Origin of the sequence: Synechococcus sp. R65.1 (assembly GCF_047461755.1) — a bacterium.
Classification (GTDB): Bacteria; Cyanobacteriota; Cyanobacteriia; order Thermostichales; family Thermostichaceae; genus Thermostichus.
On record NZ_JANSHU010000007.1, the window covers coordinates 1 to 56,098 of the forward strand.

Genomic DNA, 56,098 nt, shown 5'->3' on the forward strand with positions numbered 1-56,098 from the left:
GTAGACAATGGGTGGCGGAGACTTGACAACCATGATTCAGGGAAGAAAACGCCGACCTTCGGCCAGCAAAGACACTGATCGCGCCCTCAGGGATCCTCAAAAACCCGTCTTTTCAAGGACTTTCAGAGGCTTCTCGAAGAATAACTTAAGGGTGGGGACGGTAGGAAGGGCTGTTGCGGTATTGGCGCTCTAGCTGCTCCACAATGGAAATGGGAACGGATGAGGTCTCGGAGGGCTCTTCTGGCGAGGTGCCGATCTGCGTCTCGGTCTCCACATTGAACTGCCGAGATGTTGCCCAAACCACTGCTGCAATCAGCAAAAGGACGATAGCGGCACCGTAAAGAAAGGCGACGATGGCCATCGGGTCAATGGTTTAGCTTTCCCCTTCCATGATAAAGGCTGTCGAGAATTACCCACTTCAGGATCCCTTAGAGCAAGCCCTATGGGACTGGCACCGAGGAGAGGCCAAGGGATCCCTGCTCTTGCATGCCTACGGCCTGGAGGGGATCCCTCTGGCGGAAGAGCCCCAGGTGGTCTCCGCCGAGGTGTTCTTCACCCAGGAGCTGCCGGAGGTGGAGGCCATGGCTTTGGATCTATGCCGCGGTCGGGTGCTGGACATCGGCGCCGGCACGGGCCGCCACAGCCTGCTGCTGCAGGAGGAAGGATTGGCGGTGGCTGCCTTGGATCGCTCGCCCGTGGCGTTGCAGATCATGGCAGAGCGGGGGGTGCGCTGCCGCATTGCTGCCGACCTGTTCCACTGGGCAGGGCCGGAAGAGCCCTTCGACACGCTGCTGTTGCTGATGAACGGCGCTGGCCTCCTGGGATCCCTAGGGGGGTTGGAGCGTTTTTTGTGCCGGGCTCGCCATTGGATTCAGCCCACCGGCCAGTTGCTTGTGGACTCTACCGAGCTCAGCGACTTCAGCGAAGAGGGCGACTCGGCGCGTCTGGAGGATCTGCTGCAGGATCCAGAGCCGACCGTTCCTAGGGACTTAGAGGGGGGGAAAGCAGAAACCAAGGTAGTGAACTTTGTGGCTGAGTACAACGGCCGGCGCGGGGATCCTTTCCCCTGGCTTTTTGTGGACCCAGAAACCCTGCTGCACTATGCCCACGCCAACGGCTGGCAAGGACAAATTCTCTACCAGGAGGCGGAGGGGGCTTTCCTAGCGCGGCTTACCCCTTTGTGAGCGGCTCATCTCTAGGGAGGCCAGCCAAACCCCACAGCAGGGCTCTAGGCGATACTCTAGTAAGGTGTTCTCGAGTTCAACCGGTGCAAACGATGGCTCAGCCTGCCCTGCGCATCCTGCTTGTGCGCCACGGTGAGAGCACCTTCAACGTCGAAAATCGCATCCAAGGTCGCTCCGATCTCTCTCGCCTCACCCCCAGTGGAGAAGCGCAGGCGCAACGGCTAGCTGAGGCCCTGACCGGGATCCCTTTGGATTACGTCTACTCTAGCCCTCTCTCCCGCGCCCTCGACACTGCCCACATTCTTCTCAAGGAGCGAGCGGGGGTCCCTTTGTTGATTAGCGAGCAGCTGCGGGAGATTGACCTAACGGAGTGGGAAGGCCTGACCTTTGCCGAGGTGAAGGAAAAGTACCCAGAAGAGTACTCCCGATGGCGGTACCATCCCGAGGAGCTGGAGCTAGGGGGACGCTTTCCGGTGCGGGATCTCTGGCAGCAAGCCCAGGGCTTTTGGCAACAGTTGGCTGAGCAGGTGCAGGCGGATCCCCGCTCAGAGCGAGGGAAGGATCCTAAGCATCCCCTCAACGTTCTTATCGTCGGCCACAGCGGCCTCAACCGTGCCCTGGTCAGCACGGCCATTGGCTTGGGGCCAGTCCACTACCACCGCCTGGGGCAAAACAACTGTGCCATTAGCGTCCTCAACTTTCCCCAGGGCCTGGGGGGGCCACCCCAACTGGAATCCTGGAACATCACCGCCCATCTGGGCCAATCCCTGCCCCAGCGCAAGCAGGGGATGCGCATTCTGCTGGTGCGCCATGGAGAGACGCAGTGGAACCGGGAGCAACGCTTCCAGGGGCAGCGGGATATCCCCCTCAACGCCACCGGCGAGGAGCAGGCAGCCAAGGTAGCCGAATTTCTGGCGGATCAGCCGCTGAATCTAGCCTTTTCCAGCCCCCTCAAGCGGCCCTGGGCTACTGCTGATGCCATTTGCCGCTACCACCCCAACCTCATTCTGCGTCCAATGGTGGAGCTGCAAGAAATCTGCCACGGCGACTGGGAGGGCAAGCTGCAGAGCGAGGTGGAGGCCCAATACCCCGGCGAGCTGGAGCGCTGGCAGCGGGATCCTGCGGCTGTGCAGATGCCCAACGGGGAAAATCTCTACCAAGTTTGGGCCCGCACCCGCTCAGCCTGGGAAGAAATTTTGGCCACTACTGCTGCTCAGTTTCCTGAAGGTACGGCAGTGGTGGTAGCCCATGATGCCATCAACAAAGCCATCATCTGCCAGTTGTTCGACCTTTCTCCCCATGCCTTTTGGATCTTCAAGCAAGGCAATGGCGGCATTACCGTCATCGACTACCCGGAAGGAAAGGAGGGTGCCCCAGTCTTAAGAGTGCTCAACCTCACCACCCACCTGTCCGGCCAGATTTTCGACTGCACCACGGCGGGCGCTCTCTAGGGGGTAAGAGATGGGATCCCCTCTCCTTGCCGACCTGGGTTTGCCAGACATTTGCCTCCAAGGGGTACGCCTGTTGGATCCCTGCCGCCAGCGCGATGGCGTGGCTGACGTTTGGCTACGTCGGGGCCGCCTCCTGCTTGTCGAGGCAACGGCAATCCCCGCCAAGATCCCCCGTCTGGACGCCGCCGGCTGGGTGCTGGGCCCAGGCCTGATCGATTTGTACACCTCTAGTGGCGAGCTGGAAGACAATGGCCTCTCCGCTGGCCGCGAGACTCTCACTTCCTTGGCAGCAGCGGCGCGGGCAGGCGGCTTTACCCAAGTTGGCCTGCTGCCCACTCCTCTTGCGGGGACGGCAGCCTTTCCCGTGCTGGATCAGCCAGAGCAGCTAGGTCGCTATCGTCGCCGGCCTGGGGATCCTCGCTGGCTGCCCTGGGCTGCCTTGAGCTTGGGTGGCCGGGAAGAAGCTCCCAGCCCTTGGGGAGAGCTGGCCCGCGCTGGAGCCATTGGCTTTGTGGCCCGGCTTGGGGGAGCAGAGTCGCTGCGCTCCCTGGCCCTGGTGCGACAAGCTCTGGAGTACTTGCGGCCCTGGAACAAGCCCCTGCTGGTTTGGGCCTGGGATCCCACCCTAGGTGGTTCGGGCAGTCTCTACGAGGGGGTATGGGCTCTGCGCCTGGGGCTAAAGGGCATCCCAGCCAGTGCCGAGACCGCCGCCCTAGCCCGCCTCCTGGAAGTGCTGCGCAGCGTTCCCTCGCCGCCGCCAGTGCATGTGATGCGCCTCAGCCAAGCCCGCAGCCTGGAGCTTATCCAGCAGGCGCAGGCAGAGGGGCTGCCGGTTACCGCCAGTACCACCTGGATGCACCTCCTCCTGTCGGAGGAAGCTGTCTTCGAGCGCGGCTACGATCCCAACTTGCGCCTACTGCCTCCTCTTCCCCGTGCCGCCGACCGGGAGGCCCTCATTGCCGGGATCCGCAGCGGTAGCCTGGGCATTGCCGTCGATCATGCCCCCTACACCTACGAGGAGAAGACCCTGCCCTTTGCCGACGCACCCCCTGGGGCCATGGGTCTGGAGCTGGCCCTGCCGCTGCTGTGGCAGAACTTGGTGGAGACGGGAGCGCTGACGGCGCTACAGCTCTGGTCGGCCCTTAGCCTCTACCCGGCCCGCTGCCTGGGGTTGGAGCCGCCCAGCCTGGAGCCCGGAAGCGATTGGGTGCTCTTTGATCCAACCCATACCTGGACAGTTTCGGCAGCCACGCTCCGCTCCCACTCGCAGGCCACTCCCTGGCTGGGCAAGACCCTACGCGGCAGGGTGCTGCACACCCACGTGGAGGAAGAGAGCAAGCGCTGAGCTGCAGAAGGAGACATTGCCCTCCCCCTGGCTTGACAATGGAGGTAGGAAGGGGATCCCCAGCTTGCCCAATGCCAACGCAGATTCTTCCCCCCACCCCCGAGCACCTTGCCCTAGCCGCTGAAGCCCTGCGGCAAGGTCAACTGGTAGCCATGCCTACGGAGACGGTGTACGGCCTGGCGGGCCACGGCTTCAACGAACAGGCGGTGGCCACCATCTTTGCTGTCAAGGAGCGCCCCCGTTTCGATCCCCTGATCTTGCACCTGCCAGCTGGGGTCTGCCTTGAGGCGCTGGACGGGGAGCTGGTGGATCTGTCGGCTTTTACTGCCGCTGCCCGCGCTCGGCTGGGATCCCTTGTCGACACCTTCTGGCCGGGCCCGCTGACGCTGGTGCTGCCCAAGGGACCCCGGGTGCTGGATCTCGTCACCAGTGGCTTGCCTACAGTGGCGCTGCGGATGCCTGCCCACCCCGTGGCCCAGGCTTTGCTGCAAGCAGTTCAGGTGCCTCTAGCTGCCCCCAGCGCCAACCGCTTTGGCCGCCTCAGCCCCACCTCAGCTCAGGCGGTCTATGCCGAGTTGGCGGGGCGGATCCCCTACATTTTGGACGGAGGAGAGTGCAGCGTGGGTTTGGAATCGACCGTGCTTAAGCTCAGCCCTGACGGCACGCCCACGCTGTTGCGCCCTGGCGGGATCCCGCGGGAAGTGCTGGAAGCTCATCTCGGCCTGCCCCTCCAGACTGCACCGGACAGCAACCTAAGGCCCGAGGCACCGGGAGGGCTTAGCAGCCACTACGCCCCCACCAAGCCCCTCTGGTTGTTGCCTGTTGCCTTTGACCAGCTCCGCCCTGAGGAGTGGCAGCGGTTGCGGCAGGAGACAGCTGAACATGCCCACCTGGGCGTCCTCAGTTTCTCAGCCGATGCCCAGGCGCTGGCGGAAAGCTTTGCCCACCACTGGCCGGGAGTTGCGCTGACCTTTGAATGCCTGGGGCCGGATCCCACTGCGGCAGCGCGGGCTCTCTTTGCCAGCCTGCGCCGCTTGGACGAAGGGGCAGCCACCCTGCTGCTGGCTGAGCCCCCCCCGGTTTTGACAGGGCTGGGCTATGCGATTATGGATCGGCTACGACGGGCCAGCAAGCCATGGAAGACTCCCCTCTTGTCGCCATCGTGATGGGCAGCGATTCGGATCTGCCCACCTTGGCCCCCGCCGCTCAGGTGTGCGAGGAGTTTGGGATCCCCTATCTCCTCCAGATCCTCAGCGCTCACCGCACCCCCGAAGCGATGGTGGAGTTTGCCCGCAGTGCCCACACCCGCGGCATCCGCGTCATCATTGCCGGCGCTGGCGGGGCGGCCCATCTGCCGGGGATGGTAGCCTCCCTTACCCCTCTGCCAGTCATCGGGGTGCCGGTGTTCAGCCAATCCCTGCAGGGGCTGGACTCCCTGTATTCGATAGTGCAGATGCCCAAGGGGATCCCCGTGGCTACCGTAGCCATTGGCAACGGCTATAACGCTGGTCTCTTGGCGGTGCAGATCCTAGCCAGCGGGGATCCTGAACTGCTGCAGCGGGTGCTTGCCTACCGGGAAAACCTCAAGCAGGCTGTGCAGGAGAAAAATGCCCAGTTGCAAGCTCAGGGGTGGAAAGCCTATCTCCGATCTGCCGACAGAGCATAATTAAAGCGTTGACCTGTCTTGGCAGAGAAAAAGTTGGGAGAGTTGCCGGCGGTGAAGCAGGGATCCAGTCGCTCCTCTTCTGGCCAGGGATCCTGGCAGGAGTATCTTCAGCGGGTTCAGAAAGGGGCAGAGGAAAGGGGAGCTCAAGCGGCGGGGTGGCTGCTGGGGGGATCGCAGGGGCGGGTTTTGGCGGTGTCAGGCTTGGCGTTGGCGGGGCTAGCTTTTTGGCACTGGCGCCTGGCCCTTTCCCTAGCAGTGGGCACTGGGGTGATGCTAGGGGTGTACGCGGCTTGCAGCCCTGAGTTTAGCCGCCGCTGGCAGGAGTGGCAAGCTTGGTTTCGCCAAGCCAATCGCTCCCTTTTGCTAGCCGTTGCGGGCGGGGCAGCCGCCACTCTTGGCACCTACCTTGTGGTCTCAATCTGGGCAGAAGCCAACCAGCGCTGGCTGGCCACAGGTGCCATTGTGCAGGGGCTAGCCACCTTTGCCTTGCTGTCACTGCTGTTTTGGGAGTGGCTCAGCCGCCGGCAAGAGCGGCAGCGTTCTCAATGGGAGCGGGATCTTAGCGACATTGCTTCCCCCGATCCCTACAGGCGGCTGCTGGGGGTACGCCGGCTGCAGAGCCGCCTGCCCCATCTGGATCCCGAACAAACTCGGCTGGCAGTGGATTATCTGCGCCTGGCCCTTGACCAAGAAACCGTGGCCGTTGTGCGGGAGGCCCTCTTGGAAGCCCTGCAGGGATGGGGGATCCTGCGCCGCCTCAACGATTTGACCAGTCCCAACCCAGCCGAAAGCAGCGGCGATCCCTCGGCAAGCCGCAGAGGCAACGCCTAAACAGCTAGCAGCTCCACCACGGGAAGTAAGGAACTCGAGCCAGAGGCTGTCCGTCGTAGAGGAGTGTAAACCTACTCTTTACGGAGGGTTACATTCCATGGTTCGCAAGCTCTTCACGCTCTCTTTAGCCGTTGCCTCGGCCACAGTGTTGGCTGCAGCTCCCGGAGTCCAGGCTAGCAGCCCCAGCCCTAGCCCAGCGCCTGCAAGCGCGAAGACTGCAGCTTCTGCCCAAAAAACCATTGTGGATGTTGCCACTGAGGCTGGTTCCTTTTCCACCTTGCTCAAAGCCCTGGAGGCTGCTGACCTGGTGAAGACGCTCTCTGAGGAGGGCCCCTTCACCGTTTTTGCCCCTACTGATGAAGCCTTTGCGGCCCTGCCGAACGGCACGCTAGACGACTTGCTCAAGCCAGAAAACAAGGAGAAATTGAAGCGAGTGCTCAGCTACCATGTCGTGTCTGGCGAGCTTCTCTCTCAAAATCTAGAGGCCGGTAAGGTGACTACCCTTGCTGAAGTGCCGGTGGAGATCTCCGTCAAGGATGGGATCCGGGTCAACGACGCCAAGGTGGCAACCCCCGATCTCAAAGCCTCCAACGGCATTATCCACGTCATTGACAAAGTCCTCCTGCCACCGGAGAAATAGTCTTCTCGGCCTTGCAATCCTAAATCTAAGTCTGTAGAAAGCCTTCCTAGCACCCCCAGCTTCAAGGCTGGGGGCTTCGGGCGCGATCCCTGGCTTGGCTCTTGGGATTCCTACAAGTCAATACCAACGCTGGAGTTGTAGATTGCCTCCACCGACACACCGGCCACCCGCTGGGGACGCACGATCATGTACTCATTGTCCATTTGCTTGGGCAAGGTGATGAACTCGTCCCCACCCACCATCAGTTGGTTGATCAGCTCTGTGTATTCTCTGGCTTCCTTGACCCGTACCTGCAGGGTCTGACCCCCTTCCAGCATGATGTGAACGAGGTAGCCATCGGGTTTTCTGGGCATGGGCGCTCCTGCTTGGCTGCAGCAAAGGTCGATAAACATTATTCCCCCCTTCGAGAAACTTGACCAACCTCCGGCTCCTCCTGTCGGCAGGAGGCCATAACAAGCGGTGGATAGGAGAGGGGGCTTCCCCGGGGTGGTCGATGGGCCTACAGTAACAGGATGTGCCCATTTTGGGTTCTTTCCCGCTACCTCTTGTGGCTGGAATGGCTGACACGCCTTGCCCTCAACGGCTGGACTGGCGCAACCTCAACACCCTCTGGGGATCCGTTTTGGCCGAGACCTTGAGCCGGCTGGGCTGTCGGGTGGCGGTGGTGTGTCCGGGATCCCGCTCTGCCCCCCTCACCTATGCTCTGGCGCAGCACCCTGAGATCGAGGCCATTCCGGTGCTGGATGAGCGGTCGGCGGCCTTCTTTGCCCTTGGCTTGGCCCAGCAGCTGCGGCAGCCCATCCCGCTAGTGTGTACCTCTGGCAGCGCCGGCGCCCATTTTTTCCCCGCTCTCATCGAGGCGGCAGAAAGTGGTTGGCCACTTCTGGTTTTGACGGCGGATCGGCCGCCGGAGCTGCGCCACTGCCGCGCCGGGCAGACCATCGACCAGGTGAAGCTCTACGGCCACTACCCCAACTGGCAGGCGGAGCTAGCCCTGCCCAGCGCCGACCTAGAAGCTCTGGCCTACCTGCGCCAGACCGTCATTCACGCCTGGGAGCGTGCCCTCTACCCTTTCCCGGGTCCAGTGCACCTCAACGTGCCTTTGCGGGAGCCCTTGGCTCCCATTGCTGACAGCAGCACCGCGCCCCTGGCCCGTTGGCAGAAAAATCCGGAGTTTGAGAAGAGCTTTTTTCGGGGGGTTGCTCCGGCCGGATCTTCCTGCCAGGCGCTGCGGGGCAGTCTTCAGATGGAGAGGGCTTCCTTTTGGCAGGAGTGGTGCAGCTGTGAGCGGGGAGTGATCTTGGCAGGGCCGGCCCAAGCGGCGGATCCCCGCGCCTACGCTGAGGCAGTGGCCCGTCTGGCCCTAGCCCTGGGCTGGCCGGTGTTGGCAGAAGGCCTTTCCCCCCTGCGCAACTACGCTTCCCTTAACCCCTACCTCATCACCACCTACGATTTTCTCCTCCAGGGAGAGCAGCCCCATCTTTGGCCAGAGCAGGTGATCCAACTGGGACCCTTGCCCACCAGCAAGGCCCTGCGGCAAACCCTGGCCCAAGTCCAACCCCGCACCTGGCTACTCGATCCCCGACCCCAGAACGCCGATCCTCTCCACAACTCCACGACCCACTTGCCCTTTGCCGTGGAGGAGGTGGCGGCAGGGATCCCGGCAGGCAAAGCCAAAACAACCGCTTTTCTGCAAGCCTGGCTGCAGGCGGAAGCAAAAGCTCGGGTTGAGCTGGATCGGCTGCTGGCAGCTCTGCCGGAGTGGTTTGAGGGCAAGATTGCCTGGTGGCTGGCCCACCACCTGCCGCCGGAGACGCCGCTATTTATTGCCAACAGCACACCGGTGCGGGATGTGGAGTGGTTTTGGCCACCCAACGACCGCCATATCCGGCCTTACTTTAACCGCGGCACCAACGGCATCGACGGCATCCTCTCGACCGCCTTTGGGGTGGCCCATCGCCAGCGCCCGACGGTGGTGCTGACCGGGGATCTGGCCTTTTTGCACGACTGCGGTGGCCTGCGTCTTGCCCAATGCCTTCAGGGATCCCTGACGATTCTTCTCATCAACAACCAGGGGGGCGGTATCTTTGAGCTCTTGCCCATTGCCAAGGCGGCTCGCCAGGAGCCCAACCCTCCCTTTGAGCCCTACTTTGCCACCCCCCAGGCCGTGGATTTTGCCCTCCTCTGCCAGGCCCATGGCATCCCCCACCGGCGGATAGAGACCTGGGAGGAGCTGGCCCAAGCCTTGGATCCCTTGCCGACCCAGGGGGTGCGGGTGTTGGAGATCCTTACGGATCGGCGGGCGGACGCGCAGCGACGGCAGGAGTGGTTCCGGCGCTGGTCTGAGCTGCCATCCACGCCGTAACCCGCTTCCAGATCTGTTCGGGCAGATCCTCGGCCTCGCAGTCCAGCCATTGGATCCCTGGCATGGCCCGAAACCAGGTCATCTGCCGCTTGGCAAACTGGCGGGTGCGCCGCACAATCAAAGGCTGCAGCTCTGCTTCTGGGATCCGCCCTTCTAGGTAGGCGCCAATCTCCGCGTAGCCCAAGGTTTGTAAGAGGGGCAGGTCTGGCCCGTAGCGCTCCCGCAGCGTTTTCACCTCCTCAATCCAGCCTGCTGCCAGCATTTCTGCCGTGCGCCGAGCAATGCGTTGTTCCAGACGGGGCATTGGGCAGCGCAGCCCCAAGATGAGGATGGGGTAGCTAGGAGGATGGGCCTGCCTCAGGCGGGAAGCTGGCTTGCCGGTGGTGTAGATGATCTCCAAAGCCCGCAGGGTGCGCACCGTGTCATGGGGATGGATGTGCTCGGCGGCAACGGGATCCAACTGCTGCAGCCAGGCGTAGCGGATCTCGGGCGGCCACGTCTCTAGTTGGGCGCGCAACTCGGGCTGCGGCGGAACTGCCGGGATCCCCAGCCCTGCGGTAATGGATTGGATGTAGAGCCCCGTCCCCCCCACCAGAATGGGAGTCTGTCCCTGCCGATGGGCCTCGGCAATGCGCGACTGGGCCGCCTGCTGAAACTCGGCCACGGTGTAGGTGTGGCGGGGATCCACAAAGTCCATCAACTCGTGCGGCCAGAGGGCCCGCTCAGCGGGGGTAGGCTTGGCAGTGCCGATGTCGAACTCCCGGTAGACCTGGCGAGAGTCGGCATTCAGCAGAGGGGATCCCAGCCGCCGAGCCAGCAGCAACGCCTGACGTGACTTGCCAGTGGCGGTGGGGCCGGCGATAACAATTAGCCCTGGAGTTACCATGCCGAGGGTGTTACTTGTTGCACTGGGTGGCAGACATTCAGAACCTGCAAAAATTTATGCAAGGCAACAAAATTTCTAAAAGGCTTTAGCTCTGTGGCTAGAATAGACTTCCTAACAGCTTTGGGCTCTTTGAAATTGCGGTGATCTCATCTTACGTTCCAGCTTTTGTTGGGTTGGACACTCAGCTTAGGCTGTCTCTCCAGCTCCCGAGGCTAGCCCCATGGCTGCTTGCCTGGGTCAAGCCTGGTCTCGGCTACCTGGGCTGGGCAGTTGGGGCAGGGGTCCTAGCGGCGTTGCTGGCGTGGAAACCTTGTCCAGCCCTGGCGGAAGTTTTGGTACTCAAGCAAGGAGAAGTGCGCACTCTGCCCTTGTTGCAAACGCGGGCCCGACCCTCCTTGCAGATGGAGATGCTTTATCTAGGCATGGTGGAGGAGCGCTTCTTAGGCTACGCCCACGCCAACAACTGGGAGACTATTTCCAGCGACCGAGAGGATCCCCGCTGGAGCCGCTGGCAACTGCGACCGGGCGGTGAGGCCCTCTATCCGCCGGATGCCCCTTCGTCGCGGGATCCCTCAGAGCCCCCCCTCTATGCCCGTGGGTTTTATGTAGAGGCCTACTTCATGGGCGGGCGGCTAGTGGGGATGCACCTCATTTACAACCCGGAAGAGCCAGGCTTCAATTTCAGGCAACTGCAAAGGCTTGTTCGCGCCTGGTTTCCCGATAACCGCCTAATGTTGCACTACCAGGTGCTGCCAGAGGATCCCGACCAGCATGTCCTAAGAGCCTACTGGGGCACCATCCCTCCCCCTTACCTTGCCGACATTCAGCGCAACAGCCGCCTGCCCTTCTGCCAGGTTTTTTTCAGCCCTACCTCGCCTCAGCCGCTTGTTCCCCCCTCTGCGCCTCCTCACTGCCTAGGTCAAGCTGAAGCAGGTGCCTCCCCTGCCGCTGCCCAGAAGAAGACGGCCGCTCTGCGCTAAAGCTTTGCGCGGGCTAGGGCTTGAGCTGAGGCTGCTTGCGGCGTTGCTGGCCTACGGGAAGAAAGCCCTAAACCGTCACCAGCTCGGGGCGGCGGCTGTGGCGAATGGCGCGAATGGCTTCCCCGTAGTCCTTGGCCTTGAATACGGCTGAGCCCGCCACCAGGGCATTGGCCCCCGCCTCGATGACCTGCCAGGCGTTGCTGGCCTTGATGCCGCCATCCACCTCGATCCAGGGATCCAAGCCCCGCTCGTCGCACAGGGCCCGTAACTGGCGAATCTTGGGAACCACCGCCGGGATGAAGCTCTGGCCGCCAAAGCCAGGGTTGACGCTCATGATCAACACCAGGTCCACCAGATCCAGCACGTACTGAATCAGCTCCAGAGGGCTGGCCGGGTTGAGCACCACACCTGCCTGTTTGCCCAGATCCTTGATTTGGCTGAGGGTGCGGTGCAGGTGGATGGTGGAGCTGGACTCGGCGTGAACGGAGATGATGTCGGCCCCCGCCTTGGCAAAGTCGGCCACATATTTCTCCGGCTCCACAATCATCAGGTGGACATCTAGAGGCTTGGCCGTAACCGGGCGCAGCGCTTCCACCACCAGCGGGCCGATGGTGATGTTGGGCACAAAGCGGCCATCCATCACATCTACGTGGATCCAGTCGGCTCCTGCCTCGTCCACTGCCCGCACTTCTTCCCCCAAGCGGCTAAAATCGGCTGAAAGAATAGAAGGGGCGACGACAATCGGCTTTTGCCCAGAGGCTGCGGAGGGCTGAGTCATGGTGAGTACCCAAGGTGTAAACCGCAAAACAGGGGAGCCTGCTCCTCTATGGTACGGAGTTTGATCCCCTTTGCAAAGCACCACCCGGCTTCTAGGGGATCCCGACAAAGCCGGCCCTGGCCAGTTGCACCCTCCGGAAAACTTGGGCCAGAGGCTCTCAGCGATCCGGCGGCTGCGCGTTGCTCTGAGGCTCTGGAGAGGCTTGCTCCGAGGGAGCTGGCTTCACTTTTTCTTCTAGCCGCAGGGCAAGCTGCTGCAACTGCATATAGATGCTGTTGACGGCCAGCATGGCCAGGACAGTGCCGAAAAACTTGGTGCGGGATCCCATAGACCAACCCCTGGGCAAGGCCAAGCGCTCGTTGCCCTAGCTCCAACTTAGCGCACAGGCGGAACAGACCCTCAGAGAAGAACTTCATTAGACCTAGCGTCATGCCTGCCTATCAGCACTTACATACTGCCCTTTGGGTTAGCGATCTGGCCAGGGCTGAGCATTTCTACGGGACGGTGCTCGGGCTCCCCAAAGCAGAGCGGTTTCCCTTTGACTTTCCCGGCGCTTGGTACCAGGTGGGCTCCTCTCAGATTCACTTGATTGTTACTGAGGAGCCGCTTGACCAAGGGCAGCCAGCCAGTTGGGGCAGCAAGGCGAAGTGGGGGCGCCTTCCCCATGTGGCGCTGGGCGTGGAAGACCTGGAAGCGGTAAAGGCCCGCCTGCTGCAGGCAGGCTACGAGGTGCAGCCAAGCGCTTCCGGGCGGACGGTGCTGTTTGTTCGGGATCCCGACGGGAACGTGATCGAGCTAAGCTCCCTAAGTCCCCCTCAGCCATGACTGCGATGACAGAGCCCCATTCGCCCCAGCGGCGCGGCGCCCTGCCCCTCTTTGACCCCTCCACCGCCCTGGTCAGCTCGGCCCAAATGCGCTGCCTCGAGGAGCAGATCTTCGCTGCCGGCATGCCTGTGGCCGCTCTCATGGAAAAGGTGGGCCTGGCCGTTTTTGCCCAGTTGCGGCAGGATTTCCCCCATGCGCAGCGCATCGGCATCCTCTGCGGCACAGGGCACAACGGCGGCGACGGCTTGGTGGTTGGACGAGAGCTGCGGCTGGCCCAGAAGGAGGTGAAGGTTTGGCTGGGCAAGCCGGATGATCTCAAGCCCCTGACTGCCGACCACGCTCGCTATCTCAGGGCGCTGGGGGCGGAGTTTGTGGATCGGCTGGAGGAGTTGGCCGACTGTGACCTGCTGATTGACGCCCTGTTTGGCATTGGCCTAAACCGGCCCCTGGGGGATCCCTGGGCAGAGGCAGTGGAGTGGGCCAACGGCAGCGGCATTCCCATCCTCAGCCTGGATCTGCCCTCTGGCCTCAACGACCAGACAGGCAAGATCTGGGGCTGCTGTATCCGCGCCAGCTACACCTATGCCCTGGGCCTCTGGAAGCGGGGCCTGTGGCAGGAGGCGGCTCTGCCTTGGGTAGGACGGCTGCATCGCATTGATTTTGGGATCCCCCCTTGGGCCTGCCCGGCGGAGGCGGTTCCCCAGCTATTGCTGCAACCCTGGCCCCATTTCCCCCCCGATCCCCCCTTGGACACCCACAAGTACCGCCAGGGATCCCTGCTGCTGGTAGCAGGCTCGACGGCCTATGCCGGGGCGGCAGTGTTGGCCGGGCTGGGATCCCGTGCCAGCGGCGTGGGCATGGTAACCCTAGTGGCGCCGGCGGAGTTGAAGGAGCTGATCCACAGCGCTTTGCCGGAGGTGTTGGTGCACCCCTGGGAAGGGATCCCTTCTTTGCCGCTAGTAGCTGAGAAGCCCTTCCAGGCGGTGGCAGTGGGGCCGGGCCTTGGGGAAACCCGCCAGCTGCTTTTGGAGATCTTGCTGCGGGATTGGGCCGGGATCCCCTGGGTGATCGACGCCGATGGCCTCAATGCCTTAGCGGAGATGGGGGTGGAGCGCCTGCCAGAAAACGGGATCCAAGCTATCCTCACCCCGCACCTGGGGGAATTTCGCCGGCTTTTTCCTGGGATCTCGCTTGAGGATCGCCTCGAGGCAGCCCAAAAGGCAGCAGCCCAGAGTGGGGCGGTGGTAGTCTTGAAGGGGGCACGGACGATAATCGCCTCTCCCACAGGGGAATGCTGGGTAAACCCGGAGAGCACACCAGCTTTGGCTCGCGGCGGCAGCGGCGATGTTTTAACTGGCCTAATTGGTGGACTAGTGGCGCGCAGAAGGGCCCAACTGGGTCAAGCGATGGGGATCTCAGAGCTACTGAGTTGCGCCTGTGCCGGGGTGTGGTGGCATGCCCAGGCAGCTATCCAGCTGGTGGGGGAGCGGGGTCCGACGGGGGTGGATCCGGCCCACCTAGCGGAGCACCTGCCCAAAGCGCTGCAGATTCTGCGGGGACAGAAGTCGGTCTAAGGTTGCAAGAACCCCAGCGCCAGCCCCAAGAAAATGAACAGGCCAAAACTAATCCGATAGACAATAAACAGCCAGGTGCTGCTGCGCTGCAAAAATCGAATGAGCCAATCGATGGACCAGTAGGAGAAGACAAAGGCCGAGAGCGTCCCCAGCCCCTGCGCTAGCAGCGCCTCTGTCCTGAACTCGGAGACGAACTCCTCTACCCCGGCCAAAAAGAGGGCGGGGATTCCCAGCAAGAAGGAGTAGCGGGCGGCAGCCGAGCGCTGCAAATCGAGCAACAGAGCCGCCGTCAGCGTCACGCCGGATCGGGATACCCCTGGGATCAAAGCCAAGGCCTGGGCCAGCCCCACCCAGATCCCGTCCCAAATGCCTAGGCTGTCTAGGCCTCGCCGGCGTTTCCCCACCCGTTCTGCCCAGCCCAAAGCCAGGGCCAAGCCAATAGCGGCAGCAGCGATCACCCACAACTGGCGGGGCGGAGATCCCCAAATGGCCTTGACGGCCCATCCGGCCACCCCAATCGGCAACGTTCCCACCAGGATCCCCATGAGCAGCCGCCAAGACTCCTGCTGGAAGTCTCGCTCCTGCCAAGCCCTCCAGGAGCCAAGGAGCAACTGGCGCAGGTCAGAGGCAAAGTAGATCAACACTGCTCCCAGACTGCCCAGCTGGATCACCGCCGCAAACGAAGCTCCCGCATCTGGCCAGCCCAGCAAAGCCGGAAACACTCGTAGGTGGGCCGTGCTGCTGATGGGCAGGAATTCGGTGATCCCTTGCACCATGCCCAAGATCAGGGCCTGCCACCAATTGGGATACCAGAGGTCGGCCAGCACCAAAGACCGTCTCTCTCAATAGACCAGGCTGCCGTCTGGAGGAGAGTTCCCCTTAGAACGTGAGCCGCTCGGGATCGTCGATGGTAATCAGCCAGTTGCCCACCTTGCGGAAGAGGGGGTTGGGCTCTGTCCCCCGCACCCGCGCCTCTACCCGGTAGATGCCAGCAGCGGAAGGATTGCGCACATTGGAGAGCACCAAGCGGATCTCCTGGCCGGCGGCAATGGGTTGACGGGCTACCACCTCCAAAGAGCGAAACTCCTCGTTCCAGTACACTTCCGCCAGCTCCACCGGCTTGCCCTCCGCCTCTAGGCGCACATTCTTCGGGTCGATGACGGCATCGAAATTGCTATCCGCCTTGATCTGCACCTCTGCCACTGCCACATTTTGGGGTGGGATCTTCAGGCGATAGCGATCCAGCCGGCCGCGAATGCCGCGAAAATCCAGCCGATAGCTGAGGACAGGCACCCCCTCGCTGCCAGTGATGACAAAGCCCGACTGCGCCCTTGCCGAAGGGAGCAACAGCAGGGATCCCACTAGGCCTGCCAAAGCCAACCTTGCCCCCAGCCAAGGCAAGCAAAGACTCTGGGAATACTTCACCGCTCTCAACACCCAAGCTTCCCGAAAGACTTCGACTCAAGCAACCCCTGCTGCCGACCGAGCAAGCAGCAAGGCCATGAAGATGGAATCAAGTTGCTGTCTATTGTAAGGGGGTGAGATCCGCTCTGAAAGACTTATACAACGCTGGACAAAAGCGGACTTTTGCTCCAGGTTGACGCTTTCTCCCTGCTTCCACGACCCGTAGCTAGTGGCAGAGTCCACCCCTACCACCCCGCCAGAGGGATCTCCACAGGCGTCACTTCCCCGCGAGCTGCAGGTAGGTGCTCCTTGCCCCCATAAGGCACACCGGCTAAAGACGGAGCCAACTTTAGCCTAGGCAAAGTGCCTACCAGAAAAGATGTACTCGCAAGCCTACTAGCTCAGCCCATCTCCGTCAAGGCAGGAGGTCGGTCATGCCACAAAGTGGCTGATTGTCCAGTGAATCAAGGACTAGAGGAGAGCCCTTCTAACGAGAGCGCCCAGAGCTCAGTCGGGTGCGGGAATGCGCAGTTTTTTCGCCGCCCTAACAGAAGCTTGGGGGATGGGTGTCGAAGGATCCCGCTGGAGGGATCACTTCAAGAAACTAAGTACCCCCACCCCGAGTACCATCAGCACCCAGAGCAGGGATCCCACCAAAAGGACATTCTTGGCCCGGCTCCAGTCGCTGGCCGAGCTAAGGAGCACCGGCACCGCCACCACCAACAGCAAGCTGTAGAGCACCAGCACCAACAGAGCAATTTGGAAAATGAGCATCATCTTTCTTTGCGGATCCCTTACAAAAGTCCTGTCTTGGATAAAGGCTCCCGGCAACACCGGGCGGCTCCTTGCTGATCTAGCTCGCTGCGCACCGGCAGCGGGGTAGATTGGGATAACGCTCTGACCAGCAGGCTAAGCGGCGCAGGCCCTGGTTTTTAGTCTTGGGGATGAGCCGCCTACTCGTGGCGTTGTATAGCCTGGAGTACTATAGTCGAGTTATAAGCCGACATCAACATCCAGTGCAAGTATCTGGGCTTAGGCTCAGTAGTTGGGGTTATGGCGTCCCCCACGGGCGTGCAGCGGCAGCCCCGCCAGTGCGTCCGCGTAGCTCGCGATAAGCGAGAAAGAATCCCCGCCCCTTAGGGCTGGGAGAACGTCAATATACCAAAACTGGGATCCCTCTCCCTGGCCCGCCTGGCAAGGGAGCAGCTTTATTTGGATACAACCTGGATTCGGAAAGGGTTGAAGTCCGTTGCCACGTCAAAGTAGTCCTCCTGCTCCTGCTGCTTCAGCCAGCCAGTGATGGCATAGGTAAGGGGCGTACAGGCCACTTCGACACCACACTTGAACACGTAGTTAGAGAGGATGAGGCTCACTAGGTTCGGAAAAACTCCCCAGAAGGCAATGAGAATGAACAGGCCCGTATCCACTGCTTGGCCCACCAGGGTCGAGCTGATGGTGCGCGTCCACAGCCAGCGTCCCCGGGTCCACACCTTCAGGCGCGCCAGCACATAGGCATTGGCAAAGCTGCCGCTCCAGTAGGCAATTAGGCTGGCCAGCACGATACGGGGGGTAAGGCCGAGGATCTGGTCGTAGGCTTCCTGGTGGGGCCAATCAGGGGCTGCCGGCAGGGATCCCACAATCATCAAGGTCACGGACATCAGGGCTGCCGAGAAAAACCCCAGCCAGATCACCCGCCGCGAGCGAGCATAGCCGTAGACCTCGGTGAGGATGTCGCCGAAAATGTAGCTGAGGGGGAAAAGAATGGTGCCGCCATCGAAGGTAAAGGGCCCCAAGAGCACGATCTTGGCCGAGGCGATGTTGGAGATGAGCAGCACCGCCACGAACAGGGCCGTCACCGCATCCAGGTGTCGGTAGGCGCGCTCAAAGCTTTGCTCAGCCATCAAGACCCCCCAACAGTTTACGGATATGCCGCAGCTCTTTGACGATTAGGGCTAAGCCCTGGCTGTGCCGTTCCACTTCGCTGGTGAGCTTACGGATTTGCTCTTCTAGGTTAGCGCTGTGAGACTCCTGACGATCTAGGCGCTGGTTGAGGTGGGCAAGCCGCGTCACTACTTCCCGCTGGATCAGGTTTTCCGTACCTTGGATAAGCAGCGTCTCGATGGCGGTGAGCTTGTTCAAGAGCAACTGGGTGTTGGTTTCTGATCCCGCTTCCGCTGCCGCTGCAGGAGTCACCTGCAGGGCCTTTTGGATTTGAGCCAGAAGAGTCTCCGCTTCAAACGGCTTTTCGATAAAATCGAAGTCGACAAAAGGCTCAGGGATGCGGGCTGTCACTTGTTCCTTCATCCCCGACATCATGATAACGGGGGTATTTTTCAGACTGTCTTCGCGGCGGATGGCTTGGAGGGTGTCGTAGCCATCCATCTTGGGCATGACAAAATCCAGCAGGATCAGGTCGGGGTGATGCTTTTTGGCGACCTCCAAGCCCGTCGGTCCGTCTTTAGCCTCCAGCACCTGGAAATGGTCAGCCAGGATGCTGGCCACCATCTTGCGGATCATGATGCTATCGTCAATGACCAACACCGTTTTGGTCGTCATGGCTTTTCCCATCAGTTCAGCCGGATCTGCCCCTTCCTTGAGCTCAGGAGGCAAGTGGAAACCCACCATTAGAGTACTCTCCTGCTTGGCGGAGGTTGTGCTCCGGGATCCAATTTGCCGGCTTCTCTTGCCGCCTAGCGGTTGTCGGCCCACCCTGGCCGCCTTGCTATAATCTACTATCGCATTGTAAACAAACGTTAAGAACCCGTTTGCACTGGCAGGGTCATGAGCTTCCAGTTAAGCCCCGAGCTGTCGCTGCCTATCCCATCGCCGGTGGGGGAGGCTGCTTACCGTGCCTTTCAGTGGGGCAAAAACCTCTTCGGCTTTGCCCACAAGGCTCTCTCCACCCAAGCTGCCGAACTGATGCTCTCTGCCCTCAGGGAGCTGCAGAGCTTTGTCTCCGGCAAGCCTCTGCCACCGCGGGAGCGGGTGAAGGTGAGCGCAGCCACTTTGCAGGAGTTGCGGGCTCGCTACGAGCGACTTCTAGAAGTTGATTGGCAAGATGCGGAAGCAGGCTACTACCCTCACGCGCTTCTCTTCGACAACCCCTGGCTGGACTTTGCCCGCTATTACCCAGCGGTGTGGTTGGAACTGCCCCAGATTGCCCGACGGGTACACGGCCGGCGCTACCAAGAGTTTTCTCCAGACATCTCCACAGAGGGCTACCCAAAATACTACCTTCAGAACTTCCACTACCAAACCAACGGCTACCTGAGCGATCGCTCGGCTGAGCTCTACGACTTGCAGGTGGAGTTGCTGTTTGGGGGTACGGCGGATGCGATGCGGCGACGGGTGATCCGCCTGCTCAAGGATGCCCTCGATCCCAACCTATCTGCTCCCCACATCCTCGACGTAGCCTGTGGCACAGGGCGGATGCTGCGCCTTTTGCGGGGATCCCTGCCCAAGGCGGCGCTGTATGGCTTGGATCTTTCTCCTGCCTATCTGCGCAAGGCCAACCGGCTGTTGCAGGAGTTGCCCGGGGAGCTGCCGCAGCTTATTCGCGCCAACGCCGAGGCCATGCCCTACGCTGACGCTTTCTTCGATGCAGTTGTCAGCGTTTTTCTTTTCCACGAGCTGCCTGGCCCGGTTCGGCAAAACGTCATCAACGAGATCAGCCGGGTGGTGAAGCCAGGGGGCGTGGTTGTCGTCTGCGACTCGGTGCAGCTGCTGGATTCGCCGGAGCTGGAGGAGACGATGGAAGCTTTTGCGCAAACCTTCCACGAGCCCTACTACTGCGACTACATCCGCGACGATCTGGGAGCGCGCCTGCAGCGGGCAGGCTGTGAGGTGTTGCGCCGAGAAACCCACTACGTTAGCACTTACCTCTTGGCCCGTAAGAGTTGAGCGCCCTTGCCAAAAGCTTAAGAAGAGATTCGCAGTAGTCTACCTAGGGGTATAGTAGTAGCAGGCACCAAACTTGATACGAAGCCAGGCCACCAAGACCATGGACGGGAAGGTGGTTAGCGTTCATCTCTTTACTTAGGCTCATGTCTCCTCCTCATGGATCCCTCCGTGCCGGCATCACTGCACTGAAGCAGGAGCGCTACCTAGAGGCGATCAACCTTCTTGAGTCTTTCTGCTACTGCTGCTCGATTCAAGGAAGCTCGCCGCGCCAGGGGGAGCGCAGCCGTCCTAAGCTAGACCCAGAGGAATGTGCTCTGGCTCGAGTGGCTCTGGTCATGGCCTATCAGGGCAGTGGCGACTTGGAGCGATCGACAGCCCTCTGCCAGGAGCTGCTGGAGCAGGGGGAGACTCCTTCAACTCCCCCCTGGGCACGGGAATGGGCAGCGCAGGCTCTTGCTACCCTCAAGCAGGCAGCAGAACACCCTATGCCCCCTGAGGAGGTGATGGCACGGTTGCCTGTCCTCCAGCAGTTGGAGGCCTGTCAGCCCCGCTGTAGCTCTCGCGACCTGGCCCCCTATCTGCTCAAGGCCACCCACTGACTGGCTGAATTTAAGAAGCTGGACTTTGGCAGCTAGGTTCTATCCTTTTCGCAGTAGGAAAGCTCCGAAAGTATGCCTGCCACTGAGCCCACTACCTATCACTTCATCGTTGGCAGTCTAGATTTTTTGCGGTCTGAACCTCTGGAGGAGGTGCTGGAGGAGCGTCGGCGACATTACGCGGAGCAGCATCGCCCCATTGATTTCCACTGGGTGCCCCAGCCAGCTTTCATGGAAGCTCCCGAGTTAAAACCCCTGCGCAACAAGTTGAAGGAGCCGCTAGGGGCAGTGGTCTCGACTAACGAGAATTTCATTCGCTGGCTGGCGGTGCGCCTTGGCTTTGTGGAAAAGGGCAGCTTTGTGGCCCCCAGTGAGTCGATTCCGGATCCCTTGCGCTCCCTGTCGTTGTCGGAAAGCTGAGAGGCTTGTCCCCATTGCTGCCTTGGCACCTTGCTGCGCCCAGAAGGACAAGCTGGGCGGCGAGGGGTAAGCTGCCCTAAAGGTGGCCGGAGAGGCGGGTTTGATTGCAGGCTAGGTCAAAATTTAAGATTAGGGCACCTCTCCCGCTCCAGCAGCAGCAAGGCTGTCGGGCAGCAGGAAAGGTGGGGGAGGGAGATAGGCTGGGCGGGGGCACCATGACTTGGGAACAACGAAGGGACTGGCTGCAAGAGGGAGCGGAGCTCTACTTAGTAGTGTCAACAGCGGCTATGGAGACGCTGAAGTCAGAGGAGCTGGGTTCTCCCCTTGAGCCGATAACAAGCCCTGCCTCTAGCTTGCCAGGGGGCCCAGCCGGGGATCCCTTGCCAGAGCCGCCTCCCGAGGATCCCAAAGAGAACAGCCCAACGGAGAAGCTAGAACAGGCGGATCCCCCTTTCTCAGGGACAGGCCTGGGAAACTTCGCTGCCGTGCTGGGCCGACGCAATTTCCTGCTGCTGTGGATGGGGCAGGTGTTTTCCCAGCTGGCCGACAAGGTGTTGTTGGTGCTGCTGATTGGGGTGACCTCCAAGCGGTTTCAGCCAGAGGGGGCTTCCATCAGCGGCTGGGTAGCGGCGGTTATGCTGGCCTTTACCCTGCCGGCAGTGTTGTTGGGCAGCTTGGCAGGGGTATTCGTGGATCGCTGGCCTAAGAAGGCCGTGCTGGTGCTCTCCAACGTGGTGCGCGGCATCCTGGTGCTGCTGCTGCCGCTGCTGCTCTGGCTGACGGCGGGGCGTGACCTTTGGCCAGGGATCCCTTTGGGCTTTGGCGGGCTGCTGCTGATTAGCTTTGCCGTCTCTGTCTTGACCCAGTTTTTTGCCCCTGCCGAACAGGCCACTCTGCCGCTAATCCTGACCAGGCGGGAGCTGTTGGCGGCCAACTCCCTTTACACCACGACGATGGTGGCTTCGCTGGTTGTCGGCTTTGCCATTGGCGAGCCGCTGTTGACGCTGGCGGAGCGTTGGGTGCGCACCTGGTTGCCCGGCTGGGAGGTGGGGCCAGAGCTGTTGGTGGGGGGAGCCTACCTTTTGGCGGGATCCCTGCTGCTGCTGTTGCAACCTCACGAGAAGCTAGAGCCCCGCTCCTGGGAAGCCCCCCATCTCTGGGAAGATCTCAAGCTGGGCCTACAGTACATCGGGCAAATGCCGCTGATCCGTGCAGCCCTGCTGCAGATGGTGGTGCTCTACTCGCTGTTTGCGGCCCTGGCGGTCTTGGCGGTGCGGATGGCGGAGGTGATGGCGGAGCTGGAAGCCGATCAGTTTGGAGTGTTGCTGGCTGCTGCCGGCCTAGGCATGGGGATTGGCGCCTTTTGGGTAGGGCACATAGGCCGAGGAGTAAGCCGTCGGGCCTGGAGCGGGCTGGGATCCCTCCTGCTGTCTCTGGCGCTGGTGGCTTTGTCGTGGACAGAGAGGAAGCTGTTTCCCAGCTTAGCCTGGATTGCTCTGCTGGGCTGTGGAGGGGCTTTGGTGGCGGTGCCGATGCAAACTCTGCTCCAGGAGGAAACGCCTGAACATCTGCGGGGCAAGGTGTTTGGGTTGCTCAACAATGCCGTTAACATTGCCCTCAGCTTGCCGCTGGTGTTGACAGGGGTAGCGGAAACCTATCTGGGCCTTTCCTGGACGTTTCTTGCCCTGGCAGTCTTAAATGCGTCGGCAGGAATGTACTTCTGGAGTTTGTTGAATAGAGAGGCTTGACTTCTTCGCCAGCTCTAGCTAGGTTGCTCCTTCCCAGCAGCGGTGCCGGCCTCCCCAAGCCCTCCGCGCCGCTGACGGCAGGGCAAGGCAGAGCTTAGGAACAGCCCCATAGCTACGCGCCGTCCTGCTGTCGGGCTGCTGCTAGCTTTCCCATGCCCAGGCAGCAAGCAGAGGGGGGATCCGCGTCTGCTAACCTTATGGGAGGTTTAACCGTTCTAGCAGCGTAGGGATCCACCCATGCACATTGCCTGGATAGGCAAGAAAACACCCTTTTGTGGCAACGTCACCTACAGCCGCGAGGTAACCAACGGCCTTTTGGAGCGGGGCCATCAGGTGAGCTTTTTCCACTTCACCAACGAAGAGGCCGCCGCTGAGGGGGGATCCCGTCCGGGGAGCAACTGGCGTGCCGAGCTGGAGGGGCGGGATGTCTCTCTGCCCTGTCTCTACAAGTCGCAGATCTACACGATCCCGGCTCCTAACGCCCGGCGGCTGCTGGAGCAAGCCCTGCGGGAATTGCAGCCGGATTTGGTGCATGCTTCTTTGACCATTTCGCCCATTGATTTTGCGTTGCCCGAGATCTGTGCTGAGCTCAACCAGCCCCTAGTGGCCACTTTCCACCCAGCTTTTGACCGACGGCGGCGCAACATCGCCTCCCGCACCCAATACTTGGCCTATCAGCTCTATGCCCCCTGTTTGGCCCACTACGATCGCACCATCGTCTTCTCGGAAACGCAGCGCCAGGTCCTGGTCAAACTGGGGGTGGGCAGCGAGCAGGTGGTGGTCATTCCCAATGGCGTCGATGTTGACAAGTATTCGCCAGGGCCCTCCACCCTCAAGCAGCGGCTAGGGCTAGAGCGGGTCTTCGTCTACCAAGGGCGGATCTCGCCGGAAAAGAATGTCGAGGCCCTGCTCAAAGCCTGGAAGCAGGCTCAAATGGGGGAAAAGTGCGGCCTGCTCATTGTGGGGGATGGACCCCTGCTCAATACCCTCAAGCCTTTCTACACCCGCCAGCACGGGATCTACTGGCTGGGCTATGTTGCCGACGAGCAGGAGCGCATTGAGATCTTGCGGGGATCCGACGTGTTCATTCTCCCCTCCTTGATCGAGGGGCTGTCTTTGTCGCTGTTGGAGGCAATGGCCTGTGGGGTAGCGGCGGTGGCCACTGACGTCGGCGCCGATGGCGAGGTTCTGGCGGACGGAGCCGGGATCCTGTTGGATCCAAGCCGAGTGACGGTGGAGCTGCAAACGCTATTGCCCCTCTTGCGGGATCAGCGGGAGTTTACCCAACTGCTGGGGATGAAAGCCCGCCAACGGGTTCTGGAGCGCTACACCCTCAGCCACAACCTCAGCCGCCTGGAACAGCTCTACCGAGAGGTGTGTCAGGGATCCCGTCAGCCCAGAAGGGCGTAGCCGCCAATGACCTCGACAACATGAACTCAAGCAGAGCCTTCGGGAGAAGACGGGGTAGAGCCTGTGCTATCTTTGCTAGACTGCATCGTTATGTTGCTGAGGGATTGGCTCTACCTTCCCCATGGAGGAGCACAGCCCGCAAAAAGCTTTACCGGCCCAGCCGCCCGCCGGGCGAGCAGGTTTGTCCTGGTCGGACTCCTTGCTTCCTCCCAAAGTTCTGCCTGCCTCGCTGCCGTCCACAACCGACCCGAGCACTCCCAGCTCAGGGCAGGAGGATCCCCGCTCTAGGCTTGGTACTGCCAAGGAGAAGGAGCCGCCAGCCCTCTTGCCCAGTCGGGCCAACAAAGCTGAAGTGGGGGCAGACCAGCAGTCGATGCTGTACTTGTTGGGAGGATTGGCTTTTGCCCTGCGCTCCTTCAATAACCTCAACCAGATCCTGGAGTTCACGGCTTTTGTGGCCAGCCAACTCACTGGGGCTGAGGGGGGAGCGCTGGTGTTGTTTAACCCCAACGGCACTATTCAACTGGATCAACTGCACTGTTTCGATCTCGATCGCCGCGAGCAGATTCGCGCCGAGATGGAGCAGATTGCCCAAGCCCTATCTGCTCAGGAGCCTCTTCTCAAACTAGAGGGATCCCTGGCGGTGAAGATCCCAGCTCTTGAACATCTTCTGGACGAGCGTCTGCGCCAGATCCTGGGGCCGGATGGGCGCCTATTTGGCACGCCGCTGTTGATCCGTAACTCTGTCCAGGGTCGCTTGTACGTCTTCAGCCGCCAGCCCAACTACCACTGGACCGAGCCTCGCCAGCAACTTTTGCGCCTAGTGGCTGACCAAGCGGGTGTAGCCATCGAGAATGAGCGCCTGCGGACAGCCTTGCGCCGCAGAATGGCCCTGGAAAAAGAAATGGAGATCGGCTCCTACATCCAGACCCAACTGTTGCCCCGCCAATACCCCCAAGTTCGGGGCATTCGACTGGCAGCCCGCTGCCGCGTAGCCAGCAAAGTGGGGGGCGACTACTACGATTTCATCAAGATCCCGAGGGGGCCTGCCTCTGCAGAGCCGGCCAGCAACCGGGCGGAACCGCCTGAGCCCTCCGCAGACTCTCGCCTAGCGATTGTCATTGGGGATGTCATGGGCAAAGGTGTACCTGCCGGGCTGCTCATGAGCATGACCCGCGCCATGGTGCGGGCAGAAGCTCTTAACGGCCACTCGCCGGCCCGCGTTCTCCAACATCTCAATCGGGCCATGTACAGCGATCTCAAAAACTCCAGTCGCTTTATCAGCCTGTTTTACTCGGAGTACGATCCCTGCTCCCGTCGCCTGTGCTTTGGCAACGCCGCCCACAACCCTCCCCTCTGGTGGCAGGCCCGCACCCGTGAGATTCAGCCTTTGGATACGGAAGGGGCGCTGATTGGCTTGGAGGAGCACAGCCAATACTCAGAAAGCTGTGTGCAACTGCAGCCAGGAGATGTTGTAGTCTACTACACCGATGGCTATATTGAGGTTGCCAATACCCGCGGGGAGCGGCTGGAGACTGCCGGTCTAATGGATGCTATCCAGCGGGCTGCCAGCTGCTACGAGTCGCCAGAGGAGATCCTGGAAAGTCTCTTTGCGCAGATGGATGCTTTCCGAGGCCGCCAGGGAGTCCACTTTGTTGTCCCAGAGCCAGCGGTGGAGCTAGAGCTCCTGTTCCGGGAGGAAATTTCCCTGCGACCTATGCCGGTGGACGATACCACCCTGGTGGTGCTGAAGGTGTTGCCGGAGCCTGAGGCCGCCTAGCTCCAGAAGGTCTGGAGTTGGATGGCCAAGGGTAGGGCTACCGTTTGCGCTAGTGGGACGGAACCTCACCTGCCCTAGTGTGACGCGCAGAGTTTACAGTACTCTCTAGCTGGGGGAATTCGTCCGTCTTTACTTGAGCTTTACCGGAGGTATGGGCATGAACTTCACTTCCTCTTACCTGCCAGCTCCGCCCGCCTTGCAGACAAAGGCCATCGTTGCCCAGGTGTTCCGCCAAGATGTGCTGGGCGATATCCGCAAAGGTTGGAACAACTTTGTGGAATCAGGCCAAATTTGGGCGCTTCTGATAGGGCTGGTGGCGGGCTACATGCTCAAGAGCATCACCAGCTCCCACTAAGGCTAGGTGGGCTTTGGCAGGGGTCTTCTAGCCATTGCAAGGCAGGCTTTTGTTTCCACGGCAGCCATCTTTTGGGTGCTGGTTCCTATGCCTGAGCCAACCTCACCTTCCACCCCCCGTCCCTGGAGCAGCCGCTTCGAGGGATCCCTACACCCCCAAATTGCCCGCTTCAACGCCAGCATAAGCTTTGACATTCGCCTTTTGCCCTACGAGGTGGCCGGATCCCTGGCCCACGTGCAGATGCTGGGGGCCTGCGGCATCCTGAGCCGGGAAGAGGCGGAGCAAATTCGGCAAGGGCTGGAGCAGATCCAGAAAGAGGCAGCCGAGGGGAGTTTTCAGCCTGACCCAGAGGCTGAAGATGTCCACTACGCCGTCGAGCGCCGGCTGGTAGCGTTGGTAGGGGAGGTGGGGAAAAAGCTGCACACCGGCCGCTCCCGCAACGACCAAGTGGCCACCGACTTGCGCCTTTACCTGCGGGATCAAATTGACGCCATCCGCCATTCTCTCTGGGAGCTGCGAGGGGTTTTGCTGGAGTTGGCTAGCCAGCACGTGGAGACAATCCTGCCCGGCTACACTCACCTGCAGCGGGCCCAGCCCGTTAGCCTAGCCCATCACCTTTTGGCCTACGAAGAGATGTTCTGGCGGGACTGGCAAAGGCTGGGGCGAGTGCGGGAGGAGGTCAACGTCTGTCCCCTGGGATCTGGGGCGCTAGCCGGCACTTCCCTGCCCATCGACCGGCAGTTTGTTGCTCATCTGCTGGGGTTTGAGCGCATCAGTGCCAACAGCCTGGATGCAGTGAGCGACCGCGACTTCCTCGTAGAGTTCCACGCCGCCGCCAGCTTGATCATGGTTCACCTCAGCCGCCTCTCGGAAGAGATTGTCCTCTGGGCCTCGCAGGAGTTTGGCTTTGTCGCCCTCACCGATACCTGTGCTACCGGCTCTAGCCTTATGCCCCAGAAGAAAAACCCCGACGTGGCAGAACTGGTGCGGGGCAAAACCGGGCGGGTGTTTGGGCATCTGCAAGCCCTGCTGGTTACCCTCAAAGGGCTGCCCCTGGCCTACAACAAAGACTTGCAGGAGGACAAGGAGGGGCTTTTTGATACTGTCGATACTGTCAAAGCCTGCCTAGAGGCGATGCGGATCCTCCTGCGAGAAGGGATCCAGTTCCAAACCCAACGCCTGGAGGCCGCGGTGCAGGCAGACTTTTCCAATGCCACCGATGTAGCCGACTACCTGGTGCGCAAAGGAGTGCCTTTTCGCACTGCTCACGACCTGGTGGGGCGGATTGTGCGCACCTGTCTTGCGGAAGGGATCCTGTTAAAGGATTTGCCCCTGGAGCGCTGGAAAAGCTTTCACCCGGCCTTTGGGGAGGATATCTTTACGGCCATCGATCCCCGTCAGGTTGTGGCTGCGCGGCTTAGCCCCGGCGGAACTGGCTTTGCCGCAGTGCGACAGGCCCTGCAACGAGCCCATGCCCGCCACCAGCAACCAGACTAGCGTAAACTCTGGCTCAGCCCACCCTAGGAGGAGCTCCATATTGGAGGCAGGATGCAATTCTAAGCCACCTCCCTGCCCCCCTTTGCTCTGGGGGAAGTGGTAGAAGCCAACACCGCCACCTTTGTGGCCCAGGTCCTTGAGCTGGAACGCCTGGCCTTCCCGACTCTGCCTGCTCTATCTACGGAGTGGTTTGCTACGCAGCCATCACGCCTGTTGACCCAGTTCACCGACCCAGAGCTTTGGGTCTTTCCCCCAACAGCTGCGGGAGCAGCAACCCCAAGTTTTAGCGACTTCCGCGCCCGTCCCTATTCCTGCTCTGAGGGCAAGATGTGGGAGTAGTTTCTGTACACCCTGCTGCGCCTCAACGGCATTCCCAACAAGGAGTTGGTGGTTGCTGTCATCCGCCAGCCCTAGAGATCGCCACTGGTTAGTGCAGGCAGGGCGGCAGTTGAGCTGGCTGCGGCGGGAGGGTTACGAGCGCCTGAGTGCAATTTTACGAAAGATTGAAGCCTAGGCGAAGAAATATTGAGAACAGCTCTGAATCATGCCGAAATAGCCTCTGAGGATGGTAGCCTGAAACAGACTCTGGGAAACACTCTTTACCTTCTCTTGGGTTGAAATGTCTAACAAGTTTAACCCCTTTGGCAAACCCTCCAAGGGTAATTGGGCAGGCCGCACTTTTTCTGCTGCTGTTGGCGCCTCCTTGGCTGCTGGGGTTTGCATAGCTCACGGCAAGCCCCTTCTCTTCTCGCTGCTGGTGGCCACTTGCGCAACGGTGTTTACTCTCATCTGTGACGAAATGGAGTGGATTTAAGCCTAGCAGTAGCTTTGCCTTCTCCCACGACCAACATTTCTCTCATTTTGTGCGATAAAAGCTGAAAGAAGATCGTTAAAACCCAACCTAAAGAGAGGGATTCTTGTTCCTCCGCTTCGACTTCGGGGGCTGCAGGATCCCTCTTCATCTGTTCTAGTGGGCGTGTGGAGGTGGAGCTGCCACCAGGTTGCCTGTTGGCAGAGCTAAAGTGGGGCAGGTCTTCACGACAAGGGCGGCTATAGTCTCTGTTGAGAACCCTGCCGACCAAAGGCCTCCGGAGCAGATTAGTCCATTGCCCTTGATCCCATGGCTTCCCCTCCTCTGGTTTCTGTAATCTTGGGTACGCGGCCCGAGGCCATTAAGCTGGCTCCAGTGATCCAGGCCTTGCGGGCCAGTCCCTACCTGCGCACCGAGGTCGTCCTGACGGGGCAACACCGAGAGATGGTGGATCAGGTGATGCGGCTTTTTGGCCTCCAGGCGGACTGGGACTTGGGGATCATGCGGCCTCGCCAAAGCCTAGCTGATATTACCGAAGCCACCCTGCGCGGCCTAGAACCCTACTTGCAAGGGAAACAGCCCCAACTGGTTTTGGTTCAGGGTGACACCACGACAGCCTTTGCTGCCGCCCTGGCTGCTTTTTACCAACGCATTCCCGTGGGGCATGTGGAAGCCGGCCTGCGCACCGACGATCTTTACCACCCTTTTCCCGAGGAGGCCAACCGCCGCCTCATCTCCCAGTTGGCTACCCTCCACTTTGCCCCCACGCCGCAGGCCGTGGAAAACCTCAAGCGCAGCCACGTGGTGGGATCCATCTACTGCACGGGCAACACCGTCATCGATGCCCTACAGCAGGTGGCTTCCCTTGGGATCCCCTGTCCTATCCCCGGCCTAGACTGGGAGCGCTATCGCGTTTTGCTGGTTACCATACACCGGCGGGAAAACTGGGGGGATCCCCTTCAAGCCATTGCCAAGGCTCTCCTGCAACTTTTGGCTGAGTTCCCCGACACGGCTATTCTTTTACCTCTCCACCCCAACCCAGTCGTGCGGGAGCCCCTGCAAGCGCTCTTGGGATCCCAGGAGCGGGTCTTTCTCACTGATCCCTTGGACTATCCCTGCTGGGTAAGCGCCATGCAGCGCTGTACTTTCATTCTCACTGATTCGGGCGGCATTCAGGAAGAGGCCCCTGCCCTGGGCAAGCCGGTGCTGGTGCTGCGGCAAACCACTGAACGCCCCGAGGCGATTGCTGCTGGCACCGCCCGCCTGGTCGGCACCCACCCCGAAAAGATCCTGGAGGCGGCTCGGGAGTTGCTTACCGACCCTCAAGCCTACGCCCGCATGGCACAAGCCAAAAACCCCTTCGGTGACGGCACAGCCGCCCAGCAAATTTGCCGCCTCATCGAGAGTCAGTTCGCCGCAAGAGCTAGTATTCTAAGCGGAGATTAGCTTACAGGAAGATACCAGCCTGTTTTAAGGGCAACGGTCTATCTCCTTCAGCTCTATGTACTGTAGAGCATATGGGTTCGTAGGCAAGTTAGCATTCCTAGAAAGCTCAACTTCAAGGGGGGATGCGTAAGTAAAGTAGCGAACATAAAAGAGCCTAGACTATCCCAGTGAGGCCTTTGGGAAGCTGTTACCTGGCAAAAAACGTTTTTAACATTGGCAAAGAAGGGGAGTTGCCTTAGGATCGGCTAGGATGTTTAGCATTGGCTAGGATAATTAATAAAGATATCCTGAGGGCTGATATGCCATCCAGTTGGTCTTATACCTTCTCCCCTAGTCCTGATCAGGGTCTGGGGCAGGCCCACTCAGCTTCTTCTTGCTCCAGCCAACCCTCCCTAGGCGGAGGGCTGGCAGCCAACTTTGAAGGGAACGGGGCTCAGACTAAGGCGGCAGGTTATCCAGAGGAAAGCATGCTGAGCAATGCCGCAAAAATCAAGGTCGTGGGGGTGGGGGGAGGAGGTGGCAACGCAGTCAACCGGATGGCAGCTAGTAATCTCAAGGGCGTCGAGTTTTGGAGCATCAACACCGATGCCCAGGCGCTTGCCCAATCCTCAGCGCCAACAGTAAACCGTCTGCAAATCGGGCAAAAGCTAACTCGTGGACTAGGGGCAGGCGGCAATCCGGCCATTGGTCAAAAAGCGGCCGAGGAGTCCAGCGAGGAAATTGCCGCCATTCTCAAAGGGGCAGATCTGGTCTTCATTGCTGCTGGCATGGGAGGGGGCACAGGAACAGGGGGAGCGCCGGTGGTGGCCCAGATTGCCAAGGCTAGCGGCGCCCTGACCGTGGGAGTGGTGACGCGGCCTTTTTCTTTTGAGGGCAAGCGGCGCGCCAAGCAAGCTGAAGAAGGGATCCAAGCCCTGCAGGAGGCAGTGGATACCTTGATTGTGATCCCCAACGACAAGTTGCTCTCGGTAATCTCTGAGCAAACCCCTGTGCACGAAGCCTTTCGCGTTGCCGATGATGTCCTACGCCAGGGAGTGCAAGGTATCTCGGACATCATTCTCATCCCCGGCATGATCAACGTGGATTTTGCCGATGTGCGCAGCGTCATGGCCGATGCTGGGACTGCCCTGATGGGCATTGGGATGGGATCCGGTAAGTCCCGTGCCCGCGAAGCCGCCATTACTGCTGTGTCCTCTCCCCTTTTGGAAACCTCCATCGAGGGGGCCAAGGGCGTACTCTTCAACATCACGGGCGGACTGGATCTGTCGTTGCACGAGGTAACGGTAGCAGCGGAGATCATCGCCGAGGCTGTAGATCCAGAGGCCAACATTATCTTTGGCACGGTGCAAGACGAGCGCATGCAAGGCGAGGTGCGCATCACCGTTATCGCCACAGGTTTTGACCGCTCGCGATCGGCTGCTAGCCCTCCCGCGGCGAAGACCTCCACAGCCAACTCAGTGGGAACGCGCAAGCCCTCCTCAGAGCCACCCCCTCGGCAGCCCCCTGAGCCTGAGCCCCCGACTTCTGGGGGGTTGGACATCCCCGAGTTTTTACGCCGCCGCCGTCCCACCCTCTAGCCAGGGGAGGGGGCAATGCTGGGGAAAGCTTTGGAGGTGGGGAGGAGTCATGAACATTGTTGTACTAGCGGGAGGCCGTTCGGCAGAACGGCAGATCTCCCTAGTGACAGGGAGAGCCTGCAAGCGGGCTCTGGAGGACTTGGGGCATCGGGTCAAGCTCATCGACCCGGAGGAAGATTTGCCCCTGCGTCTCTGGCAGGAACGGCAATCTGGCTGCGACTTCGTCTGGATTGCCCTGCATGGTCCGGGTGGCGAGGATGGTGTGGTGCAGGGGATGCTGGACTGGCTGGGCCTGCCCTACCAGGGATCCGGGCCGCTGGCCAGCGCCCTAGCTATGGACAAGCTGGTCTCCAAGCAGATCTTTCGTGCCGAAGGGGTTCCTACCCCTGACTGGTTGGTCTGGGATGAGGCACAGCCGCTCTCCTGGGCTGAGTGTGCGGCGCGCTTGGGATCGCCGCTGGTGGTAAAGCCCAGCAACGGTGGCTCGACGCTGGGGATCAGCATTGTGCAGGATGAGCAGTCGTTTGCCCAGGGGCTGGAGTTGGCCCGCTCGATCTCAGCGCGGGTTTTCCTGGAGCGCTACATTCCTGGCAAGGAGATTACCCTTGCTATTCTCTCCGGCCAAGTTCTGCCGGCCATTGAGATCATCCCGGCGCGAGGGGATTTCTACGATTACGAAGCCAAGTACGCCCCCGGCGGCTCGCGGCACTTGATCCCCTGTTCCCTCAGCTCGTCAGGATTAGCCCGCTGTGAGGCCGTGGGCCTCGAGGCCTATCGGGTGCTGGGGTGCGAGGGTTTGGCGCGGGTGGATCTGCGGGTGGACGCCGACGAGAACCCCTGGGTGCTGGAGGTGAATACCTTGCCTGGCATGACTCCTACCTCCCTCTGTCCTGAGGCAGCGGCGGCTCTGGGCTGGACGTTTACGGAGCTGGTAGACCGGATCTTGCAAGATGCCCTGCAGAGAGCGGCTGCAACTCGCTCAGCCTTGCCTGCATCTCGGTCTTCTCCCCTGGGTTCGCCAGCCTGATAGGAACGCTGGCTTTCTGGTAGCAGCGCCTCCAAAAGTGGCGGCAGCGGCTTCGGGGTAAAATTGGGCAGAAAGGCCCCCGGCAGAGGGGGTTTCCCTGCAAAGGCAGGGCAGCGGTGAGTTCTATGCAAGAAAAAACCATTGTCCGCAATTATTTCAACACCGTTGGCTTCGAGCGCTGGCGCCGCATCTACGGCGAAGAGGAAGTTAACTTCGTCCAAAAGGACATCCGACTGGGCCATGCCCGCACGATTGAAACGGTGTTGCAGTGGCTAGGGGATCCCTCCGGTTTGCGCATTTGCGATGCCGGGTGTGGGGTGGGCAGCCTTAGCCTGCCTCTGGCTGCTCGTGGGGCGCAGGTGTTTGCCAGCGACATTTCCGAACAAATGGTCAACGAAGCACGTCGCCGGCAGCAGATTGAGCTGGGATCCCTGGACAACCCCCAGTTTCAGGTCTTGGATCTGGAGGAGCTAACGGGGCAGTACGATGTTGTCATCTGCCTGGACGTGATGATCCACTACCCCGAAGCCGACGCCCTGCGCATGCTTAAGCACTTGACCAGCCTGGCCAAGTCCCGCCTGATCTTCAGCTTTGCTCCCAAAAGCCCCTGGCTGACGCTGCTCAAGAAAGTAGGGGAGTTCTTCCCTGGATCCACCAAAACCACCCGTGCCTACCTCCACCGCGAGGCCACCTTGGTCAGCCACCTTGTCGGGTGGGGCTGGAAAGTCCAGCAACGACAAGCCATTCAAACCCGCTTCTACTTCGCCCGTCTGCTCGATCTGGTGCGCTAAATCCGGCGGAGGGGAGCCGATAACTTTTGCAGGACAAGCCGCGCCTTGGCCTACACTTCCCAATCGGGTGTTGGCAACTGGAAACGGCGGCCTCTTGGCAAGGGAACGGTCGGGATCCCTAGTTTGCAGCTGGCTTTGGACTTCCCGGCACCCGCAGCAGCTCTGCCCCTTCGAGTACCCGCGCCGAGCGGATGACATCTCCCACCTGGATGCGCTCCACCCACTCCATGCCACTGGTGACATAGCCAAACACGGCATAGCGCCCATCCAAAATTGGCAGAGCAGAGAGGGCGATATAGAACTGGGAAGAGGCCGAATCCAGAGGGCTGGAGCGGGCCATGCCCACCGCCCCCAAACGATGGGGCAAAACCAACTTGCTCAGGGCTACGGGATCCTCAATCAAAGTGTTGTAGCGGGGGTAGGGTTCTCCGCGCACCTGGATTTCCAAAGGGATAGTGCGCAGGCGGTTGCTGCCTGGCTCGGTGGCGCCACCGGTGCCATCCCCTCGGGGATCTCCTCCCTGCACCACAAACGGTTGGGGATCTTTCTCTACCCGATGGAAAGTCAAGCCCTTGTAGAAGCCCCGCTGCACCAAGTCGACAAATTGGCCAGCCGTAAGGGGCGCCGCATCGCCGCGGATCTCTAGAAGCACCCGCCCTAGGCCTTCAGCGGTCTCGATTTCCAGTTCCACCACTGCCTTGCCCTGCAGCTGGGGGCGATCGGCGTAGGCCGCCGGGATCCCCTTTGCGGCTTCCGGTGCAGGAGGCATGCTGCGGCAGGCCAGCAGACTGAGACAAACATATCCCAACACGCAGGCAATCCCCGCCCTGCGACGGCTTCCTTTCCCCAGCCTGCCCACTGCCATCTGTGCGCTTCCCTCCTAAATTGACTGAGGTAACCCCAACTGCAGGGTAACGCTGCGGACACCATTGCTCACGGCCACCCCGTGGGGGCTGATGGAGGTGACCTGCCACTCGCCTTTCACCGTCTGGCCAACCGGCACCTGCCGCATCACTTTGTCCACCAAGATCAAGGCCTTGGGAGCGCCTGGATCGTGGATCAACCCCACCAATTTCATCTGCGGCGGTGCTGGAGGCGGAATCCGTGCCGGCGGATTAGACACGCGAGCAGAAGGGGGAGGGCCGGCTGCTAGAGCAACAGAGGGGCTGGCGGCCGCTGTCAGCCTTGCCGAGGGCGCCTCTGGCTTCTTCCCTCTTGGCTCTTGAGACGGAACCTGTTCAGGCAACTTGGGAGGGTTTTCATCCTTCGAAGCCAAGGAGAGCTCTTGGGCTGGCAGGGAAGCAGAATAGACAGGCTCAGGCCTCTCGTGGCTGGGATCCCTCGTCGGTACAGAAGCAGCTGGGGAGAAAACCCGTGGCCGAGAGTCCAGGGTCATCCAGAAGGCCAGACCTGCCACCAGCGCGGCTGCCGAAGCCAAGCCCAGCAGCAGTCCACCTCTCGCTGAAGAACGGCGGGGAAGCAAAGGGGGGCGCGTACCCCAATAGGGATACTCCTCCGCCCCCTCTTCCTCTAGGCTTTGCTCCAACTCCTCCAAGAGCTCATCCAGCAGAGAGTCTGCTTGAGTTGTGTAGCTGGACAAGGCCCACGGAGAACAACGGCTCCTGGCTGCTGAAGCATCAAACCCAGACACGGAAACAGGCCCTCCCTACCTTGGACGGCAAGGAGCCCGTGGCTTGAAACACCCCAGCCGCCAACCGCCGTCTCCCTAGCCCAGCGACCTTAGAGGAGCCGCATTTCTGGGTACTCGGTCAACAGCGCCTCTGCCGACAGGGTGTCTCCTTCTAGCTGCGGCGTCCACAGCACCTCGATGGCCACAATCCGCTCGGCAGGGATGGAGGCCAACTGCATCAGCCACTGCCGCAGCTCTGCCACGGACTTAACTACAGGTAGTGTACCTAAGTTGCCGCGATACGCAACCAGTAGAGTGACGACCAGGTACTCGCCAACCTCGGGGATCCCGGCAGCCGCCCGCCGCAGAGCTGCTTGAGGAAGCTGCTGGATCTGGTTGTTGCGGTTGGTGAGGGTTTCGGCGCTAAACTTGCTCCGCTCTTGCAAAGAGGCTTGATAGAACAGGGATTCGGCGCGGGAGAGGGGCAGCTTCTCCGCCTCGGCATAGCCATAGGCCCAGTAGTCGCTGTAGCGCATCAAGCCAAGGCTAACCTCTTGCAACAATTGGCTCAGCCCCTCTGGCGACTGGGTATCCGCTTCCAGAGCCAGCGCATTGATCTCCTTTTGCAGTTGGCGGGCGCTGGCCAGTAGGCCCACCTTCACTTGGGCAACGGTTACCTGCGGGTCGCCAACTTCCTCTTCTTCGGCAACAGCCGAGCGCAAGCTGCGCACTAGAAAGCTACCGGCCCCAATCAAGAGCAGCAACGCCAGCAGGCTGCCACCGCCTCCCCAAAACAAGGGCACCACCAGCGGAAAGCCAAGCCCCCCGCCATAGCTGGGGTACACGGGAGCCGAGCGAGGGCCGACAGAGCGGGGAGCTGAGAAGGTCGGGGAGCGGAAAGAGCCGCCGCCAATGCGGCCACCGCTGCGCGCCCAAACAGCGCTCACAGGGGCCAAAGCCAGGATCAAAGCCAGGGCAAGAGCCAACAGAGAGCGGCAGGTGCGACCAATGTGTTTTAGCATGTTCACAGTTTATCCATCACAGGGCTAGTCCTTACTCAATTGTAGGCTTTCTCCTCAGGCGCTAGAGGCCAAGGACGCGCTCCGCTTAACCAGCAGCTTGGAGCATTACAGACCATTACAATCTGTAGCGAGCCCCCTAGAGATGGGCACTAGACCCCTAACCCATGGGCAAATAGGGGCCGGCAGGCGGTCAAGAGGAGGAGCAATGCAAGTGGAAGTGCCAGTTCAAGAGCGATCTCTTCAGCCCTTGGCCCAGAGGAAGATTCGGCTATTGGTGTTGGACATCGATGGCACGCTGGCGGGGCCTTCCAACCAGGTTTCGGAGCCAGTGCGGCAAGCCATTCAAAGGGCCAAAGCCGCAGGCGTGCGGGTGGCCATTGCCACCGGTCGGATGCATTGTTCTGCCGAGCGATTTCACTATGAGATTGGAGCCGATATGCCGCTCTGCAGCTACCAGGGGGCACTCATTCGCGATCCCGATAGCCAAAAGACGTTAAAGCACTGGTGCTTGGACTGGTCGCTGACTGAGGAGTTGTTGCAGCTGCTGCAGGATCTGCCGGTGGGGGTGCACCTCTACATCGACGACCAGCTCTACTTGCGGGAGCTCAACCCCTTGAGCCGCGCCTATGCCGAGCGCTCGCAGGTGCCGTTTCAGATCTTTTCCCCTGCCCAATATGGGCAAAGACCCACCAAGATCCTGGTGGTTTCGGAAGATACGGAGTTTTTGCAGGAACTCCAGAGATCCCTGCGGCAGCGGTATTCTCCCGAGCAGCTCTACCTCACGCGGTCAGAGCCCATTTTCTTGGAAGCCACCCACCCGGCAGTCAACAAGGGCAATGCAGTGCGCTTTTTGGCAGAAGAGGTGTTGGGGGTGTCGGCAGAGCAGGTCATGGCCATTGGCGATGGCGACAACGACATCGAGATGCTGCGGTATGCAGGGATCGGGGTGGCCATGGGGAATGCCTCGCCGGCCTTGCTGCCCTATGCCGATTGGGTTGCCCCTCCTGTTACTGAAGATGGGGTGGCGGTGGCCATCGAGACCTTTATCCTCAACTAGACAGGGAGGCAGGGCGTGGCAGCTTCTCCTTTCCCCCAGCTCATCCTGCGCCCGGAGCAGCAACAGGTCTTGACCTATCAATCGGGGCAGCTGGGGATTGCTGCTGTTCCGGGAAGCGGCAAGACGTTTATCCTGGAGCTGCTAATTGTCGATCTCATCCTCAAGCGCGGCGTCCCACCGGAGCGCATTGGGGTGTTTACCTACATGCGTTCGGCGCGGGTTAACTTGCTGCACCGTATCAACCAACGCCTGCAGGAGGCGGGCTACCCAGATCGCTTTACCCAAGCCTTTACCTTGCATTCGCTGGCACTGCGGGTGTTGCGGGAGGCCCCAGGCCCTTGGGAAGAGCTGTCCATCTTGGAGGGGTATGAGCAGGAGCGCCTCCTCACCCGCCTTTGCCGCGCCTGGCTCAACTCCCACACCCACCTCTGGGAGCCCTTGATCCCTACGGATGAGAATTTCCCCCAAAAGGTAGCCCAAAACCGGCGGCGGTTCCGGCGCAGCTTCCAGGAGATGGTGCAGGCGGTAATTAGCACGGCCAAGAATCTCCGCCTAGGCCCGGAGGCGCTCCCTCGCGAGGGCTACCTAGGCTGGGCGGCTCCTGTGTACGATGCCTACCAAGCGGAGCTGCGCCGCCGCGGCCAGCTGGACTACGACGACCTGGGCTGGCAGGCCATGGATCTGCTGGAGCGCGACGCAGAGCTGCGGCAGCAGGTGCAAAGCTGGTACGACTACCTGTTCGAGGACGAGGCTCAGGACAGCTCCCCCCTGCAGGAAGAGCTGCTGCGGCTGCTCAGCCAGCGCACGGGCAACCTGGTGCGGGTAGGGGATCCCAACCAGAGCATCATGGGCACCTTCACCACGGCTGAGCCACGGCTGTTTCGCGCCTTTTGTCAGGCCAGCCCCCAAATCATCTCCCTACAGGAGTCCAGCCGCAGCGCTCCCCAGATCCTGGAGCTAGCCAACCGCCTGGTGGACTGGGTTACTCGGGAACACCCAATCCCAGCCCTGCGCACTGCCCTGGCCCCCCAGCCCATTCGCCCAGCCAGTGCCGGCAGCCCAAATCCCCCGGCTAGCGAAGGACAGGTGGAGTTTCGCTGCGTCAGCGGCACTCCCGAGCGGGAGCTGCAGGAGGTGGCCCAGTGGGCTCTGGCAGCCGCCCAAACCTTCCCTGACCAGACAGTGGCTATTCTGGTGACCACCAACGAGCTGGGGGGCAAGGCCCTCGACTACCTGCGGGAAATGGGAGGGGAGCGGGTTGTCGACCTATTGCGGGGCAGCCCCAGCCAGCGACGGGTGCTGCTGCAGCTCAAGGGGGTAATTGACTGGTTGGCCGAGCCCACTTCCTCTGCTCGCCTGGCTGCGGCAGTGGATCGCCTGGCCGATTGGGCCGGGATCCCGCGAACTGAGCTGGAGCCAATGCTGGGCTGGATCCGCGCCTCGCTGCCGGAGCGGCTGCTCTTTCCCCAGTTTGATCCAGCCCCCGTGCTGCCTGAGAGCCCCTCTTGGCAGAGCTTGGGCCGCTTGCTGCGCACCCTGGCCAGTTGGCTGCGGGCCGGGCGGTCTCCCTGGCCGGAGGTGCTGAATGTCATTGTCCAAAGCCTCTACCGCAAGCCGGAAGAGCTGTTTGTGGGCTGCTATGTCCTCAACCAGCTGGAGCAGGTGCTGGGATCCCTGCCCGAGACCGATTGGCAAGAAGTTGCCCAGGAGTTTCAGGTAATTCTGGATCGCCGCCTCCACAACCTGCCCTCGGAGATCTTGGCCTTCAACCCCGAGCCGGGCACGATCACGGTTGCCACTCTGCACCGGGCCAAGGGTTTGGAGTGGGATCAGGTTTTCATCCCCCAGGTGTCGGCCTACGAGTTTCCTACCCACTACGAGGAGCGACCGGTGGGGCTGAGGTTTTTGGAAGACGTCGATATGAAGGCAGAAGCCCTAGCCCAGTTGCGGCAGCTCAGCCCCAGAAGCTACTGGGATCTGCAGGCCAACTCTCCTACCGAACAGGCCTTTTTGGACTTGGCTGCCGAGCGGTTGCGGCTGCTGTATGTGGGCATCACCCGCAGCAAACGGCGGCTGACCCTCTCGGTCTCTACCCAATCTTCCTATGGCAAAGAGCAGAGCCCAGCTTTGGCCTTTCGCGTGCTCAGGCACAGTTTTGGGCTCAATTAGCCCCAGATCAACTAAGGTTCTTGTTTCTTCCACAGCCTGCTAACATAGCTAAGCCCACGGGGGCAGTCGTTACAGGCCATGGGTGTTTTGCCATGCAACCTCGGCGTGTTGCCCGCGAACTGGCCTTGCTGGGGGTCAGCCAACTGCCGACCACGGCGGCCAAACTCAGCGAAAAACAATTGGAAGACTTGCTGTTGGCAGCTATCCGCACCTTGCAGGAAGAAACCCACGAAACCCTTGCAACCGCAGCAGCGGAGATCCAGCGCAGCGACCGCCTGTTGCAGGAGAGCGATCCCCTGTTGTTGGCCGTTTCTGAGGCGAAGGAGGAGAGCGGATCCCGTTCCCTGGCTCTCCGTCTTCAGCAGGCCCAGCGGCAGCTGCAGCGTCTGGAAAGGGCTTTGCAGGAGGTCGCTGTGCCAAAGGAGTTGCCGGAGCTGGTCTACCAGGCCCAGGTGGCCCTCGGCAACGCGGGTCAAGCCCTGGAGCACCTGGAGCAGCGGCTGCAAAGCGTCCGCCACATCCTGGAGGAAGTTGTTCAGTTGTCCCAAAAGGCCGTCAACCGCCTGGGGTCTGCCCTCTCCATGCCGGAGCTGTTGCACATTGTCCAAGCGCCGGAGGTGCGCGCCTATGCCCTGCAACTGTTGACTGCCCTGCACACCCACAAGGAAGCTATCGATGCGCGCCTGCAGGGGGTCTTGGTGGGCTGGCAACTGCAGCGGGTGGGGCGGATCGAGCGCGATATCCTGCGCCTGGCGGTGGTGGAGATGGAAATACTGGCCAGCAGCCCCGTTAAGGTCGCCATCAACGAAGCTGTAGAGTTGGCCAAAAAGTATGGGGATCCGGAGGCTGCCGCTTTCGTCAACGGCGTGCTGCGACGAGTGGTGGACAGCCAGGAGACACTTGCTGACAGTTCCCCCGGCTAAAACCGGGATCCCAAGATCTGCCTTGGACAATGGCAGGGGATCCCCCCAAGAAACCTCTTGCACGGCTGCTGCTTCATTCGCCTCTAACCTGTTCTTGCCGGGCCTGCTCCCGCTCTTGCTTGAGGTGGGCTACCTCGGCTTCCAGCTCTTGAATGCGGTGCAGCAACTGCTCAATTGCCCGTCCTACCGGGTCGGGCATGAGGTGGTGGTCGAGGTCAATGCCGTGGGCGGGGATGCGGCGTTGATGGGGTGGGAGGACTGCCCGGCCTGGGATCCCAACCACCGTCATCCCAGGGGGCACATCGTGAATCACGACGGCGTTGGCTCCAATGCGGGCTCTAGCGCCAATGCGGACTGGGCCAAGGATTTTCGCTCCTGTGCCTACGATTACCCCGTCTTCCAGGGTAGGATGCCGTTTGCCCTTCGTCCAAGAGGTGCCCCCCAAGGTAACGCCGTGATAGATGGTAACATCGTCGCCAATTTCCGCAGTCTCGCCGATGACCACGCCGCAGCCATGGTCGATGAAAAAGCGCCGTCCAATCCGGGCTGCTGGGTGAATTTCAATCAAGGTGAGGGAGCGGGAAATAGAACTGATCAGCCGGGCCAGCAAGAAGCAGCGCCGCTGCCACAGCCAATGGGCGATGCGGTGCAGAAACAAGGCATGGACGCCTGGGTAGGTGAGGAGGACCTCCCAGCGGTTGCGAGCTGCCGGATCCCGCTCAAAGACACAGTCGACATCTTCCCAAAATTGCTGCCAGAACCCCAGCTTTGGCTTTGGCTGGCTGGAGGGGGGAGCCTCACCTCTGTCTAGTTGGGAGCTTTCTGCCGCCGACTGCTTGGCCTCAGTCAGCATGAACGGCCTCCGATAGGGAACCTCCACTTCTCCCCTTCTAGCACTTTTTGTTGCCAGTGGGAGGGATCCCTGGCAGCCTACACCTGTTGACCAAGAAAACTGGGTTCAAGCCCCGCCCTTGAGGCCTCCGGCCCGAAGAGCGCAAGAGGGCGGCTTTTGCTAGAATGCGAGAATTGCTCCACCTATTCATAGGAGGGTGCAGCGCACAGCTAAACGTATCTGGGCTTAGGCCCAGTAGTTGGGGCTATGGCATCCCCCATAGGGTTGAGGTTTAAGCCTCATGCTCTTTCGCCTACGGCGGCGCGGAGCGCTTTGTAGCTCAGCCAGTAGGAAGCATCCTGCTGCCTGAGAAAGAATCCCTACCCCAAAGGGCAGGGAGAATGTCAAGCCACCTAGAAGTGAACGAAAATGAGATCACGGCTAGTGCTTAACTTGCAAGCGGCTATGCTAGACCCTCTTTTGGAAGAGAAAATCCGCGAGCAAATTCGCACCCACAAGGTGCTGATCTACATGAAGGGCACCCCAGAAATGCCCATGTGTGGGTTTTCCTACACAGCCGTGCGCATTTTGGACAGCTTGGGCTTCCCCTACACAGCCATTAACGTGCTCGAGGATCCGGAACTTCGGCAAGGGATCAAAGAGTTTTCCAACTGGCCAACCCTCCCACAAATCTATATCAACGGGGAGTTCATTGGCGGCTGTGACATTCTCCAGGAGATGCATGCCCGCAACGAGCTGCGCCCCCTGGTGGAAGCCGCCTTTGCCAAGGCTGATCCTTAACCTTGAGGGATCCCATGCTCACCTTGGATGGCCTGCGGCAGCTCCTGGCTGAAAAGCTGCAAGCTCTCTACGTCCACGTGGAGGACGAGTCGCACCGCCATGCTGGCCATAGGGGACGGCACCAGGGAGCGGGAGGACACTACCGCGTACAGGTGGTGTCGCCTCTTTTTACTGGCAAAACGCTTTTGCAGCGCCATCGCCTAGTGTACGCCGCCCTAGCCGAGCAGATGGGGCAGAGCATCCATGCCTTGGCCCTGCAAACGTACAGTCCCGAGGAGCTGCCGGCCTCCGAGATGTCTCACATTGAAATAGCATAGAGGGCGAAACGGCTACCCCAGCGAGGGAAGGGAGAAGGTATGGCAGCTCTTTTAGCCACCTGGCTGATGTCGGCCTTGAGCGTGATGATCTTGGCTTGGCTTTTGCCTGGGATCCACGTCTCCGGGTTTGGAGGTGCCTTGGTAGCGGCGCTAGCCATTGGTTTGGTGAATAGCTTGGTGAAGCCACTCCTGCAGTTGATTACCCTACCGCTTACGATCTTCACTTTTGGTCTGTTTTCCCTAATTTTGAACGCCATTTGCTTGCTCATTGCCGACAAGCTTGCCGGTGACGCCTTCAAGGTTGACAACTTCGGCTGGGCACTGGTTGGGGCAATTGCCCTCTCCATCATTAGCAGCTTGGTTCGGAGCATTTTTGAACAAGCTGCTTAGTTTCCTTGCAGAACAAGCCGAGTTAGCCAGCAAGTTGCCCCTACCCCCACCGCTCAAGCCCGAGCTTTGGAGACAGCCTCCAGCAGGGTGGGATGGGATTGTTGCTTCTGGGGAGCAGCTTCAGCCTTCTTGGCCCGCTTGGCCGCCGCTGGTCGGCTGGCTTTTGCCTGGCCCTTGCCCTCTTTTTCCGCCAGCAGTTCCAGAGCCATCTCCAGGGTCACGGCTGCAGGGGAGAGATCTTTGGGCAGCGAGGCGTTGACTTTGCCGTGCTTGACGTAGAGCCCATAGGGGCCGTCGTGGAGAGTTACGGGCTTGCCATCCTCGGGGTGGGATCCCAGCTCGCCTAGGGGTTTGGCCGAGGCGCGACTGCGGCTCTTTTTGGGCTGGGCCAACAGCTCCAGGGCCCGCTCCAAGCTAATGGTCAGGACATTCTCATCGGGGGGCAGCGAGCGAAACTCCCCGTCGCAAGCCACGTAGGGGCCGAAGCGGCCAATACCGGCCTGCACCTTTTTCCCCGATTTGGGGTGTTCGCCCAACGTACGGGGTAGGCTCAGCAACCCCAGGGCAATCTCTGGAGTGACGTCCTCCGGCTTTAGCCCTTTGGGCAGGGAGACGCGCTTAGGCTTTTGGTTTTCCTCAGAAATTTCCCCCAACTGGACATAGGGTCCATAGGGGCCCTGCGGGATCACGTAGATTGGCTCTTGGGTCTCTGGGTGGAAGGCGATGGGCTTGGGGCCTTCCTGCTTGCGCCGGATAAGCTCCTCGATGTGTTCAAGGGTCAAGTCGGCAGGGGGAATATCCTCAGGTAGGTTGGCACGTACCTCTCCTGCTTCGGTTTCGACCACCACATAGGGTCCGTAGGGGCCAATACCAATCTTGGCGGGCAGGTTTTCTAGGTGAATGGAGCGAGCCAGGTTGGGGTCAATTTCTAGCTCCCGTGCCTTCACTTGCCCCTCAAGGCCCTGCTCACCCAGGAAGAAGTGGCGCAAATAGGGCAGCCACTCTGCCTGGCCGGAGGCGATGTCGTCCAGGGTTTGCTCCATCTCGGCAGTGAAGTGGACGTTGACGAGGTTGGGGAAGTATTTTTCCAGCAGCTCGGTAACGGCAAAGGCCGTGTAGGTGGGCACAAGGGCGCTTCCCATCAACCTCACGTAGCCCCGGCTCTGGATGGTACTCAGGATGGTGGCATAGGTGCTGGGCCGGCCAATGCCCTCCTTTTCCAACACCTTCACCAGGGAGGCTTCGGTGTAGCGGGGCGGAGGTTGGGTTTCATGAACCACCGGCTCCAGCCGCAGGCAGTCCACTTGCTCCCCTACCTGCAGTAGGGGCAGGTGCACCTCTTGATCTTCCAAAGCCGCCTCTGGGTCGTCGGATCCCTCTACGTAGGCGCGGAAGAAGCCGGGGAAGTCAATGCGCTTGCCGCTGGCCCGGAATACCGCCTCGTCGACCGTAATGAGCACAACCGTGTGGGTTTGCCGCGCCTCAGCCATTTGGCTAGCGACGGTACGCTTCCAGATGAGGTCGTAGAGGGCCAGCTCCTGCCCCGTGAGCGGGGTTTGGCTGGGCAGGCGAAACTCCGAGCCAGCAGGGCGAATGGCCTCGTGGGCTTCTTGGGCCCCTTTGGTTGTAGTGGTGTACTGCCGCGGCTCAGGGCTGAGGTACTCCCTGCCGTACATCGCCTCCACGCAGGCGCGGGCAGCACGGATGGCCTGCTCTGACAAATGCACCGAGTCGGTGCGCATGTAGGTGATGTAGCCCTCCTCGTAGAGCTTTTGGGCAATGCGCATCGTCTGCTGGGCTGACAGGCGCAGCTTGCGGTTGGCCTCTTGTTGCAGCGTGGAGGTGGTGAAGGGAGGGGCGGGCTTGCGGATGGAGGGGCGCTCTTCTACAGAGCTGACCACCCAGACTTTCCCCACTAAGCGCTCCCGCAGGGACTCCGCCTGGGCTTGATCCAAGAGCACTACCTCTCGCCCGGCTATCAGCTGCCCCGTGCTGGGATCGAAGTCGTGTCCACTGGCTAGCCGCTTGCCACCCAGGCTCACCAGCTCTGCCGGGAAAACCGTCGCCGAGCCAGCGCCCTTTGACTGCAGCTCTGCTCGGAGATCCCAGTAGAAGGCTTTCTTGAAGGCCCGCCGCTCCCGCTCCCGATCCACCAAGAGCTTAACCGCCACCGACTGCACCCGCCCGGCTGAGAGCTTGGGGCCAATCTTTTTCCACAGCAGCGGCGACAGAGTGTAGCCCACCAGGCGATCCAGGATGCGGCGGGTCTCTTGGGCCCGCACCAGCTGCTCGTTCACCTCGCGACAATTTTGCAGGGCCTCCTGAATGGCCTCGCGGGTGATTTCGTGGAACACCATGCGGCGGGTAGGCACCTTGGGCTGCAACACCTGTTGCAGGTGCCAACTGATGCTTTCTCCCTCCCGGTCTTCGTCGGTGGCCAGGATCAGCTCATCTGCTTTCTTGAGCGCCTCCTTCAGCTCCTTGACCACCTTTCTTTTGTCTTTGGGGATCACGTAGAGAGGCTCGAAGTTAGCGTGGACATTGACCCCTAGGCGGCTCCACTCTTGATCCTTCACCTCCTCGGGAATGTCGGCAGCCGACTCGGGCAGATCGCGCACATGTCCCATTGAGGCCTGCACCTCATAGTCGGCGGGCAAGAAGCTGCGGATGGTACGAGCTTTGGTAGGAGATTCAACAATGACCAGCTTGGGCATGATGAGGTCTAAAAAGACTGACTGCGGCTACCGCGCCCCCACTTTTGGCGGGCTAGGGCGTGCTGTAAGAGTTGCTCAAGAGTTAGGGACTCTTCTCTGGAGCGTAGCAAGTCTGTCTGCGCTTGACTAGGCAGCTTTCGCTAGGCCTCCTCCTGAGACTCCAGTTTCCAGATCTGGGGACACTCCTGACCATGCACCACTTTTCGATTCGCACTGCCGATATCTTCCGCTCCATGGCCTTCTACGAGAGGCTGGGCTTTAAGGTGGAAGAACGGTTCACTGCCGGGATCACTTTGGCCTGCTGGATGCGCGGTCCCTGGGGCCGCCTGGAGCTGATTCAGGTACCCCAGCCCCACCCTGCCCCCGATCCCTTTGGGGATCCCCACTATGTGGGCTACTACCACCCCTCTTTTGAGGTGGGCCCCGAATGGGGATCCCTGGCCACCTACCTAGAGCATTTACAAGCGCAAGGGCCCCTAACCGTGGTGTTGCCGCCTCAATGCCAGAAAATTGGGTCTCAAACCTACGAGGTGGCTTTCATTGCCGATCCCGATGGCCTGCCGATCGAGCTTATCCGTCGTCTGCAGGGATCCCTAGCGTCAAAAGCGGAGCCGGCTTAACCAAGGCTGCCGCCAGCTAAGGCCCAGGGCCCAAAGAGCGCAAGCAGGCTTCAGCGCCATAGAGGAGGTGTTGCCCAGCGCACCCTTGAAAGCATCCCCACCCTTGGGGGCTGGGGGGAACGTCAATTGGGTTTATCCTGGACGTAGGTTGTGTTGCCCTTGGAGAGGACAGAGCTTATGGAGATGGATCTCCGTCCCCTGCTCATTCTGGCTCCTGTTGTTTTAGCTGTAAGCTGGGCCGCTTACAACATCATCAAGGCTGCCATCAAGGGGGAAGCCAAGCTCTTTGGCGAGAGGGGTAACAACCCCTTTGGCAAGAGCAACAGCTAGGATCCGTTGGCAGCTCCTAGACTCCCTGTATGTCGGACGCAAATCCCCCAGAGGCAGGGCCGTCGCCTGCGCTGGCTGACCGGAAGTCAGCGGATGTCATTGTTGTCGGAGCAGGGGTGGCCGGCTTAACCTGCGCACGGCAACTGTTGCGGGCAGGGCTGCAGGTTCTGGTACTGGAGAAATCGGCAGGCCTTGGCGGGCGCATGGCCACTCGACGGGTTCAGCACGCTGGACAGACAGTGCCCGTAGATCACGGAGCGCAGTACCTGACTGCCAATTCCGATGGCTTCTATCGCTGGGTCAGGGAGCTCCTGGGCCTAGGACTGCTGAGGGAGTGGACTCGTTCCTTGCATCTGCTGGATCAGGAAGGGCTGCACCTAGAAAATGCCAACGACCAGAAGCCGCGCTATGTCTCTCCCCAGGGCATGACGGCGCTGGCTAAGCAGCTAGCTGCTCCCCTAGCGGTTTACACCCAAACTCGGGTAGTGGGCCTCGAGCCCCAGCCAACCAGTTGGCAAGTGCAAGCCGAAGATGGCCAGTGCTACGAGGCTGCGGCCCTGGTGATGGCCATCCCCGCTCCCCAGTTGCTGCCTTTGCTGCGAGGAAAGATTGCTCCTGGGGACAACCTGTTATCCCTTCTGGAATCCGCTGCCTACCAGCCTTGCGTTGCCGTGTTGGCTAGCTACGCCGAAGACACGCCGCTGCCCCCCTGGAAAGGGATCAAGGGTTTGGACGATCCCCTATTGGCTTGGGTGGCCCTAGACAGCAGCAAGCGGCCCCAGCCCCTGCCGCCGCTGGTGGTTTTGCACGGGGGAGCGGAGTGGTCGTCGCTGTATCTCGAGGCCGCGCCTGAGGAGCTGGAAAAGGCCGGTCGAGAGCTGCTGGCCCATGCTGCCCAGCGCTTGGGATCCTGGCTGGCCTCGCCGCAGTGGATCCAGGTTCACCGCTGGCGCTACGCTCTTCCTGGGGAGGCGATAGGTCTAGCCAGCCTTGGCACCTACGTTCCTACGGGTTCCGGCAAGAGACTCCCCCTGGTGTGCGCTGGCGATTGGTGCGCTGGAGGTCGCGTAGAAGGGGCCTGGCTCTCTGGCCAAGATGCTGCTAGAACCTTGCTGGAGATGTTGGGGAGGGGAGGGCGCTCCTAAGCAGTTAGACTAAACGGGGGCCGAAAATCCCAGCCGGGTCAAACTGCTGCTTCAGCCTCTGCATCAAGGTTGCTGTCGGGCCAAAGTTGGGGGCTAGGGCGGTCTTTAGAGCCGGCGGCGCCTCCAAGAGCACAAGAAACCCTCCCGCAGCCTGGAGATGGCGCTGCAGTTGCAGCAGGGATCCCTGGTCAGGCTGAGGGATCCAGGCTCGCCCCAATCCGCAGCCGCGGTGCAGTTGCACCTGGGCGCTAGGGAAAAGGGATTGGAACTGCTCCAGAGTTGCCAGGCTTTGGCTGGGCAAGCAGCCAAACTTGGCCAACACCATCCCCGAACGGGGCAAGGGCAGAGGCGGAGCCCCAGGCCTTACCTCTTGCCAGCTCAATCCCGCAGGAGCTAGCCGCTGCACCAGAGCCGTCTGTTGGGCAACTACCCGCTCCGAGCCGTGGAAGTGGATCCAGAGCTGGGATCCCTCCCCCCTTAGCCAGAGATCCACCCCCGCTGGGCTGACCGGCGCATTCAGCACCTGCCGAGCCAGGACCTCCAAGTCGGCCAGGGCTCCTGTGGCCAGCAAGGTTGCTTGGGCCGCCGGCAAAGGATAGAGCCGCAGGGTTACCTGCGTCAGGATCCCCAAACTGCCCAGGGATCCAGTAAACAACCTCGTCAGGTTGTAACCGGCTACGTTCTTAACCACCCGTCCCCCTGCTTTAGCCACCTCCCCGTCGGCCCGCACCCAGGTGATGCCCAGCACGAGGTCGCCAATGCTGCCGTAGCGCCAGCGCAGCGAGCCCGTATCGGCGGTGGCGATAATGCCGCCCACTGTGGCCCAGTCAGGGTAAAGGGGATCCACCGGCCACCATTGCCCTTGCTCGGCCAGGATCTGCTGCAGCTCCGCCAAGGTCATGCCGGCCTCTACTGTTACGGTCAGGTCGGCAGCCGCATGGTCAATGAGGCGGCGCAGCCCCCGGGTGGAGAGGATGAGATCCACTGTTTCCAGGCAAGGGGCCCATCCCCACTTGCTCCCCTGCCCCAGCGGCAGCACCTTCCGCCCCTGGCACTCCCTGAGGATTTGAGCCAGTTCCGCAACGGTCGAGGGAGTTTGGATGGGGATAGCAGTGGCTTGGCTGGAAAGAAAAGCCGCCAGCGCAGGAGAAAAAGCCATAGTTGCCCCAAGATTTTTTTCGTAGGCAGAGAGCTTAGAGGCTGGCCTCGGCAGGGCGAGACTCTTTCTCCCCAGAAGGGGAGGAGGCAAGCCTTTGCTGCTCCACCAGGCGGGCAAACTCCTGCTCGAAGGTCACTAGGGCGCGGTTGGTTTTGCCCCCTAGGTAGAGTCCTGCCTCCGTCTCCAGGGCCCAAACCTGGCTGTAGCTGAAATAGCTCATCACCACTCCCAGCATCAGCAGCCCAAAGCCAAGGTAGACAAGGGGGATCCCTGGATCCGATTTAATCTGCAGGCCGGTTGCACCGATAACCTCATCCAGGTGCAGGGTGAGGCGGTTGGGGAAGCGCTGCGGGGCAACTTCGTCGAGAGCTAGACTCATGCCCTGGCGCAGGGATCCTATCCACTGGCCCTCGGTGTCGTAGAGGAGAGCTGTCCCCTGCAGATCCGGCAGTAACAGCGTCAGGCCCTCGCTAAGATCCGGCCGAGTGGGGATAAAAGCGCCCCAGAGCTTGTTGCCCGCCTGGTTGGGCACCCGCACCACTGGGATCTGGAAGGGGGGGCTGTTGTTGAGGCGGATGCGGATGCTGTCGATGCTCCAGTCGGCCTGGTAGAGGGTCACGCCCTGGTAGGAGAGGGGATGGTTGACAGAGAGGGTCTGGCGTTTGACCTCCTGGCCCCCCTCCAGAATGGAGAGGTCAGAATAAAACTGCTTCACCCGCCCGTCGGGAGCATAGTCAATCCAGAAGCGGTTGACCCGAATCTGCCAGGTGGGCAGACGAGCCAGATCCCCCGCCCCGGTGATGTGTTCAATGGCGGCAACCCCGCCGCTGGGAATCAGCTCCTGGGCCGTGAAGCCGGCAAGGCTGCCCCAGATGGCCCCCAACAGGATGAGCAGCAGGCTGACGTGCACCAGGATGGGGCCGAACCGCCCAATCAACCCCTTGCGGGCGTAGAGGCAGGATCCCTCCTGAAACACAGCGTAGCCCCCTTGGCGCAGCCGCTGCGGCAATCCTTGCAGGGATTGCTTGGGCAGATAGGTCCAAAAGGGCAGCCGCTGGAAGGCAGGGGGGCGGGTGAGGTAGCTCCAGCGACGGGCCGCCTTGAGCATCGGCCATTGGCGCGTGAGAGAACAGGCAGCCAGGCTGCTGCCAAGTAGGATCAAAAGAGCCAGAAACCAAGGGGTGCGATAGACGTGATCCAGCCCCAGCTTGAGGATCAGCCGCCAGGTGAGAAAGCCAAACAGGGCCGGCTGCTCGGGGTAGTGGGCCTGATAGAAGGCCACCGTTTCCTCTTGCTCGATTACCGTGCCGATGGCACTGAAAACAGCAATTGCCAAGAGAAGGCCGATGGCTAGCCGCAAATCCGCCAGCAGCGGCAGCAGTTCATGGCGCAGATAGCGCCGCAGGGGGGAAAGCCACCGCGCCAGCGGGGCAGAATCCTTGGACATACAAGCTCCCCTAGGTCCAAGCCGAGAGGATGGTGACGGTGCCGAACCCCACCAGCACCAGGCCACTGGCATAGGTAAGCCAGCCCGACCAGCGCCGCAGGGCCAGCAGTTGCTTAATCGCGCCAGTAAACACCCCCGCCAACAGCAGCGGCAAGACCAGCCCTAGGGCGTAGGTCAGCAGTAGCCCACCTCCCACCCAGGGCTGCCCTGTGGTGGAGACCCAGCCTAGCAAGGCCACCAAAACTGGCGTACTGCAGGGAGAGGCTGCTAGACCAAAGGTGGATCCCAGCAACACCGACCGGCCTAGTCTGGGCCACTCGCCAGGGATCTCCAACCCGTTAAACCAACTGGGAAAGCGCAAGGGGACGACCTCCAGCAGGTTCAAGCCCATGAGGATGGCGAGCCCGCCCGCTACTAGGGATCCAAAGGGGGTGGTTTGTCCGTAAACCCGGCCTAGCAAGGCTGCTCCCAAGCCCAGCAGGCTGAGGGTCAAAGCCACACCAACGGCAAAGCCCAGGGATGGCACCCAGACCTGCCGGCGCACCTCTCCGGCCGCTGCGGGGGCGCTGGGAGTGTAGCCGCCGATGTAGCCGATGGTTACCGGCACCATGGAGAGCATACAGGGGGAAAGGCTGGTAACCAGACCTGCTAGACCCATCGCCAGCAGGCTCAGGGGAGAAAGGTGCTGCAATTGACCTTGAACCAGCTCCGCTGCCCACTGCTCCAGGTGGTAGAGGATATCCGCCATAGAAGAAGCCGTCGCGTCTAAACCTAGGCTAGCTCAAAGAACCTGGAGAACTTGGCGCTGACTGGCCAGCGCCCTCAGCGGCAGCTCTAGCCTGGAAAGCCTGGGGAGCTACTTGGGCTGTTGGCAGGCGGCAATGCTGCTGGCGATAACGGCCTCGGTTTCGGCCAGGCCTTTCCAGCCCAGAATCTGGGTTTCTTTCTTCTCCAAGCGCTTGTAGGTGGCAAAAAACTCGGCAATCTCGTCCAGGCGGTGCTGGGCAATATCTTCCAACTTGGTTACGGAAGCGTAGCGAGGATCCTTAGCCGGCACACACAGCAACTTCTCATCCGGCTCCCCCGCGTCGATCATCTGCAGCATGCCCAGCGGGCGCACCGCAATCACACACCCCGGGAAGGTCGGCTGATCCATGATCACCAGGCCATCCAAGGGATCCCCGTCCCCTGCCCGCGTGTTGGGCACAAAGCCGTAGTCGTAGGGGTACTGCACCGAGGAGTAGAGCACCCGGTCTAGGATCATCACGCCCATCTCTTTGTCAAACTCGTACTTGTTCTTACTGCCGCCAGGGATCTCGATCAAAAGGTTGAGCAGGCCTGGCTCTGGTTGGGCAGGGATCCGCGACAGGTCGATCACAACCAATACCCTCGGAAGACGTGACGAAGAAACAGCCAGAGGGTATTATACCCCCCGGCTCAAGATTTCAGCTAGCAAACTCCTCGGGCAAGATTCGAACTTGCGACCAATCGGTTAACAGCCGACCGCTCTACCGCTGAGCTACCGAGGATCGAGATATACCCCATCATAGGGAAAAAACCGCTGCAAGGCAACTCCTCAGTCGGGCACCGCTAGGGCAGCGGCGAGGCGCTCTTTCAGGGTAGCCACCACCGCTTCGATGGGAAGGTCTACGGCCTGACCGGTGGCCCGTTCCGCCAATTCCACTTTGCCCTGCTTGAGGCTGCGCCCCGTAGTCAGGCGATAGGGGATCCCGATGAGATCGGCATCTTTAAACTTGACGCCGGCTCGCTCATCTCGGTCGTCCCAGAGGGTCTCGATGCCAGCAGCGTCCAGCTCTTGCACCAATTTTTCTGCCACCTGCATCTGCTCCGGGTCAGCAGTGTTGGGCACTACCACCACCACGTGGTAGGGGGCAATGGCCACCGGCCAGATGATGCCGTTGGCGTCATGGGACTGTTCCACCGCCGCCTGGGCTAGTCGCGATACCCCAATGCCGTAGCAGCCCATCCACAGCGGCTGCTCAACGCCGTGCTCGTCGGCAAAGGTAGCCCGCAGCGGCAGCGAGAACTTGAGGCCCAACTGGAAGATATGGCCAACCTCAATGCCCCTTGCCCCCTGGAGCACCTGGTCAGGGTTGGATAGACAGCGATCTCCTGGTTGGGCTTTGCGCACGTCAACCACCTCCGGCAAGGGGTACTGCTCCCCCCAGTTGGCTCCCACCACGTGTCGCCCCACCTGGTTACTACCGGTTACAAAGTTCTTCAGCAGGGCTGCTGTCTGGTCAGCCAGGCGCAAAATCTTGGGGGCAAAGTGTTCCTGCGGGCCTAGACAGCTATCGGGCAGGTCAGGGGCAATGTAGCCCACGGGAACCGGATCCCCTTGCCAGCTTTTTTGGATCTCAGCATCCGCCAAAGTGAGTTTGAGCAGCTTCTTGGCTTGGTAGCGCTCCGCCAGACGGTTGAGGTGGTTGGCCAACTTCACTTCATTGACCTCTTGATCCCCGCGGATGCTTAGTAAAACCACCACCCGCAGGCCGTTGTCGTAAAGGGCCTGGTAGAGCACATTCTTGACGATCAAAGTGGGGGAGATCTTCAAGAAAGCCGCCAGCTTCTCGATGGTTTCCGTTCCCGGCGTATCCAGAACCTGGAAGGCTGTGTAGGGAGACTCGGCTGCCGGCGGCGGAAGGGAGACGGCTTTCTCCACATTGGCAGCATAGGAGCCATCGGGGGTGTAGAGGATCTCGTCTTCCCCGGCAGAAGCCAGCACCATGAACTCCTGGGACATTGCCGAGGGCCCGCCAATGGCGCCCGCATCGGCCTCCACCACGCGAAACTGTAGCCCGCAGCGACGCAGGATGCGGCTGTAGGCGCGGTACATATCCTGGTAGGTCTGGCGCAGGCTCTCTTCAGTGGCGTGGAAGGAGTAGGCGTCTTTCATGAGGAATTCCCGGCCCCGCAGCAAGCCAAAGCGAGGTCGGATCTCGTCGCGGAACTTGGTCTGGATTTGATAGAGGATTTGCGGCAACTGGCGATAAGAGCGGATGAGATCCCGGGCCAGCAGGGTAATCACCTCTTCGTGGGTGGGGCCCAGGGCCAGCTCGCGCCCCTGGCGGTCTTCGAGGGCAAACATGATCCCTTCTGCCTGGGTATACACCTCCCAGCGGCCCGACTCCCGCCAGATCTCCGCTGGCTGCAACTGGGGCAAGAGACACTCCTGGGCCCCAATGGCGTTCATCTCTTCCCGAATGATGTTCGAGATCTTCTGCAGCACCCGCCAGAGCAGGGGCAGATAGGTGTAGATCCCGGAGGAGAGCCGCCGGATAAAGCCGCCTCGCAGCAGCAGCTTGTGGCTGGCCAGCTCTGCTTCGGCAGGATCCTCCCGCAGGGTTACAAACAACATCTGACTCAATCGCTGGCTCCGCTGCATTCCTCCCTTCCCCTTGACAACTGCCTCCACTGTTCTCGAGCAAATCCTCCCGCTGGGAGGGGAGGCCGCCCAAATGACTAGGCAGGCGCTAGGGTCCGCCGCTTGGTAACCATCTGGTAGACCTCGATAATGTCCCCTTCTTGCCAGGCGTCGAACTTCTCGATGGCGATCCCACACTCGAAGCCGGCAGTTACCTCCCGCACGTCGTCCTTGAAGCGTCTGAGAGAGTCGAGGCGCCCCTCGTAGACTACCTCTCCTTTGCGGCGAACCCGCACCAAGGCGTTGCGCTGCACTTTGCCGGAGAGCACGTAGCTGCCGGCAACGGTGCCGCGGCTGATGGGGATGACTTTGCGCACTTCCGCCTGGCCCAGCGGCTCTTCTACCTCCTCTGGCTCCAGCAGGCCTTCCATGGCTGCCCGCAGGTCGTCCAGCAGGTTGTAGATGATGTCGTATTCGCGCACATCGACCCCCTTCTCGTCGGCAGCCCGCCGCGCGCCAGGGGCAAAGGTGGTGTTAAAGCCCAAGATAATGGCGTCGCTGGCTGCTGCCAGATCCACGTCAGTCTCGGTGATCTCCCCAGGAGCTGCCAGAAGAACCCGCAGGCGCACCTCCTCTTGCGGCAGATCCTGCAGTGCCGTCTGGATGGCCTCGGCGGATCCCTGGACATCTGTTTTGAGGATCAGGTTCAACTCTTTGAGCTGGCCTTCCTGAGCTTGAGCTGAAATGCTAGCCAGGCTGACGCGGCGAGAGAGCGACGCCTGTTGCAAGCGGCTCTGCCGCAGCGCCTCCGCCCGCTCCTCAGCAATGCGGCGTGCCTCTTTCTCATCGCTGTAGACCTGAAACTCATCCCCTGCCGCCGGCACCTCCTCCAAGCCCAGCAGTTGTACCGCTGAAGAGGGCCCGGCCTCCTGTAGCCGTTGGCCACGGTCGTCCATCATTGCCTTGACGCGGCCAAACACTGCGCCCGCCACCAGCGTATCCCCCACCCGCAGGGTGCCGTTTTGCACCAATAGAGTGGCCACTGGCCCCCGCGCTTTGTCCAGGTGGGCCTCGATAACAGTGCCGCGAGCGGGACGATTGGGGTTGGCCTGCAGCTCCGCCACATCCGCTACCAACAGGATCATCTCTAGCAAGGCGTCTAGGTTGCGGCGGGTGAGAGCGCTGACCTGCACCATGGGCGTGTCGCCACCCCACTCCTCCGGCACCAGCCCATGCTCTGCCAGCTGCTGCTTGACGCGCTCCGGCTGGCTGCCGGGCTTGTCAATCTTGTTGATGGCCACAATGATGGGCACCTGGGCTGCCCGCGCATGGCTGATGGCCTCCAGCGTCTGCGGCTGCACCCCATCGTCGGCAGCCACCACCAGGACAGCGATGTCAGTAACGCTGGCGCCGCGGGCGCGCATGGCCGTGAAGGCCTGGTGGCCAGGAGTATCCAGAAAAACAATGCGCCGCTTCTGGCCCTCAAAGTCTACGTCCACGTGGTAGGCGCCAATGCGCTGGGTGATCCCACCGGCTTCTTGCTGGGCCACGTTAGTGTGGCGGATGGCATCGAGCAAAGTGGTTTTGCCGTGATCCACGTGACCCATGATGGTGACCACCGGCGGACGGGGCACCAGATGGTCAATGTCCTCCAACTCAAGCATCTCGCTTTTCCTAGCTTTGGGCTCCGTCTCCGGCCGGCGGATCTCATAGCCCAACTCTTTGGCCACCGTCTCAGCCAGCAACTCGTCTAAAACCTGGTTGATGGTTACCTTCACCCCCTTAAAGAAGAGGGTTTTGATGATCTCAGTTTCCGACACCCGCAGGCGCTGGGCTAGTTCCTGCACACTGAGGCTGCCCTCAAGAACCAGAACCTTCTCTTGCGGCGGCAATTCCGCCGTCTCCTCAGGGGGGCTAGTTTTAGTGGATAGCTGCGGGGAGCGCTCAGCAGCTGGCCGAGGGCGCGGGGTTGAAACAGCCGCTGTCGGCGGACGCTGGGCAGGGGGCTTGGCAGTGGGACGGGGCAAGGGCTGGATGGCGTTTAGCTGCGCTTGCTTGACGGTGGAGATCGCCGTCAGAGAATCCAAATCCAAGCCATCTCCATCTCCTTCCTCGCGTCTGCGTTTGCGCTTGCGCTCGGCCTGGCTGCGGCTGGATCGCCGTTCGAGGGCTTTTAGCTCCTCGTCCTCCTCTTCTTCCACCGTCTTGCGCTTGACCTTGGGCGTGGCAGGCCGCCCAGGAGCCTCGACCAGCACGGGAGTGGAGATCCCTTCTGGCAAGGGGGGAGAGGATGCTGACTCGGCGGGAACCGTTTTAGCCGTAGGACGGGTGGGGGGCCCCACCAACTCCAGCCGCCGCTGGGGACGGGGAGCCTCCTCCACTTTGCTGGGGCTGTCTTCCTTTTTGAGAGCTGCCGGCTGGGGCTCACGAGGACTGGCAGGGCGAACAGGTGGGCCCACGAGCTGGGGACGCGGTCGCTGGGCAGTTGGGGGAGGAGAAGCCTTCGCTTCTGCAGGACCAGGAGCAGGGCTGGGCTCGGAAGCCGCTTGAGGCGACTCAGGCCGTCGTGGAGGGGGGAGCACCGTTGGGCGCTTGGCCGCCGGAGCAGGGCCGGCCTGGGGGCTAGCTGCTTTGGCTACAGCCGGCTCAGGTCGAGCTGGAGGGGGCGTCGGCTGTGGCCTTGTCTCACCCACGCGAGCAACTGGTGGCTGCGGCGGGCTGACTGCAGGAGCCTCTTTTGGCGGAGGGATACGTTCAGGTCGCTGCAGCAGCGTTTTGGGAGGACTGGCTTCACTAGGGGGGGCTGGCTGCTGAGCAGGAGCAGGCCGGCGAATGCCAACAATAGCCTGAGGGCGCTCGCTCGCCTTGGC

The 56,098-nt window shown here is 61.0% G+C and carries 55 protein-coding genes and 1 tRNA gene (1 of these 56 cut by a window edge); 34 read left to right on the top strand and 22 right to left on the bottom strand.

Annotated elements, in window-relative coordinates; translation table 11 throughout:
• Positions 1–145 precede the first annotated feature (145 nt).
• The gene (locus NW814_RS04625) at positions 146–361 is read right to left on the bottom strand and encodes a hypothetical protein (protein WP_414405379.1); all 216 of its coding nucleotides are present in this window, start codon (positions 359–361) and stop codon (positions 146–148) included.
• Positions 362–389: 28 nt separating this feature from the next.
• Between NW814_RS04625 and NW814_RS04630 the strand changes: the two genes are divergently transcribed.
• From NW814_RS04630 to NW814_RS04660, 7 genes are all read left to right on the top strand, one after another.
• Positions 390–1,184 (top strand): class I SAM-dependent methyltransferase, encoded by a 795-nt coding sequence (locus NW814_RS04630; RefSeq protein ID WP_414405380.1) that lies wholly within the window; start codon positions 390–392, stop codon positions 1,182–1,184.
• 92 nt (positions 1,185–1,276) lie between these two features.
• A complete protein-coding gene (locus tag NW814_RS04635; protein ID WP_414393296.1) occupies positions 1,277–2,635 on the top strand; it encodes a histidine phosphatase family protein in 1,359 nt (452 codons plus the stop codon).
• 10 nt (positions 2,636–2,645) lie between these two features.
• Positions 2,646–3,980, top strand: a complete 1,335-nt coding sequence (locus tag NW814_RS04640) for a dihydroorotase (RefSeq protein ID WP_414393298.1) — start codon at positions 2,646–2,648, stop codon at positions 3,978–3,980.
• 71 nt (positions 3,981–4,051) lie between these two features.
• On the top strand, positions 4,052–5,146 hold the full coding sequence (locus NW814_RS04645; protein ID WP_414405381.1) for an L-threonylcarbamoyladenylate synthase: 1,095 nt from the start codon (positions 4,052–4,054) through the stop codon (positions 5,144–5,146).
• Positions 5,116–5,646, top strand: a complete 531-nt coding sequence (purE, locus tag NW814_RS04650) for a 5-(carboxyamino)imidazole ribonucleotide mutase (RefSeq protein WP_414405382.1) — start codon at positions 5,116–5,118, stop codon at positions 5,644–5,646. The genes NW814_RS04645 and purE overlap by 31 nt, the downstream gene beginning before the upstream one ends.
• An 18-nt stretch (positions 5,647–5,664) precedes the next feature.
• Complete coding sequence (locus NW814_RS04655) at positions 5,665–6,477, top strand: hypothetical protein (RefSeq protein WP_414405383.1); 813 nt, start codon at positions 5,665–5,667, stop codon at positions 6,475–6,477.
• Between the two features lie 241 nt (positions 6,478–6,718).
• On the top strand, positions 6,719–7,117 hold the full coding sequence (locus NW814_RS04660) for a fasciclin domain-containing protein (protein ID WP_414405384.1): 399 nt from the start codon (positions 6,719–6,721) through the stop codon (positions 7,115–7,117).
• A gap of 110 nt (positions 7,118–7,227) precedes the next feature.
• Here NW814_RS04660 and NW814_RS04665 read toward each other — a convergent pair whose 3' ends face one another.
• Entirely contained in the window at positions 7,228–7,470 is a 243-nt protein-coding gene (locus NW814_RS04665; RefSeq protein WP_414393306.1) for a hypothetical protein, read from the bottom strand.
• A gap of 203 nt (positions 7,471–7,673) precedes the next feature.
• Between NW814_RS04665 and menD the strand changes: the two genes are divergently transcribed.
• Entirely contained in the window at positions 7,674–9,482 is a 1,809-nt protein-coding gene (menD, locus tag NW814_RS04670) for a 2-succinyl-5-enolpyruvyl-6-hydroxy-3-cyclohexene-1-carboxylic-acid synthase (protein ID WP_414405385.1), read from the top strand.
• Here the strand turns inward: menD and miaA are convergent.
• Entirely contained in the window at positions 9,406–10,368 is a 963-nt protein-coding gene (gene miaA / locus NW814_RS04675) for a tRNA (adenosine(37)-N6)-dimethylallyltransferase MiaA (protein ID WP_414405386.1), read from the bottom strand. The two genes, menD and miaA, sit on opposite strands and share 77 nt — an antisense overlap.
• Positions 10,369–10,700: 332 nt before the next feature.
• Between miaA and NW814_RS04680 the strand changes: the two genes are divergently transcribed.
• A complete protein-coding gene (locus NW814_RS04680) occupies positions 10,701–11,348 on the top strand; it encodes a hypothetical protein (RefSeq protein ID WP_414405387.1) in 648 nt (215 codons plus the stop codon).
• Positions 11,349–11,415: 67 nt separating this feature from the next.
• Here NW814_RS04680 and rpe read toward each other — a convergent pair whose 3' ends face one another.
• On the bottom strand, positions 11,416–12,126 hold the full coding sequence (rpe, locus tag NW814_RS04685; protein ID WP_414405388.1) for a ribulose-phosphate 3-epimerase: 711 nt from the start codon (positions 12,124–12,126) through the stop codon (positions 11,416–11,418).
• Positions 12,127–12,283: 157 nt separating this feature from the next.
• Positions 12,284–12,454 (bottom strand): hypothetical protein, encoded by a 171-nt coding sequence (locus NW814_RS04690; protein ID WP_414405389.1) that lies wholly within the window; start codon positions 12,452–12,454, stop codon positions 12,284–12,286.
• A gap of 101 nt (positions 12,455–12,555) precedes the next feature.
• Between NW814_RS04690 and NW814_RS04695 the strand changes: the two genes are divergently transcribed.
• Both NW814_RS04695 and NW814_RS04700 read left to right on the top strand, forming a co-directional pair.
• The gene (locus NW814_RS04695; RefSeq protein WP_414405390.1) at positions 12,556–12,951 is read left to right on the top strand and encodes a VOC family protein; all 396 of its coding nucleotides are present in this window, start codon (positions 12,556–12,558) and stop codon (positions 12,949–12,951) included.
• A gap of 5 nt (positions 12,952–12,956) precedes the next feature.
• The gene (locus NW814_RS04700) at positions 12,957–14,525 is read left to right on the top strand and encodes an NAD(P)H-hydrate dehydratase (RefSeq protein WP_414405391.1); all 1,569 of its coding nucleotides are present in this window, start codon (positions 12,957–12,959) and stop codon (positions 14,523–14,525) included.
• On the opposite strand, the gene NW814_RS04705 is transcribed toward NW814_RS04700, so the two are convergent.
• From NW814_RS04705 to NW814_RS04725, 5 genes are all read right to left on the bottom strand, one after another.
• Complete coding sequence (locus NW814_RS04705) at positions 14,522–15,352, bottom strand: undecaprenyl-diphosphate phosphatase (protein ID WP_414405447.1); 831 nt, start codon at positions 15,350–15,352, stop codon at positions 14,522–14,524. The genes NW814_RS04700 and NW814_RS04705 overlap by 4 nt on opposite strands.
• 52 nt (positions 15,353–15,404) lie before the next feature.
• Positions 15,405–15,905: a DUF2808 domain-containing protein gene (locus NW814_RS04710; RefSeq protein WP_414405392.1), complete on the bottom strand. Its 501-nt coding sequence runs from the start codon at positions 15,903–15,905 to the stop codon at positions 15,405–15,407.
• A 615-nt stretch (positions 15,906–16,520) separates the two neighbouring features.
• Positions 16,521–16,703 carry a photosystem II reaction center protein PsbZ gene (psbZ, locus tag NW814_RS04715; RefSeq protein WP_414393323.1) on the bottom strand — a complete coding sequence of 61 codons (183 nt, stop codon included), beginning with the start codon at positions 16,701–16,703 and terminating at the stop codon, positions 16,521–16,523.
• 434 nt (positions 16,704–17,137) lie between these two features.
• Positions 17,138–17,830: a queuosine precursor transporter gene (locus NW814_RS04720; RefSeq protein WP_414405393.1), complete on the bottom strand. Its 693-nt coding sequence runs from the start codon at positions 17,828–17,830 to the stop codon at positions 17,138–17,140.
• Positions 17,823–18,554 (bottom strand): response regulator, encoded by a 732-nt coding sequence (locus tag NW814_RS04725; RefSeq protein WP_414405394.1) that lies wholly within the window; start codon positions 18,552–18,554, stop codon positions 17,823–17,825. The genes NW814_RS04720 and NW814_RS04725 overlap by 8 nt, the downstream gene beginning before the upstream one ends.
• A gap of 156 nt (positions 18,555–18,710) precedes the next feature.
• Here NW814_RS04725 and NW814_RS04730 point away from each other — a divergent pair, with 156 nt between their 5' ends.
• The 14 genes from NW814_RS04730 (at position 18,711) to bchM (ending at position 33,287) form a co-directional block, all read left to right on the top strand.
• Positions 18,711–19,829 carry a class I SAM-dependent methyltransferase gene (locus tag NW814_RS04730; RefSeq protein ID WP_414405395.1) on the top strand — a complete coding sequence of 373 codons (1,119 nt, stop codon included), beginning with the start codon at positions 18,711–18,713 and terminating at the stop codon, positions 19,827–19,829.
• Between the two features lie 143 nt (positions 19,830–19,972).
• Positions 19,973–20,428, top strand: a complete 456-nt coding sequence (locus NW814_RS04735; RefSeq protein ID WP_414405396.1) for a hypothetical protein — start codon at positions 19,973–19,975, stop codon at positions 20,426–20,428.
• 72 nt (positions 20,429–20,500) lie between these two features.
• Positions 20,501–20,845, top strand: a complete 345-nt coding sequence (locus NW814_RS04740; protein ID WP_414393331.1) for an MgPME-cyclase complex family protein — start codon at positions 20,501–20,503, stop codon at positions 20,843–20,845.
• Positions 20,846–21,060: 215 nt separating this feature from the next.
• Positions 21,061–22,593: an MFS transporter gene (locus tag NW814_RS04745; RefSeq protein WP_414405397.1), complete on the top strand. Its 1,533-nt coding sequence runs from the start codon at positions 21,061–21,063 to the stop codon at positions 22,591–22,593.
• 237 nt (positions 22,594–22,830) lie between these two features.
• Positions 22,831–24,003, top strand: coding sequence for a glycosyltransferase family 4 protein (locus NW814_RS04750; RefSeq protein ID WP_414393335.1), 1,173 nt, complete (start codon positions 22,831–22,833; stop codon positions 24,001–24,003).
• Between the two features lie 325 nt (positions 24,004–24,328).
• The gene (locus NW814_RS04755; protein WP_414405398.1) at positions 24,329–25,783 is read left to right on the top strand and encodes a PP2C family protein-serine/threonine phosphatase; all 1,455 of its coding nucleotides are present in this window, start codon (positions 24,329–24,331) and stop codon (positions 25,781–25,783) included.
• Between the two features lie 157 nt (positions 25,784–25,940).
• Positions 25,941–26,138 carry a hypothetical protein gene (locus NW814_RS04760; RefSeq protein WP_414405399.1) on the top strand — a complete coding sequence of 66 codons (198 nt, stop codon included), beginning with the start codon at positions 25,941–25,943 and terminating at the stop codon, positions 26,136–26,138.
• 87 nt (positions 26,139–26,225) lie between these two features.
• A complete protein-coding gene (gene argH, locus NW814_RS04765) occupies positions 26,226–27,635 on the top strand; it encodes an argininosuccinate lyase (RefSeq protein WP_414405400.1) in 1,410 nt (469 codons plus the stop codon).
• A gap of 96 nt (positions 27,636–27,731) precedes the next feature.
• The gene (locus NW814_RS04770) at positions 27,732–27,974 is read left to right on the top strand and encodes a hypothetical protein (protein WP_414405401.1); all 243 of its coding nucleotides are present in this window, start codon (positions 27,732–27,734) and stop codon (positions 27,972–27,974) included.
• A 280-nt stretch (positions 27,975–28,254) separates the two neighbouring features.
• Positions 28,255–28,449, top strand: coding sequence for a hypothetical protein (locus tag NW814_RS04775; RefSeq protein ID WP_414405402.1), 195 nt, complete (start codon positions 28,255–28,257; stop codon positions 28,447–28,449).
• Between the two features lie 306 nt (positions 28,450–28,755).
• Positions 28,756–29,892: a non-hydrolyzing UDP-N-acetylglucosamine 2-epimerase gene (gene wecB / locus NW814_RS04780; protein ID WP_414405403.1), complete on the top strand. Its 1,137-nt coding sequence runs from the start codon at positions 28,756–28,758 to the stop codon at positions 29,890–29,892.
• A 467-nt stretch (positions 29,893–30,359) separates the two neighbouring features.
• Entirely contained in the window at positions 30,360–31,469 is a 1,110-nt protein-coding gene (gene ftsZ, locus NW814_RS04785; protein ID WP_414393345.1) for a cell division protein FtsZ, read from the top strand.
• A gap of 49 nt (positions 31,470–31,518) precedes the next feature.
• Positions 31,519–32,496 (top strand): D-alanine--D-alanine ligase, encoded by a 978-nt coding sequence (locus NW814_RS04790; RefSeq protein ID WP_414405404.1) that lies wholly within the window; start codon positions 31,519–31,521, stop codon positions 32,494–32,496.
• 125 nt (positions 32,497–32,621) lie between these two features.
• A complete protein-coding gene (gene bchM, locus NW814_RS04795; RefSeq protein ID WP_414393348.1) occupies positions 32,622–33,287 on the top strand; it encodes a magnesium protoporphyrin IX methyltransferase in 666 nt (221 codons plus the stop codon).
• Positions 33,288–33,405: 118 nt separating this feature from the next.
• Here the strand turns inward: bchM and NW814_RS04800 are convergent, their stop codons facing one another.
• The 3 genes from NW814_RS04800 to NW814_RS04810 form a co-directional block, all read right to left on the bottom strand.
• Complete coding sequence (locus tag NW814_RS04800) at positions 33,406–34,152, bottom strand: peptidylprolyl isomerase (protein ID WP_414405405.1); 747 nt, start codon at positions 34,150–34,152, stop codon at positions 33,406–33,408.
• A 15-nt stretch (positions 34,153–34,167) separates the two neighbouring features.
• The gene (locus NW814_RS04805) at positions 34,168–34,842 is read right to left on the bottom strand and encodes a hypothetical protein (protein ID WP_414405406.1); all 675 of its coding nucleotides are present in this window, start codon (positions 34,840–34,842) and stop codon (positions 34,168–34,170) included.
• Positions 34,843–35,027: 185 nt separating this feature from the next.
• Positions 35,028–35,939, bottom strand: coding sequence for a DUF1517 domain-containing protein (locus NW814_RS04810; RefSeq protein ID WP_414405448.1), 912 nt, complete (start codon positions 35,937–35,939; stop codon positions 35,028–35,030).
• Positions 35,940–36,144: 205 nt separating this feature from the next.
• Between NW814_RS04810 and NW814_RS04815 the strand changes: the two genes are divergently transcribed.
• From NW814_RS04815 to nusB, 3 genes are all read left to right on the top strand, one after another.
• Positions 36,145–36,996, top strand: coding sequence for a Cof-type HAD-IIB family hydrolase (locus NW814_RS04815; RefSeq protein WP_414393356.1), 852 nt, complete (start codon positions 36,145–36,147; stop codon positions 36,994–36,996).
• A gap of 15 nt (positions 36,997–37,011) precedes the next feature.
• Positions 37,012–39,165, top strand: a complete 2,154-nt coding sequence (locus NW814_RS04820; protein WP_414405407.1) for an ATP-dependent helicase — start codon at positions 37,012–37,014, stop codon at positions 39,163–39,165.
• A 92-nt stretch (positions 39,166–39,257) separates the two neighbouring features.
• On the top strand, positions 39,258–40,088 hold the full coding sequence (gene nusB / locus NW814_RS04825; protein WP_414405408.1) for a transcription antitermination factor NusB: 831 nt from the start codon (positions 39,258–39,260) through the stop codon (positions 40,086–40,088).
• Positions 40,089–40,161: 73 nt separating this feature from the next.
• On the opposite strand, the gene cysE is transcribed toward nusB, so the two are convergent.
• On the bottom strand, positions 40,162–40,941 hold the full coding sequence (cysE, locus tag NW814_RS04830) for a serine O-acetyltransferase (protein ID WP_414405409.1): 780 nt from the start codon (positions 40,939–40,941) through the stop codon (positions 40,162–40,164).
• 444 nt (positions 40,942–41,385) lie between these two features.
• Between cysE and grxD the strand changes: the two genes are divergently transcribed.
• From grxD to NW814_RS04845, 3 genes are read left to right on the top strand one after another with little or no spacing between them, the layout of a single operon-like run.
• A complete protein-coding gene (gene grxD / locus NW814_RS04835) occupies positions 41,386–41,721 on the top strand; it encodes a Grx4 family monothiol glutaredoxin (protein ID WP_414393788.1) in 336 nt (111 codons plus the stop codon).
• A 2-nt stretch (positions 41,722–41,723) separates the two neighbouring features.
• Positions 41,724–42,038, top strand: a complete 315-nt coding sequence (locus tag NW814_RS04840) for a BolA family protein (RefSeq protein WP_414405410.1) — start codon at positions 41,724–41,726, stop codon at positions 42,036–42,038.
• Positions 42,039–42,077: 39 nt separating this feature from the next.
• Positions 42,078–42,428 carry a phage holin family protein gene (locus NW814_RS04845; RefSeq protein WP_011429463.1) on the top strand — a complete coding sequence of 117 codons (351 nt, stop codon included), beginning with the start codon at positions 42,078–42,080 and terminating at the stop codon, positions 42,426–42,428.
• Positions 42,429–42,481: 53 nt separating this feature from the next.
• Here the strand turns inward: NW814_RS04845 and topA are convergent, their stop codons facing one another.
• Positions 42,482–45,142, bottom strand: coding sequence for a type I DNA topoisomerase (gene topA / locus NW814_RS04850; protein WP_414405411.1), 2,661 nt, complete (start codon positions 45,140–45,142; stop codon positions 42,482–42,484).
• A 191-nt stretch (positions 45,143–45,333) separates the two neighbouring features.
• Between topA and NW814_RS04855 the strand changes: the two genes are divergently transcribed.
• The 3 genes from NW814_RS04855 (at position 45,334) to NW814_RS04865 (ending at position 47,237) form a co-directional block, all read left to right on the top strand.
• On the top strand, positions 45,334–45,762 hold the full coding sequence (locus tag NW814_RS04855; RefSeq protein ID WP_414405412.1) for a VOC family protein: 429 nt from the start codon (positions 45,334–45,336) through the stop codon (positions 45,760–45,762).
• Between the two features lie 177 nt (positions 45,763–45,939).
• A complete protein-coding gene (locus tag NW814_RS04860) occupies positions 45,940–46,092 on the top strand; it encodes a photosystem II protein Y (RefSeq protein WP_414393370.1) in 153 nt (50 codons plus the stop codon).
• A gap of 29 nt (positions 46,093–46,121) precedes the next feature.
• A complete protein-coding gene (locus tag NW814_RS04865; RefSeq protein WP_414405413.1) occupies positions 46,122–47,237 on the top strand; it encodes an NAD(P)/FAD-dependent oxidoreductase in 1,116 nt (371 codons plus the stop codon).
• Positions 47,238–47,241: 4 nt separating this feature from the next.
• On the opposite strand, the gene NW814_RS04870 is transcribed toward NW814_RS04865, so the two are convergent.
• The 7 genes from NW814_RS04870 to infB all read right to left on the bottom strand — a co-directional run.
• Complete coding sequence (locus tag NW814_RS04870; RefSeq protein ID WP_414405414.1) at positions 47,242–48,396, bottom strand: FAD-binding oxidoreductase; 1,155 nt, start codon at positions 48,394–48,396, stop codon at positions 47,242–47,244.
• A 34-nt stretch (positions 48,397–48,430) separates the two neighbouring features.
• On the bottom strand, positions 48,431–49,843 hold the full coding sequence (locus NW814_RS04875; protein WP_414405415.1) for a cytochrome c biogenesis protein: 1,413 nt from the start codon (positions 49,841–49,843) through the stop codon (positions 48,431–48,433).
• A gap of 10 nt (positions 49,844–49,853) precedes the next feature.
• A complete protein-coding gene (locus NW814_RS04880) occupies positions 49,854–50,591 on the bottom strand; it encodes a cytochrome c biogenesis protein CcdA (RefSeq protein WP_414405416.1) in 738 nt (245 codons plus the stop codon).
• Positions 50,592–50,699: 108 nt separating this feature from the next.
• Positions 50,700–51,218, bottom strand: a complete 519-nt coding sequence (locus tag NW814_RS04885; RefSeq protein ID WP_414393789.1) for an inorganic diphosphatase — start codon at positions 51,216–51,218, stop codon at positions 50,700–50,702.
• A gap of 82 nt (positions 51,219–51,300) precedes the next feature.
• Positions 51,301–51,372: transfer RNA gene (locus NW814_RS04890), tRNA-Asn, on the bottom strand.
• Between the two features lie 47 nt (positions 51,373–51,419).
• On the bottom strand, positions 51,420–53,249 hold the full coding sequence (locus NW814_RS04895) for a proline--tRNA ligase (protein ID WP_414405417.1): 1,830 nt from the start codon (positions 53,247–53,249) through the stop codon (positions 51,420–51,422).
• Positions 53,250–53,326: 77 nt separating this feature from the next.
• Positions 53,327–56,098: the 3' portion of a translation initiation factor IF-2 gene (gene infB, locus NW814_RS04900; protein WP_414405418.1), read on the bottom strand. The gene runs 231 nt beyond the window's last position; the window shows 2,772 of its 3,003 coding nt (coding positions 232–3,003); its start codon lies off the right edge, out of view — the gene reads right to left on this strand; its stop codon occupies positions 53,327–53,329.

Bases quoted from the DNA above. Each gene is read 5' to 3' on its own strand.
- topA (WP_414405411.1), bottom strand. From the start codon at position 45,142: ATGCCCAAGCTGGTCATTGTTGAATCTCCTACCAAAGCTCGTACCATC.
- miaA (WP_414405386.1), bottom strand. From the start codon at position 10,368: ATGGTAACTCCAGGGCTAATTGTTATCGCCGGCCCCACCGCCACTGGC.
- purE (WP_414405382.1), top strand. From the start codon at position 5,116: ATGGAAGACTCCCCTCTTGTCGCCATCGTGATGGGCAGCGATTCGGAT.
- NW814_RS04665 (WP_414393306.1), bottom strand. From the start codon at position 7,470: ATGCCCAGAAAACCCGATGGCTACCTCGTTCACATCATGCTGGAAGGG.
- NW814_RS04745 (WP_414405397.1), top strand. From the start codon at position 21,061: ATGACTTGGGAACAACGAAGGGACTGGCTGCAAGAGGGAGCGGAGCTC.
- NW814_RS04790 (WP_414405404.1), top strand. From the start codon at position 31,519: ATGAACATTGTTGTACTAGCGGGAGGCCGTTCGGCAGAACGGCAGATC.
- NW814_RS04845 (WP_011429463.1), top strand. From the start codon at position 42,078: ATGGCAGCTCTTTTAGCCACCTGGCTGATGTCGGCCTTGAGCGTGATG.
- nusB (WP_414405408.1), top strand. From the start codon at position 39,258: ATGCAACCTCGGCGTGTTGCCCGCGAACTGGCCTTGCTGGGGGTCAGC.
- NW814_RS04880 (WP_414405416.1), bottom strand. From the start codon at position 50,591: ATGGCGGATATCCTCTACCACCTGGAGCAGTGGGCAGCGGAGCTGGTT.
- NW814_RS04895 (WP_414405417.1), bottom strand. From the start codon at position 53,249: ATGCAGCGGAGCCAGCGATTGAGTCAGATGTTGTTTGTAACCCTGCGG.
- NW814_RS04870 (WP_414405414.1), bottom strand. From the start codon at position 48,396: ATGGCTTTTTCTCCTGCGCTGGCGGCTTTTCTTTCCAGCCAAGCCACT.
- NW814_RS04730 (WP_414405395.1), top strand. From the start codon at position 18,711: ATGAGCTTCCAGTTAAGCCCCGAGCTGTCGCTGCCTATCCCATCGCCG.
- NW814_RS04865 (WP_414405413.1), top strand. From the start codon at position 46,122: ATGTCGGACGCAAATCCCCCAGAGGCAGGGCCGTCGCCTGCGCTGGCT.
- NW814_RS04815 (WP_414393356.1), top strand. From the start codon at position 36,145: ATGCAAGTGGAAGTGCCAGTTCAAGAGCGATCTCTTCAGCCCTTGGCC.
- NW814_RS04645 (WP_414405381.1), top strand. From the start codon at position 4,052: ATGCCAACGCAGATTCTTCCCCCCACCCCCGAGCACCTTGCCCTAGCC.
- ftsZ (WP_414393345.1), top strand. From the start codon at position 30,360: ATGCTGAGCAATGCCGCAAAAATCAAGGTCGTGGGGGTGGGGGGAGGA.
- NW814_RS04725 (WP_414405394.1), bottom strand. From the start codon at position 18,554: ATGGTGGGTTTCCACTTGCCTCCTGAGCTCAAGGAAGGGGCAGATCCG.
- NW814_RS04740 (WP_414393331.1), top strand. From the start codon at position 20,501: ATGCCTGCCACTGAGCCCACTACCTATCACTTCATCGTTGGCAGTCTA.
- NW814_RS04760 (WP_414405399.1), top strand. From the start codon at position 25,941: ATGAACTTCACTTCCTCTTACCTGCCAGCTCCGCCCGCCTTGCAGACA.
- NW814_RS04695 (WP_414405390.1), top strand. From the start codon at position 12,556: ATGCCTGCCTATCAGCACTTACATACTGCCCTTTGGGTTAGCGATCTG.
- NW814_RS04860 (WP_414393370.1), top strand. From the start codon at position 45,940: ATGGAGATGGATCTCCGTCCCCTGCTCATTCTGGCTCCTGTTGTTTTA.
- NW814_RS04690 (WP_414405389.1), bottom strand. From the start codon at position 12,454: ATGGGATCCCGCACCAAGTTTTTCGGCACTGTCCTGGCCATGCTGGCC.
- bchM (WP_414393348.1), top strand. From the start codon at position 32,622: ATGCAAGAAAAAACCATTGTCCGCAATTATTTCAACACCGTTGGCTTC.
- NW814_RS04800 (WP_414405405.1), bottom strand. From the start codon at position 34,152: ATGGCAGTGGGCAGGCTGGGGAAAGGAAGCCGTCGCAGGGCGGGGATT.
- argH (WP_414405400.1), top strand. From the start codon at position 26,226: ATGCCTGAGCCAACCTCACCTTCCACCCCCCGTCCCTGGAGCAGCCGC.
- NW814_RS04735 (WP_414405396.1), top strand. From the start codon at position 19,973: ATGTCTCCTCCTCATGGATCCCTCCGTGCCGGCATCACTGCACTGAAG.
- NW814_RS04630 (WP_414405380.1), top strand. From the start codon at position 390: ATGATAAAGGCTGTCGAGAATTACCCACTTCAGGATCCCTTAGAGCAA.
- NW814_RS04640 (WP_414393298.1), top strand. From the start codon at position 2,646: ATGGGATCCCCTCTCCTTGCCGACCTGGGTTTGCCAGACATTTGCCTC.
- grxD (WP_414393788.1), top strand. From the start codon at position 41,386: ATGCTAGACCCTCTTTTGGAAGAGAAAATCCGCGAGCAAATTCGCACC.
- NW814_RS04810 (WP_414405448.1), bottom strand. From the start codon at position 35,939: ATGCTAAAACACATTGGTCGCACCTGCCGCTCTCTGTTGGCTCTTGCC.
- NW814_RS04750 (WP_414393335.1), top strand. From the start codon at position 22,831: ATGCACATTGCCTGGATAGGCAAGAAAACACCCTTTTGTGGCAACGTC.
- NW814_RS04775 (WP_414405402.1), top strand. From the start codon at position 28,255: ATGTCTAACAAGTTTAACCCCTTTGGCAAACCCTCCAAGGGTAATTGG.
- psbZ (WP_414393323.1), bottom strand. From the start codon at position 16,703: ATGCTCATTTTCCAAATTGCTCTGTTGGTGCTGGTGCTCTACAGCTTG.
- NW814_RS04635 (WP_414393296.1), top strand. From the start codon at position 1,277: ATGGCTCAGCCTGCCCTGCGCATCCTGCTTGTGCGCCACGGTGAGAGC.
- NW814_RS04720 (WP_414405393.1), bottom strand. From the start codon at position 17,830: ATGGCTGAGCAAAGCTTTGAGCGCGCCTACCGACACCTGGATGCGGTG.
- rpe (WP_414405388.1), bottom strand. From the start codon at position 12,126: ATGACTCAGCCCTCCGCAGCCTCTGGGCAAAAGCCGATTGTCGTCGCC.
- NW814_RS04875 (WP_414405415.1), bottom strand. From the start codon at position 49,843: ATGTCCAAGGATTCTGCCCCGCTGGCGCGGTGGCTTTCCCCCCTGCGG.
- NW814_RS04625 (WP_414405379.1), bottom strand. From the start codon at position 361: ATGGCCATCGTCGCCTTTCTTTACGGTGCCGCTATCGTCCTTTTGCTG.
- NW814_RS04855 (WP_414405412.1), top strand. From the start codon at position 45,334: ATGCACCACTTTTCGATTCGCACTGCCGATATCTTCCGCTCCATGGCC.
- NW814_RS04700 (WP_414405391.1), top strand. From the start codon at position 12,957: ATGACAGAGCCCCATTCGCCCCAGCGGCGCGGCGCCCTGCCCCTCTTT.
- cysE (WP_414405409.1), bottom strand. From the start codon at position 40,941: ATGCTGACTGAGGCCAAGCAGTCGGCGGCAGAAAGCTCCCAACTAGAC.
- menD (WP_414405385.1), top strand. From the start codon at position 7,674: ATGGCTGACACGCCTTGCCCTCAACGGCTGGACTGGCGCAACCTCAAC.
- wecB (WP_414405403.1), top strand. From the start codon at position 28,756: ATGGCTTCCCCTCCTCTGGTTTCTGTAATCTTGGGTACGCGGCCCGAG.